At 36.2% G+C, this 57671-nt stretch carries 57 protein-coding genes, 1 tRNA gene, 1 pseudogene and 1 other annotated feature (1 of these 60 running past the window's edge); of the genes and pseudogenes, 30 read left to right on the top strand and 29 right to left on the bottom strand.

What is annotated here, in order from left to right; genetic code table 11:
- Positions 1-766: the 3' portion of an NAD-dependent epimerase/dehydratase family protein gene (locus F6K23_RS07005; protein WP_293152538.1), read on the top strand. Its footprint begins 305 nt before the window's first position; 766 of the gene's 1071 nt are visible here — the last part of the coding sequence; the start codon falls outside the window, past its left edge; its stop codon occupies positions 764-766.
- A 23-nt stretch (positions 767-789) separates the two neighbouring features.
- Here the strand turns inward: F6K23_RS07005 and F6K23_RS07000 are convergent, their stop codons facing one another.
- The 3 genes from F6K23_RS07000 to F6K23_RS06990 all read right to left on the bottom strand — a co-directional run bounded on the left by F6K23_RS07000 (position 790) and on the right by F6K23_RS06990 (position 3310).
- Positions 790-2064: a UDP-galactopyranose mutase gene (locus tag F6K23_RS07000; RefSeq protein ID WP_293152535.1), complete on the bottom strand. Its 1275-nt coding sequence runs from the start codon at positions 2062-2064 to the stop codon at positions 790-792.
- Between the two features lie 17 nt (positions 2065-2081).
- A complete protein-coding gene (locus F6K23_RS06995; RefSeq protein WP_293152532.1) occupies positions 2082-2519 on the bottom strand; it encodes an SRPBCC family protein in 438 nt (145 codons plus the stop codon).
- A gap of 203 nt (positions 2520-2722) precedes the next feature.
- Positions 2723-3310 carry a GNAT family N-acetyltransferase gene (locus F6K23_RS06990; protein WP_293152529.1) on the bottom strand — a complete coding sequence of 196 codons (588 nt, stop codon included), beginning with the start codon at positions 3308-3310 and terminating at the stop codon, positions 2723-2725.
- A gap of 281 nt (positions 3311-3591) precedes the next feature.
- Here F6K23_RS06990 and F6K23_RS06985 point away from each other — a divergent pair, with 281 nt between their 5' ends.
- The gene (locus F6K23_RS06985; protein ID WP_293152526.1) at positions 3592-3978 is read left to right on the top strand and encodes an SET domain-containing protein-lysine N-methyltransferase; all 387 of its coding nucleotides are present in this window, start codon (positions 3592-3594) and stop codon (positions 3976-3978) included.
- A gap of 583 nt (positions 3979-4561) precedes the next feature.
- Here F6K23_RS06985 and F6K23_RS06980 read toward each other — a convergent pair.
- The 4 genes from F6K23_RS06980 to F6K23_RS06965 all read right to left on the bottom strand — a co-directional run bounded on the left by F6K23_RS06980 (position 4562) and on the right by F6K23_RS06965 (position 8112).
- Positions 4562-5404 carry an alpha/beta fold hydrolase gene (locus F6K23_RS06980; RefSeq protein ID WP_293152523.1) on the bottom strand — a complete coding sequence of 281 codons (843 nt, stop codon included), beginning with the start codon at positions 5402-5404 and terminating at the stop codon, positions 4562-4564.
- Between the two features lie 304 nt (positions 5405-5708).
- Positions 5709-6044 carry a ribulose bisphosphate carboxylase small subunit gene (locus F6K23_RS06975; protein ID WP_124155536.1) on the bottom strand — a complete coding sequence of 112 codons (336 nt, stop codon included), beginning with the start codon at positions 6042-6044 and terminating at the stop codon, positions 5709-5711.
- Positions 6045-6161: 117 nt separating this feature from the next.
- On the bottom strand, positions 6162-6542 hold the full coding sequence (locus tag F6K23_RS06970; RefSeq protein ID WP_293067539.1) for a chaperonin family protein RbcX: 381 nt from the start codon (positions 6540-6542) through the stop codon (positions 6162-6164).
- Positions 6543-6681: 139 nt separating this feature from the next.
- Positions 6682-8112: a form I ribulose bisphosphate carboxylase large subunit gene (locus F6K23_RS06965; protein WP_124155538.1), complete on the bottom strand. Its 1431-nt coding sequence runs from the start codon at positions 8110-8112 to the stop codon at positions 6682-6684.
- Positions 8113-9680: 1568 nt separating this feature from the next.
- Between F6K23_RS06965 and F6K23_RS06960 the strand changes: the two genes are divergently transcribed.
- Together F6K23_RS06960 and F6K23_RS06955 are read left to right on the top strand one after the other, a co-directional pair.
- Positions 9681-11516, top strand: a complete 1836-nt coding sequence (locus tag F6K23_RS06960) for a serine/threonine-protein kinase (RefSeq protein ID WP_293152518.1) — start codon at positions 9681-9683, stop codon at positions 11514-11516.
- 253 nt (positions 11517-11769) lie between these two features.
- Positions 11770-12492 (top strand): hypothetical protein, encoded by a 723-nt coding sequence (locus tag F6K23_RS06955; protein WP_293152515.1) that lies wholly within the window; start codon positions 11770-11772, stop codon positions 12490-12492.
- Positions 12493-12540: 48 nt separating this feature from the next.
- Here the strand turns inward: F6K23_RS06955 and F6K23_RS06950 are convergent, their stop codons facing one another.
- The 3 genes from F6K23_RS06950 to F6K23_RS06940 all read right to left on the bottom strand — a co-directional run bounded on the left by F6K23_RS06950 (position 12541) and on the right by F6K23_RS06940 (position 13635).
- A complete protein-coding gene (locus tag F6K23_RS06950; RefSeq protein ID WP_293152512.1) occupies positions 12541-12858 on the bottom strand; it encodes a UPF0175 family protein in 318 nt (105 codons plus the stop codon).
- A gap of 347 nt (positions 12859-13205) precedes the next feature.
- On the bottom strand, positions 13206-13433 hold the full coding sequence (locus tag F6K23_RS06945) for a type II toxin-antitoxin system HicA family toxin (RefSeq protein ID WP_293152509.1): 228 nt from the start codon (positions 13431-13433) through the stop codon (positions 13206-13208).
- Positions 13426-13635 (bottom strand): type II toxin-antitoxin system HicB family antitoxin, encoded by a 210-nt coding sequence (locus F6K23_RS06940; RefSeq protein WP_293152506.1) that lies wholly within the window; start codon positions 13633-13635, stop codon positions 13426-13428. Before F6K23_RS06940 ends, F6K23_RS06945 begins: the two co-directional genes overlap by 8 nt.
- A gap of 137 nt (positions 13636-13772) precedes the next feature.
- Between F6K23_RS06940 and F6K23_RS42815 the strand changes: the two genes are divergently transcribed.
- The 4 genes from F6K23_RS42815 (at position 13773) to F6K23_RS06925 (ending at position 16016) form a co-directional block, all read left to right on the top strand.
- Entirely contained in the window at positions 13773-13862 is a 90-nt protein-coding gene (locus tag F6K23_RS42815) for a hypothetical protein (protein ID WP_375340738.1), read from the top strand.
- Positions 13863-14081: 219 nt separating this feature from the next.
- Positions 14082-15149 (top strand): RNA-guided endonuclease TnpB family protein, encoded by a 1068-nt coding sequence (locus F6K23_RS06935; protein WP_293152503.1) that lies wholly within the window; start codon positions 14082-14084, stop codon positions 15147-15149.
- Positions 15150-15488: 339 nt separating this feature from the next.
- Entirely contained in the window at positions 15489-15725 is a 237-nt protein-coding gene (locus F6K23_RS06930) for a CopG family ribbon-helix-helix protein (RefSeq protein WP_293152500.1), read from the top strand.
- A 42-nt stretch (positions 15726-15767) separates the two neighbouring features.
- Complete coding sequence (locus F6K23_RS06925) at positions 15768-16016, top strand: AbrB/MazE/SpoVT family DNA-binding domain-containing protein (RefSeq protein WP_293152497.1); 249 nt, start codon at positions 15768-15770, stop codon at positions 16014-16016.
- A gap of 120 nt (positions 16017-16136) precedes the next feature.
- Here F6K23_RS06925 and F6K23_RS06920 read toward each other — a convergent pair whose 3' ends face one another.
- Positions 16137-17939 carry a hypothetical protein gene (locus F6K23_RS06920; RefSeq protein WP_293152494.1) on the bottom strand — a complete coding sequence of 601 codons (1803 nt, stop codon included), beginning with the start codon at positions 17937-17939 and terminating at the stop codon, positions 16137-16139.
- A 498-nt stretch (positions 17940-18437) separates the two neighbouring features.
- On the opposite strand from F6K23_RS06920, the gene F6K23_RS06915 reads away from it, so the two are divergent.
- From F6K23_RS06915 to F6K23_RS06900, 4 genes are all read left to right on the top strand, one after another.
- The gene (locus F6K23_RS06915; protein WP_293152491.1) at positions 18438-19262 is read left to right on the top strand and encodes an NB-ARC domain-containing protein; all 825 of its coding nucleotides are present in this window, start codon (positions 18438-18440) and stop codon (positions 19260-19262) included.
- Positions 19263-19454: 192 nt separating this feature from the next.
- The gene (locus tag F6K23_RS06910; RefSeq protein WP_293152488.1) at positions 19455-19979 is read left to right on the top strand and encodes a hypothetical protein; all 525 of its coding nucleotides are present in this window, start codon (positions 19455-19457) and stop codon (positions 19977-19979) included.
- Positions 19980-20314: 335 nt separating this feature from the next.
- Complete coding sequence (gene panB / locus F6K23_RS06905; protein WP_293152485.1) at positions 20315-21103, top strand: 3-methyl-2-oxobutanoate hydroxymethyltransferase; 789 nt, start codon at positions 20315-20317, stop codon at positions 21101-21103.
- Positions 21104-21133: 30 nt separating this feature from the next.
- Positions 21134-21283, top strand: a complete 150-nt coding sequence (locus F6K23_RS06900; RefSeq protein ID WP_293152482.1) for a hypothetical protein — start codon at positions 21134-21136, stop codon at positions 21281-21283.
- Positions 21284-21787: 504 nt separating this feature from the next.
- Here F6K23_RS06900 and F6K23_RS06895 read toward each other — a convergent pair.
- Positions 21788-24205: a glycosyltransferase family 39 protein gene (locus F6K23_RS06895; RefSeq protein ID WP_293152479.1), complete on the bottom strand. Its 2418-nt coding sequence runs from the start codon at positions 24203-24205 to the stop codon at positions 21788-21790.
- 22 nt (positions 24206-24227) lie between these two features.
- Here F6K23_RS06895 and cofH point away from each other — a divergent pair, with 22 nt between their 5' ends.
- A complete protein-coding gene (gene cofH / locus F6K23_RS06890; protein ID WP_293152476.1) occupies positions 24228-25430 on the top strand; it encodes a 7,8-didemethyl-8-hydroxy-5-deazariboflavin synthase subunit CofH in 1203 nt (400 codons plus the stop codon).
- A 111-nt stretch (positions 25431-25541) separates the two neighbouring features.
- Here cofH and F6K23_RS06885 read toward each other — a convergent pair whose 3' ends face one another.
- Both F6K23_RS06885 and F6K23_RS06880 read right to left on the bottom strand, forming a co-directional pair.
- The gene (locus tag F6K23_RS06885; RefSeq protein ID WP_293152473.1) at positions 25542-26072 is read right to left on the bottom strand and encodes a hypothetical protein; all 531 of its coding nucleotides are present in this window, start codon (positions 26070-26072) and stop codon (positions 25542-25544) included.
- Positions 26073-26138: 66 nt separating this feature from the next.
- Positions 26139-26321, bottom strand: coding sequence for a hypothetical protein (locus F6K23_RS06880; RefSeq protein WP_293152470.1), 183 nt, complete (start codon positions 26319-26321; stop codon positions 26139-26141).
- A 133-nt stretch (positions 26322-26454) separates the two neighbouring features.
- Between F6K23_RS06880 and F6K23_RS06875 the strand changes: the two genes are divergently transcribed.
- From F6K23_RS06875 to F6K23_RS06855, 5 genes are all read left to right on the top strand, one after another.
- The gene (locus F6K23_RS06875; protein WP_293152467.1) at positions 26455-26595 is read left to right on the top strand and encodes a hypothetical protein; all 141 of its coding nucleotides are present in this window, start codon (positions 26455-26457) and stop codon (positions 26593-26595) included.
- 252 nt (positions 26596-26847) lie between these two features.
- Positions 26848-27714, top strand: coding sequence for a Uma2 family endonuclease (locus tag F6K23_RS06870; protein ID WP_293153146.1), 867 nt, complete (start codon positions 26848-26850; stop codon positions 27712-27714).
- 675 nt (positions 27715-28389) lie between these two features.
- On the top strand, positions 28390-28659 hold the full coding sequence (locus F6K23_RS06865) for a transposase (protein ID WP_293152464.1): 270 nt from the start codon (positions 28390-28392) through the stop codon (positions 28657-28659).
- Between the two features lie 4 nt (positions 28660-28663).
- On the top strand, positions 28664-28924 hold the full coding sequence (locus tag F6K23_RS06860; RefSeq protein WP_293152461.1) for an IS200/IS605 family accessory protein TnpB-related protein: 261 nt from the start codon (positions 28664-28666) through the stop codon (positions 28922-28924).
- A gap of 267 nt (positions 28925-29191) precedes the next feature.
- Positions 29192-29440 carry a hypothetical protein gene (locus F6K23_RS06855; protein ID WP_293152459.1) on the top strand — a complete coding sequence of 83 codons (249 nt, stop codon included), beginning with the start codon at positions 29192-29194 and terminating at the stop codon, positions 29438-29440.
- A 196-nt stretch (positions 29441-29636) separates the two neighbouring features.
- Here the strand turns inward: F6K23_RS06855 and F6K23_RS06850 are convergent, their stop codons facing one another.
- Positions 29637-30110, bottom strand: a complete 474-nt coding sequence (locus F6K23_RS06850) for a hypothetical protein (protein WP_293152458.1) — start codon at positions 30108-30110, stop codon at positions 29637-29639.
- Between the two features lie 324 nt (positions 30111-30434).
- On the opposite strand from F6K23_RS06850, the pseudogene F6K23_RS06845 reads away from it, so the two are divergent.
- A pseudogene (locus F6K23_RS06845) lies at positions 30435-31631 on the top strand (RNA-guided endonuclease InsQ/TnpB family protein).
- A 181-nt stretch (positions 31632-31812) separates the two neighbouring features.
- Here the strand turns inward: F6K23_RS06845 and F6K23_RS06840 are convergent.
- The 8 genes from F6K23_RS06840 to F6K23_RS06805 form a co-directional block, all read right to left on the bottom strand.
- Positions 31813-32211: a hypothetical protein gene (locus tag F6K23_RS06840; RefSeq protein WP_293152455.1), complete on the bottom strand. Its 399-nt coding sequence runs from the start codon at positions 32209-32211 to the stop codon at positions 31813-31815.
- 122 nt (positions 32212-32333) lie between these two features.
- Complete coding sequence (locus F6K23_RS06835; protein WP_293152452.1) at positions 32334-32894, bottom strand: hypothetical protein; 561 nt, start codon at positions 32892-32894, stop codon at positions 32334-32336.
- 79 nt (positions 32895-32973) lie between these two features.
- Positions 32974-33513 carry a hypothetical protein gene (locus F6K23_RS06830; protein ID WP_293152449.1) on the bottom strand — a complete coding sequence of 180 codons (540 nt, stop codon included), beginning with the start codon at positions 33511-33513 and terminating at the stop codon, positions 32974-32976.
- Positions 33514-33568: 55 nt separating this feature from the next.
- Complete coding sequence (locus F6K23_RS06825) at positions 33569-33982, bottom strand: hypothetical protein (RefSeq protein ID WP_293152446.1); 414 nt, start codon at positions 33980-33982, stop codon at positions 33569-33571.
- A 26-nt stretch (positions 33983-34008) separates the two neighbouring features.
- On the bottom strand, positions 34009-35409 hold the full coding sequence (locus tag F6K23_RS06820) for a Mov34/MPN/PAD-1 family protein (RefSeq protein WP_293152443.1): 1401 nt from the start codon (positions 35407-35409) through the stop codon (positions 34009-34011).
- A gap of 130 nt (positions 35410-35539) precedes the next feature.
- Positions 35540-36034: a ubiquitin-conjugating enzyme E2 gene (locus F6K23_RS06815; RefSeq protein WP_293152440.1), complete on the bottom strand. Its 495-nt coding sequence runs from the start codon at positions 36032-36034 to the stop codon at positions 35540-35542.
- A gap of 2 nt (positions 36035-36036) precedes the next feature.
- Positions 36037-36291 (bottom strand): hypothetical protein, encoded by a 255-nt coding sequence (locus F6K23_RS06810; protein ID WP_293152437.1) that lies wholly within the window; start codon positions 36289-36291, stop codon positions 36037-36039.
- A gap of 25 nt (positions 36292-36316) precedes the next feature.
- Positions 36317-37477, bottom strand: a complete 1161-nt coding sequence (locus tag F6K23_RS06805) for a ThiF family adenylyltransferase (RefSeq protein ID WP_293152434.1) — start codon at positions 37475-37477, stop codon at positions 36317-36319.
- A gap of 613 nt (positions 37478-38090) precedes the next feature.
- Here F6K23_RS06805 and F6K23_RS06800 point away from each other — a divergent pair.
- Positions 38091-39569 (top strand): AAA family ATPase, encoded by a 1479-nt coding sequence (locus tag F6K23_RS06800; protein WP_293152432.1) that lies wholly within the window; start codon positions 38091-38093, stop codon positions 39567-39569.
- 288 nt (positions 39570-39857) lie between these two features.
- On the opposite strand, the gene F6K23_RS06795 is transcribed toward F6K23_RS06800, so the two are convergent.
- A complete protein-coding gene (locus tag F6K23_RS06795; RefSeq protein ID WP_293152429.1) occupies positions 39858-40391 on the bottom strand; it encodes a type II toxin-antitoxin system Phd/YefM family antitoxin in 534 nt (177 codons plus the stop codon).
- 112 nt (positions 40392-40503) lie between these two features.
- Here F6K23_RS06795 and F6K23_RS06790 point away from each other — a divergent pair, with 112 nt between their 5' ends.
- Positions 40504-40653 carry a hypothetical protein gene (locus F6K23_RS06790; RefSeq protein WP_293152426.1) on the top strand — a complete coding sequence of 50 codons (150 nt, stop codon included), beginning with the start codon at positions 40504-40506 and terminating at the stop codon, positions 40651-40653.
- 366 nt (positions 40654-41019) lie between these two features.
- Positions 41020-41469, top strand: a complete 450-nt coding sequence (locus F6K23_RS06785) for a hypothetical protein (protein WP_293152423.1) — start codon at positions 41020-41022, stop codon at positions 41467-41469.
- Between the two features lie 482 nt (positions 41470-41951).
- On the opposite strand, the gene groL is transcribed toward F6K23_RS06785, so the two are convergent.
- From groL to F6K23_RS06765, 4 genes are all read right to left on the bottom strand, one after another.
- Complete coding sequence (gene groL / locus F6K23_RS06780) at positions 41952-43634, bottom strand: chaperonin GroEL (RefSeq protein WP_293152420.1); 1683 nt, start codon at positions 43632-43634, stop codon at positions 41952-41954.
- Positions 43635-44623: 989 nt separating this feature from the next.
- Complete coding sequence (locus F6K23_RS06775; RefSeq protein ID WP_293152417.1) at positions 44624-46381, bottom strand: EamA family transporter; 1758 nt, start codon at positions 46379-46381, stop codon at positions 44624-44626.
- A 254-nt stretch (positions 46382-46635) separates the two neighbouring features.
- The gene (locus F6K23_RS06770) at positions 46636-46923 is read right to left on the bottom strand and encodes a hypothetical protein (protein ID WP_293152414.1); all 288 of its coding nucleotides are present in this window, start codon (positions 46921-46923) and stop codon (positions 46636-46638) included.
- Positions 46924-47172: 249 nt separating this feature from the next.
- Positions 47173-47430, bottom strand: a complete 258-nt coding sequence (locus F6K23_RS06765) for a hypothetical protein (RefSeq protein WP_293152411.1) — start codon at positions 47428-47430, stop codon at positions 47173-47175.
- Positions 47431-47980: 550 nt separating this feature from the next.
- Here F6K23_RS06765 and rplS point away from each other — a divergent pair.
- The 8 genes from rplS to rplL all read left to right on the top strand — a co-directional run bounded on the left by rplS (position 47981) and on the right by rplL (position 52852).
- Positions 47981-48364, top strand: coding sequence for a 50S ribosomal protein L19 (gene rplS / locus F6K23_RS06760; protein ID WP_293152408.1), 384 nt, complete (start codon positions 47981-47983; stop codon positions 48362-48364).
- A 100-nt stretch (positions 48365-48464) separates the two neighbouring features.
- Positions 48465-48537 (top strand) — tRNA-Trp (locus F6K23_RS06755).
- Positions 48538-48943: 406 nt separating this feature from the next.
- Positions 48944-49168: a preprotein translocase subunit SecE gene (secE, locus tag F6K23_RS06750; protein ID WP_124146810.1), complete on the top strand. Its 225-nt coding sequence runs from the start codon at positions 48944-48946 to the stop codon at positions 49166-49168.
- Positions 49165-49839 carry a transcription termination/antitermination protein NusG gene (gene nusG, locus F6K23_RS06745; RefSeq protein ID WP_293152405.1) on the top strand — a complete coding sequence of 225 codons (675 nt, stop codon included), beginning with the start codon at positions 49165-49167 and terminating at the stop codon, positions 49837-49839. Before secE ends, nusG begins: the two co-directional genes overlap by 4 nt.
- Positions 49839-50264 (top strand): 50S ribosomal protein L11, encoded by a 426-nt coding sequence (rplK, locus tag F6K23_RS06740; RefSeq protein WP_293152402.1) that lies wholly within the window; start codon positions 49839-49841, stop codon positions 50262-50264. The genes nusG and rplK overlap by 1 nt, the downstream gene beginning before the upstream one ends.
- Before the next feature lie 115 nt (positions 50265-50379).
- Positions 50380-51096, top strand: a complete 717-nt coding sequence (gene rplA / locus F6K23_RS06735) for a 50S ribosomal protein L1 (protein WP_293152399.1) — start codon at positions 50380-50382, stop codon at positions 51094-51096.
- 432 nt (positions 51097-51528) lie between these two features.
- Positions 51529-51717 (top strand) — a sequence feature (ribosomal protein L10 leader region).
- A 13-nt stretch (positions 51718-51730) separates the two neighbouring features.
- Positions 51731-52303 (top strand): 50S ribosomal protein L10, encoded by a 573-nt coding sequence (gene rplJ, locus F6K23_RS06730; RefSeq protein ID WP_293152396.1) that lies wholly within the window; start codon positions 51731-51733, stop codon positions 52301-52303.
- A gap of 144 nt (positions 52304-52447) precedes the next feature.
- The gene (gene rplL, locus F6K23_RS06725) at positions 52448-52852 is read left to right on the top strand and encodes a 50S ribosomal protein L7/L12 (protein WP_293152393.1); all 405 of its coding nucleotides are present in this window, start codon (positions 52448-52450) and stop codon (positions 52850-52852) included.
- A gap of 1144 nt (positions 52853-53996) precedes the next feature.
- Here the strand turns inward: rplL and F6K23_RS06720 are convergent.
- Complete coding sequence (locus tag F6K23_RS06720; RefSeq protein ID WP_293152390.1) at positions 53997-54956, bottom strand: Rieske 2Fe-2S domain-containing protein; 960 nt, start codon at positions 54954-54956, stop codon at positions 53997-53999.
- Positions 54957-57671 lie beyond the last annotated feature (2715 nt).

Raw genomic sequence — 57671 nt, 5'->3', positions numbered from 1 at the left:
AGACCCCTATACTAATTTTACTGTTAATGCTAATGGCACTTTAGTTTTACTAGAAAATACTCGTCAGCACTGTCCAAATTCTGTATTTATTTTTTGTTCAACCTGTAAAGTTTACGGAGATACACCTAACTATTTACCCCTGGTTGAGCAAGAACTACGCTGGGAAATTCAGAAGTCACATCATTACTTTCAAGGTGTTGATGAAAATATGAGTATTGATAATTCCAAACATTCTCTATATGGAGCTTCTAAAGTAGCTGCTGATATTTTAGTGCAAGAATATGGTCGTTATTTTAACTTAAAAACAGCTTCTTTTCGAGGTGGATGTTTGACAGGGCCTAGTCATTCAGGGGCTAAATTGCATGGTTTTTTATCTTATTTGATGAAATGCACTATGACTGGAGAACCATATCAAATTTATGGATATAAAGGCAAACAAGTGCGTGATAACATTCATAGCTATGATTTAGTCAATGCTTTTTGGCACTATTATCAAGCTCCTAGAGTAGCGGAAATTTATAATATAGGAGGCAGTCGTTTTAGCAATTGCTCAATGTTAGAAGCCATTGATTATTGTCAAGTAATTACAGAAAAAAAGCTTGATTATAGTTATGTAGAATCTAATCGAATTGGGGATCATATTTGGTGGATTAGTGATATCCAAAAATTTACAAATCATTACCCTGAGTGGAAATTAACCTACACCATTAAAGATATATTAGAGGAAATTTTTATGAATAATGTAAATCGTTGGACTAAAAAATAATTAGTTTCTCCTCAACCTTTTTACTAATTATTCCAATTCCCTCTCACAATATTATAGGCATCTAGACGACTAGCAACATTTAGCTCTTGCCAATCAGGAAAATATTTCTGAAGGCGAAGTGCCATTTCTGTAGTGGTATCAGTCGTCAAATACTTATACAGTCCTTTTCTACCAAAAGTAATAACATCTTTATGAGTTGCGGCTAACTCTAAATATTTTTCCAATAGTTTTGCATTTTCACTATCGTTAGAGGGATAAAATTCCTGTTTATGAGAAGGCTTTTCTATGGTGATTATAGTTCTTCCTTGATATGTTTCCAAAGTTTCCTTTTTTTGAAAGCTCTTATAATCAGTAATTCGAGCTTGTATATGATCTTTTTCAGGAAAGTAAGTCATAGAAATAGGTTTACTATTGAATTCACCATAATAATCCCTTTCTAAAATAACAGGTTCTATTTCATAACCGGAATATTTTAATTTGCCATACGGATACCCGAACAATTTATCTATACTCATAGTAGAAATCAACATATCATAGGAAATAGTCGTTCCTGAATCTAAAATAACCTCTTTTTTATCCAAATCTACTTTTGAAACTAGAGCATCATAGACGACATTTATCCCTTGCAAAAGATTCTTAAACAATTCATTCCAGTCGCTCTTTGGATATGCACACCATCGTTTATTAAAAAACATCTTTTCATCTTTTAAAGATTCACCTAAATGTCGCATTTTTGCCCATTCTGCTGACATTGTTTTCGGAGGAATTCCCCAAAATTTTTCGGTAAAATCTTTAAAATATATTTCATAAAAAGTTTTTCCTACTTTATCAATTAAATAAGTTTCAAAGTTCTCTTCATTAGGAATATGGGGTAGGTTTTTCCATTCTTCTTCTACAATTTCTTTAATACCCAAAATTTCAGCATTTTTCTGATGAGGAGGATAATAGGTAAATTTTCCTTTCACATAAGATGCGGAGGTTAATCCAGTCTCCACACAATCAATATGTTTAAGAATAAAGGCGATCGCTTCATCAGAGCAATGATGATTAGCTAAAATATGAGGACCATACTCATAAACCATTCCCTCTTTATAATAGCTTTTACACAATCCTCCCGGACGTTTAGCACTCTCCAATACTATGATTTGAGCCTGATCGTTAAATAACCTTGCTAGACTTGCACCAGCATAACCTGCACCAATAATAACTATTTTTTTCTTCATAACTTTTGTTATATTTTTGTGGTTAATTTTTATCTTAATTAAATCAGGACTTACGCATTTTTGAGTTCTAAACACTACATATATCTAAGATGTTATTCCCTAAATATCTGGTTCAATGAGTTAAAACCTGTCTGAAAAACACCATCACCTACTAACTTAATCAGATTCTGTTCTTCTTGGGGATCGCAATCGAATATAGCTGTCCATTCAGCATAAGTTAAATCTCCATCTGTGATTGGCTTAAGCTGCAGTGTTGCTATATAGTTCTTTAAGGGCATGGGTGATTCTAGGATTGAGTAGGAGTATAAATAATCTAAGTCGCTGAGAACCAATAGCTTCTCGCGAATAGTACCCCCTTCTTTAAGATTGAAATTACGAATACAGCCAACTTTATCGCTATGCTCACCATTTTCTATGGAACTGTTAGCAATAGCTGGATGCCAATTAGGTAGAGCATTAAAATCTCTAATCTTCATCCATACTTTATCAACATGAGCATTGATAACAGAACTTGTAAAAACTCTAACCATAAATGTAATGTGGGAAAACCGGGTTTACTATAATATATTCTACAGCAATTTTGATTTAAACGATCGACTTTATCTCAAAAAATCATATTACAAAACAATGATTGTTATCAATACTATCAAACATCTCAAATTATCCGAATATCATACAAATAAAAGGAATTTATAATTACTAACATTCTGATTTTATTTGCTTTTGATTACCCCTAATTCCAGCTTTTAATACTATCATTTTTCAATTCCATTAATACCATATCTGCTAGCTCTCCGTTAGGCATTGGCCATGATTTGTACATAATTTCTCTAACTACAAAACCAAGATTTTTAACCATATTAATTGAACTTTTATTTGACAATAAAATTGTTGCACCAATAGTTTTAATCTGTAATTCATCGAAAGCATAAATGATTACTCGTTTTAATGCTAGCTTCCCATATCCTTTATTTCTATATTTTTTATCCAGAATTGCTACAGCAGTTTCAGCAGTCAACAAATCCATATTAAAGCCTTTTAATAGTACATATCCAATAGGCAAACTTTCTAGAGCTAAGTAAACTCCAAATACTAGAGGCTGACTTTTGCGAGAATAAGAGAGAGTGCAATCTGAAATTGCCTCTATGAATTGTTCTGTATCATCAGGTTCAAAGAATGTGTTCCAACCCATTAAATCTATTAAACTTTGGTCTTGAGCAAGCTCGATTAAGTGCTTAATATGAGTATCTTCCATAGAAGTCAAGAAAACCTTAAATCCTGTTGGTTTATGTTCTTGCTCTAATAATATTTTTTCATTCATAATGCTTTTATAGCTTCAATTTTAAAAAGCCGTCAGCGGTCAGCACCTCAGCGGTCAGCAAGGTCATTTTTCTAAAGTTTAAAAGGGGGGCTTTCAACTCCTCCTAAACAATCCTGCTTACAGAAGTAAGGGATTTTAACCCAGACCTCTAAAAGCTGATAGCTAAATGCTAAAAGCTGATAGTTATTTAACCATTAAAGAAATTTTATGAAATTTCTTGATGTATGATACACTAAAATATTATAGATTGATGTTAAAAATTGATTTATTGGACATAATTGATGATTGAAGTAAAAAAAATTCCTCATAAAGGGCGAGGAATTATTGCTACACAAGATATTCCTGAAGGAGCATTACTAGAAGTTGCTCCTGTAGAGATTTTTCCATTTGAACCAAAACAAACTATAGATGAAACAGGAATCTTTAAGTATTACTTTGTATCCCCATCAGAATATAGCAAAAGTAAAAATGCGAATAGATATCTTGTGTTTGGTTTGGCTTCTTTTTGTAATCATGCAGAAAAGCCTAATGCTTGTGTAGAATGGGTTGAAAATGAAGTAGGTTTATGGGCGCATTTGATTGCCGATAAAGATATTAACAAAGGTGAGGAAGTAACTTTATTCTACACCAATATTAACGAGTATAGTGATGCACAGAAATTTGTTTGATTGTTGAGTTCTACTATGGAATTACAGCTCAATACAGGAGCAAGGATAAAGTTTCTTACTTCTTCCAGTTACAGGAGTTTTCCACTTAATAAGGTACAAAATTTTATAACTCTAGGAAACAGGAAAAAGAATTCATAAACTGTACCTCATTATCCAGGCAAAGTGCTTTAAACAATTAATAATGAATGATCAATAATGAATAATTAATAATTACCGAATAATTAATAATTAAATAATTAAATAATTAAATAATTAAGTAATTCACGCCTTGAAGCCTCCCCTTTCAAGGGAAAAAAAATATATTTTTTCCTTTTATTCAATCCTATCCGTTTTAGGGAGAGGTAATTATCAATTATCAATTATCAATTATCAATTATTGAACTCTCCTTAATAAAGAAGAGGATTGACTAATAATAAAAATTTTTCTTCTCTTGGTCAATTGGATATGGCGAGGAGACCGCTCTTATCAGAGCCGCTCCGCTGTTAGCGCAGCTTTGCGATAGCAAACGCCATCCCTCAACCGCTTATTATCCCGTTAAAAGGGGAGGCTTTAAACCACAATTTTTCGGTAATATCAATTTTACTAACGGCGATCGCCTATCGTCACATCGGTAATAAAATCTATCAATAAGCTATTAAATTTCTCTGGTGTTTCCCAATGTGGAGCATGTCCCGCATTGGAAATAAATTGAATTTTTCCATGCCAAAGGGTAGGCATTTTCAATTTTGCGATATGATCGGCGTTTACTAATTGCTCTTGTTCCCCATGAATAATCATTAAGGGAATCTTCATATTACCCACAATTTCAATCTCGTCTCGATAACCACCAGGGGTAATACTTGCACCTAAATTACCACGCGCTTGACCATCAGTTAAAGCAATATCTTCTAAGAAAAGCTCAGGAATTTCTACCATATCCGGTCTGAAGAAAGTTGTCACATAGGCTAACATATTCTCTTGACTTAGCTCCGCAGTTAAACCCAAGCTCAAAGATGGATGTGGCAAAAAAGCATTTTCTAGACTGGGAGGGTTGTCAGCAATTGGTGGCGTACCAAATATAACAATACCTTGTGCATCAGTGAGTCGATCGCTAGCTTCTAAAAGAATATGTCCGCCTAGACTCCAACCTACAAAAATTGCATTAGAAGCATCTAAAGCTTTAGCTACTTCAACGACAGCATCAGCATAACCAGGCAGACTATAAGTTACTTCTGGGTTAGCAGCTACATCTGAAAGTCCATGACCTGGTAAGTCCATCGCGATCGAGCGATAAGTCTCACCAAGCTGACTTTGTAATTGATGTAGGTAAGAGCGTCCGGATGAAGAATTACCATGAACGAGGAAAATAGTTTGCTCCTTACCTGAACTTTCATAATAAGCGATATTTTGAGTGCTAATTTCAACTTTTTGTGGTTTAAGTTCCATTTTAGAGCGAAAAATTATAGTAAAAATTTATTTGTACATTTTGCTGTAGTTGATATAGCAGGGAACAGGGAACAGGGAACAGGGAACAGTGGTAAAAGCTTTTCTGGTGTCTCAGGTTCATCATCAATCTTTGTCCTAACCAACTCTTTCCTTGCTATATCAGTCACGATCTATAAAATTTATATGAAGAGAAAATTAGAAAGTCTCGTTTCAGAGTGAGGCGATCGCCACCGGACACAATTAAAAAAATAGTGGGATAGACTCTTACCTACCCCACTATAACTAAATCAATTTAGCAATGAATTTAGTATCTTCTCTGATTTGGCTTATGTACGATGAAGCTCAATACCTGACACTGCTTCACGTTATCAAAACCCATCACGCGAATAAAGCAATCAGGATTTTCAGAACGGCAAGCATCGATCTCACTTAAAACTTCTTGAACTGTTTTGGCATGGAATAGAGGTAACTTCCACAAAGTCCAGTAGTGCATTTCTGGTGCAGAAGACTCACTAAATTCTACACCAGCGATGAAACCTTGATCCAAAATGTACTCAAGTTGCTGACTAATTTGCTGAGGACTCAGAGGAGGCAAATAGGAAAGGGTTTCGTAACGACGCTCTTTTGGTAATGTTCTCATTGATTTTTTTACTGTTGAATAAATGTGCTAGGGAGCCAAATTTTGAATCAATCAAGATTTTATATCTCAGCCCCCCGGTCTCTCCGTGGAGGAATTTTTAACCGCAAATTTTCGTGGCTAATCTGTTTGTTGTTCTGGATCTAGACTAGGGTCTGCTATTTCCAGTTGCGTTATCTTTTCCAGATACCGACGGCGATGTTCCATATTATCTTTCTGAATACCACTGCGAAGCATTTCTGGTAAATACTCAGCCACTTCCTCTGCTAAATGTTCTCGAACGGTCATCACTCTAAATGCTAATTCTTTATTTTCCTGGAACAACTCTTGTAGGTAAGCTTCTCCATCTTGAATTTTGCCTGTTGAGGAAAAACCACTTAACCAAATTGCTAAGGGAGGGTTCGTCTCTCGTAACTGAGCAGTTACAGTCCGCACAGCTTGATAGGTCAGGTAGCTCGTCAGTACCTTTGCAGTATCTTTCGCAACTTTTTTAATATCCATTTTTGACCCCAGCCTGAATATTGTTGTTAGACTTTAGATTTTAGATTGAGGATCTATCTAATCCTTTAGCAGACAAGTGTGACATATCTATCTCATAATTGCCATCTAAAATCTAAAATCCCACATCTCAAAGACAGACTTAGAGGGTATCCATTGCCTCGAACTCGAACTTGATTTCTTTCCATAGTTCGCAAGCAACGGCCAAGTCAGGAGACCACTTAGCAGCTTCACGAATTACATCGCCACCTTCTTTGAAGAGGTTACGACCTTCGTTACGAGCTTGGATACAAGCTTCTAGAGCTACACGGTTAGCAGTTGCACCAGGAGCGTTACCCCAAGGGTGGCCCAAAGTACCACCACCGAATTGTAGGCAGGAATCATCACCGAAGATTTCAACTAGAGCTGGCATATGCCAAACGTGAATACCACCAGAAGCAACTGGCATTACACCAGGCATGGATGCCCAATCTTGAGTGAAGTAAATACCACGTTCGCGGTCTTGCTCGATGTGGTCTTCGCGCATTAGGTCAACAAAGCCCATAGTGATACCTTTTTCACCTTCGAGCTTACCAACAACAGTACCAGAGTGTAGGTGGTCTCCACCAGACATTCTCAAGCACTTAGCCAAAACGCGGAAGTGAATACCGTGAGCTTTTTGACGGTCAATTACAGCGTGCATTGCACGGTGGATGTGTAATAACACACCGTTACGACGACACCATTTGGCCAAGGTTGTATTTGCAGTAAATCCACCAGTTAGGTAGTCGTGCATGATGATTGGAGTGCCAATTTCCTTAGCAAACTCAGCACGCTCCATCATTTGTTCAACGGTGGGGGCAGTTACGTTGAGGTAGTGGCCTTTAATTTCACCAGTTTCAGCTTGGGCCTTTTCAATAGCTTCTTGTACAAACAGGAAGCGATCGCGCCAACGCATGAAAGGCTGAGAGTTAATATTTTCGTCATCCTTTGTGAAGTCTAAACCACCGCGCAAGCATTCATATACTGCTCTACCGTAGTTCTTAGCAGATAGACCCAACTTAGGCTTAATAGTACAACCTAATAGAGGACGACCATACTTGTTTAATTTGTCACGTTCAACAGTAATACCGTGAGGAGGACCTTCAAAAGTCTTCAGATAAGCTACTGGAATGCGCATATCTTCCAGACGTAGCGCTCGTAATGCTTTGAAACCAAATACGTTACCTACAATAGAGGTCAACATATTAGTTACTGAACCTTCCTCAAATAAATCTAGAGGATAAGCTACATAGCAAATGTATTGATTATCTTCGCCGGGAACCGATTCAATATCATAGCAACGACCTTTGTAGCGATCAAGGTCAGTCAACAAGTCAGTCCATACTGTTGTCCAAGTACCAGTAGAAGATTCAGCCGCTACTGCAGCACCAGCTTCTTCTGGAGGAACTCCAGGCTGAGGAGTCATCCGGAAGGCTGCCAGAACATCTGTATCTTTTGGTATGTAATCAGGGGTGTAATAAGTTAGTTTATAGTCTTTTACTCCAGCCTGATATCCAGACTTAGACTGACTTTGTGTTTTAGCGTAACTCATATATTCTTTCCTAAGAATCTATTCACTTTTCTGCTATACAGCATACTATTTTAGATAATATCAATAATTAGAACTTTTCCACTTTAAAGATTATTTTTTTATTAATAACTTTTTTTAATCTATTTGTTACATTTGTTAATTTTAAAATAATAGTCATCGCAAATAAATCAAGTGAATAATTGCTCATTGACAAAAAAACACAGATATGCAATATAAAAACAATCTTAATTATTTAAGATTAAATACTAAACAAGTACAGGGGATCATCATTTCAGTTATCAGTTATCAGTTATCAGTTATCAGTAAACAAATGATAAATTCACCAAAAGTATAAGATTATAGCTAACTAATAAGGAAAATTTTTGACTCTAGTTTTATGTATAAATTATTGCTAGTATCAAAATAATATAATTACTTTTTCTAGAAAAAATAAGTATTTAATACAATAAAAAATCGGTAAATTAATTTTTCAACAGCACTAATTATTCAGCACCTTTCTATCGATAACTACTACCACTATCGGACTCAATTAATGTACATTTAACTTGCATTTTTGCCCGCAAAATAAAAATAGTTAGGGTTTGCTGAATAAAGCTTTTTGGTAGGGTTAGGAGACAGGAGACAGGAGACAGGAGACAATCCACCCCTCGCCCCTCCCCCGACCGTGGAGGGTCATTTCAGTTATCAGTTATCAGTTATCAGTGAACCTCCGACTGAAGTCGGAGGCTTGAAATACTGAACTAAATATTTTTTTCATCCCCTTAAAAGGGGAGGCACATACCCTCATTTTTTGGTAAAACAGGAGAAAAGGGTCGGGAGCGAGGAGGTAGGAGTAAGAATTGTTCCTCAATTTTTCTGTCCGAAGGTTTGCCTTTTATACTAACTTTTTGAGGGTTTTAGACTAAAACAAGCGCACCCCCTTGGCAATTAAAGAAGGCTAAAACCTTTACCTATCAATGCTTTGAGATTTAATTAGCAAGCACTAATTAGGGTCTGTGCCACAATTAATAATTAATAATTAATTATTAATTATTACCTCTCCTTGAAAAGAAGAGGATTGACTAATCATGAAAAAATTTTCTCTCTTGGTCGATTGGATATGGCTCCGAGACCTCGCCATCTCTCGACCACTTGTTTCTCCACGGCGAGTGAGAGGCTTTAAACCTTAATTATTCGGTAAAAAAGTCTTATGGGTGAAGGTAGGAGTCAACCCACCCCTAACCCCTCCCCTCCAAGGAGGGGGAGTCAGGATAAATGGGAATTACAAAGGGTGTAGTTGGAAGAATTATTCCTTAATTTTTCTGCCCAACTCTTGCACAAAATGCTAACTTCTTGAGCTTTCTTGAACGAAAAGCTGGCATTTTTTTTTGAACCTAATAAGACTGAAAGCTTTATATTTCAATGCTTTGATAGTTAATCAGCAAACCCTAATTAGACCTAATTATCCTTAACTTTGAATAAATGTTTTTCCCACTGTTGCCTGTTACCTGTTGCCTGCTATATATGTGTGAAAATGTAAAAATATAAATAATTTTCCCATTGTCCTCCATCTATAAACTAAACTGTAGATGACTGTACATCAGTCTGTTTTATCAAAAGTCCACTGTATCAATCCCCATTGTCTAAGTCCAATTCAGGCATGGGGCAATAACTTTTGTCAAAGTTGTGGAACCCCACTTCTACTTAACGATCGCTATATTCCCCTGCGAAAATTAAGCGCTGGTGGATTTGCGAAAATCTACATTATTTGGGACCAAGAAACTCAAACCGAACGTATTCTGAAAGTACTATTAGAAAGCTCTCCCAAAGCACTCGAACTATTTGACCAGGAAGCCTGGGTACTAGCCAGTATGCGTCATTCAGGTATTCCTAGAGTCGAAACAGGAGACTATTTTCATCTACGCAAGCGAAATAGTCAGCCACAAGTTGGCCACTCTAGTCAATGGTTTCTCCCATGCCTGGTCATGGAAAAAATTGATGGCTGTACCCTAGAGGAAATTCTGGAACAATATCCCCAAGGATGTCCAGATTTCTATGTAATCAATTGGCTTTCCCAAGCTGTAGAAATTTTATGGGAATTACATCGCCGGAAAATTATTCACAGGGACATTAAGCCTTCTAATTTAATGTTGCGGGAAATCCAACCTTCAACTTTGACAAAATCTTCTTTATCCTATTCTTTTCATCATCAACGAAAAAAAAGAGGTCAACTGGTCATAATTGACTTCGGTGGGGTAAAACAAATTAGTAATTATAGAATCCAACCTAGAGAAACTGTAGCAAAACGCAGCACAACCAGATTAGTTTCTCCTGGATATAGCCCTCCAGAACAAATTAATGGAGATGAAATAGGCCCATTCACAGATTTTTATGCTTTGGGTCGTACTTGCATTCATTTACTAACTGGTCAATATCCAGCAGAATTGGAAGACCCTTTAACAGGTAAGCTAAAGTGGCGTCAACTTAAGCCTGTTCATCCAGCTTTGGCTAACTTACTTGATGATATGGTGAGCTTAGATGTGGCACAACGACCAGCAACAGCGGCAGAAGTGCAAGTCCGTTTAGCCAAAATTTATCGACGGCAAAAGAGATCTCTGAGAATATATTCCTTAGCTACATTCGCTACAACTGTTAAAAATTTATTAATAGCTCAGTTGAAAAATCTCAGTGAGAATATTAATAGGTTATTTTTTACGCTGTCTAAAATTTTTCATCAAATAGTTTCAGGTTGTGTAGATACAATTTGGGAAATGGTACTGGGGGCAATTGGGGGGAGTATTGGAGCAACATTCGGATTAATTTTTGCTTATTGGTCAGGAATAGGCGATCGCCTCGCTAGTATATTTACGAATCTGATTTTTCTTGTGTGGGATGTTCCCCTAAATATTGGTCCGGAAATACTTGTCTTTGGTTTAGCTGGTTTGGGAACGGGAGTTGGTTTAACAGATGTGGGAGGTTTAGGTCAACGTCGTCGTTATGGGTTGGCTGCATTTATGGGAATTATTGGTTACATTTTGGGTGGTTTATGTTGGCAATTTTCCCAAGTTGGCAGTAGTGTCTATACGACAAAGGAAGATTTAATTATCCTAGAAATTATGGGTAAATTATCTGTGGGGGTAGCTACTGGCGTTATTACTTTAGGACTTGGTTTAAGAAAGCATAATTATATTTATGCTTTGATAGTTGCTACTTTGACGGCAATAGTTTTTGTTGGTTTGGAGCAATTTAATATTTTTCCAGAGTTATTTTTACAGTTTAGTGCTATTAATCACAGTCAACCTAATTTATTAGAATTTTTTGCAAGCATAACTTTTTTCAGTTTATTAGGTTGTATCGGTGGTTTTTGTTTGGGAGTGAGTCATTATGTGATTATTCCTATTTTACGGTGGTTAGGTTTAAGATAGTTGATGTTCAGCAAAGGTTTATTAATAAAAGTTTTCGATTCTTGGAGATACAAAATTTTATGCTTTTACGAAATAAAGAATAAAAATTAATCTATAATTTTTAACTTTACCTCACTATCCGGAAATTTCCTATAAGTCGAATTTTTGATTTTCATGTCCTCAGCTAGTCATTTTAAAAATATAGAAAAAATGCTTGATGATAAAATATATTAAATTTATATTATTCTAAAATAACTACTTCTATTGATTCAAAATGAGCTTAGAAATTTTTCTATTTCACTTAGAGCTTTTAGCAACATCCCAATCTCAAAAAAACTTAACTCCTGATTGGGGCATGATAAGTGCAATAATTGGTTTTGCTACATTACTTGCAGCCATAATAATTGGTATTATTCAGATCGTAATCACAAAATTCCCAAAAAAAGAAATTAAAGAAATTAAATGTATTGAAATTTCCAGTGTTTCATTAGTGAAAGTTGATAAAAAAATCGCAAATGAACTAGAAATATTTTTTCAAGGTAAAAAAATTAAATATCTTACTTTCACAGTTTTAAGAGTTTATAATTCAGGTGATTTACCAATTACTCCTAGTGATTTTGTACGTCCAATATCATTGATATTTACTCCAATAATTACAACTACAGAAATTATCAAAGCTGAAATATTAAATGCAACTGAACATCTTCAGCCGATCATTGAAGTCAAAAATAATATTATAGAATTAGAACCTTTATTAATGAATTCTGGCGATAGCTTTGATATATCTATTATCACAAATTTAGAAGAAAATAACATAAATATAGATGGTAGAATAGTAGGTATTCAAAACATCAAAATAGAAGAGGGAAGAGTTGAAGAAATTGATAGTTTTAGTTCGAGAAGTAAGCAAAAACCACAGTCTCCACCAAGTCAAGACTTTGTAAGAATATTGCTCATAATTTCATTAGTCATGTATTTAATAATACTGTCTATATAAATAATAGAGTTGTTGGGAATTAAGCTAAAAAAATGGCTAAAACCCTTATTAGTCAAGGTTTATAGTATTTTTTGAATCTAAACCCCTCTTTAATTTCCCTTCTTTTTCTAGTTGTTCGTGGGTTTGGCGATCGGCAATAAAATCTTCTTCATCGTAATCTAAATCAACTCCTTTAGCTTTCAGAAATTTATCGGCTTCTAAAAGAGTAGAGAAACCTAATAGTTCTCGTAATTTACCACTACTAATAGAACCTTCGCGATAAGCTTCTACTACAATTATTTCCATTAATTTACGTTCTAAATTGCCCCATTTTTCCTTTAAAGAAAATGCTAGTTCGTCTGGCAACACAATCTGAATTTGCTGCATGAGTACCTCCTTTTGTTATTAACTGATTATACCATTTATAGATTCTTTTCAAACTATTCTATCAGACCATAAAAAAGCGATCACTCATAAAATATGGTTTGTTTGGGAAGGAGCGATCGCTCTTATTTAATAGGTGGGAGATGGGAGCGATTACTATGTTTTGAGAATAAAAAAAAGCTGATTTTTTCGATAGAAAGTTAAGATAAGAAGTTTAATTTAGCTGTATTGAATAAAAGGCAATTCCCTCTAAAACTAGGTTAGTTTGGGAAGGAGCGATCGCCTTCTTTTTCATAGTGAGGTAATAGCGAAGTCATTTTTTCCCACCAACCATAGAGTGAGCTTTACCATCATAAATTGGCTATAAACTCTTCTGGCATAATTTTAGCTTGTCTGAGAATTCCACTAAGAGTACCAGTTTTTAATTCTTTGTGCATTGGTACAACACAAACAATTTCTCCATCAGGCAAAGGTTTTTTGAGAACGACATGACTACCTGTTTGCCTAGCTTGGTAGAATCCCAAACGCTGTAAAACACCAATAGCTTTTTTGCTGGAAATTATTGGTAATCTAGGCATAACTAACCTCTATACTGGTGACCAATCTTGGGGTTGTTTCAGGTATCGGACATTCTTCCAGATAGAGTTTTGTAGCTTCTTTGAGATTCGCTAAAGCTTCTTCTATTGTTTTACCTTGGTCAACTGTGCCGACTTCTGGGCATTCAGCTATGTACATATCATCTTCTTTATAAAGGATAGCAGTAAAGCTTTTAGTTTTCATCGTATATAATTTTTTCTATATAATTGGAATTATTTCCAAAATCTAGTCTACCTAAAATGATTGATTTTAGCAACCTTTTTTATAGCGATCACTTGATTCTGGTTCTAAAATAAATAAGTTAGTTAACGGGTATAATTATGAATATAAAATACGCCGAAATTAAAATTATTAAAGGAGGTAATTTGTACCATGTTATCCCTCGTACAAAACCTCGTCGCCCAAAGTGATGATTGGGAGTTTATTGAGTTATGGGTAGATCCCATTGTCTTTCCCCCCCGAATTTTGGTGTTAGTTGGGGGCAAACAGGGCTAACTACTGAAGCCGAATAATTGGACATGCGTTGGAAAAATCTTAATAAATCTTGAAAACAATTACGATTATCTGCTATGGTATATTAAACTCTCCTAAATTATCAAATACTTTTTTTTCATGGTGTGCGTGTTTAAATGCAATCAATTAAGACCAAATTAAAACTTAACAATTACCAAAAAACCATACTTGCCAAACACGCAGGTGTTGCACGTCATGCTTATAATTGGGGATTAGTAACTTGCATAAAAGAGTACGAAGAAACTAAAAAACGCCCAAGCGCTATCACCCTGCATAAGCGTTTAGTAGCCGAAGTCAAATCAATTAATCCCTGGTACTATGAAGTATCAAAGTGTGCCCCCCAGCAAGCATTAAGGGATTTAGAGAGGGCATTTAAAAACTTTCTAACTATTCCTGAACGTGGATTCCCACTCTTTAAGAAAAAAGGTAGAAAAGATAGCTTTTACTTAGAAGGAAGTATTAAGATTTTCCAAGGAAACTACATACAATTACCCAGAATAGGAGTCGTAAAAACATACGAAATCTTACCGAATTGCAAAGTAAAAAATGTCAGAATATCCAAAAGAGCAGATAATTGGTACATCAGTTTTAAGTATGATATTGAATCAGCTCCAACAGAAAAAGTTGAAGAAACTATTGGTGTAGACATAGGCATAAATACATTAGCAACCTGTTCTGATGGCAGTAAATTTGCCAATGTCAAAGCCTACAGACAAGCCAAAAAACAATTAGTTCGTCATCAACGTGCAGTCAGCAAAAAAGTTATTGGTTCCAAAAACAGACGCAAAGCAGTAAAAAAACTAGCAAAGGTTCACAAAAAAGTAGCCGATATTAGAGCAGACGCACTACATAAACTCACAACATGGTTAGCTAAAAACCACAGCACCATAGTAATTGAGGACTTGAACGTAAGTGGAATGTTGAAAAATCATAAACTAGCAAGTGCCATAGCAGACTGTGGTTTTTATGAGTTTAAACGTCAAATTACATACAAATGTGAATGGTACGGCAGTGAATTAGTCATAGCTGATAGATTTTATCCAAGTTCTCAAATATGTTCAAACTGTGGGCATCAACAGAAAATGCCGTTACACTTGAGAACTTATGAGTGTAGTGAATGCAGTTTTGAAGCTGATAGAGATTTGAATGCTGCTATCAACCTGAAAAACTATGTGAATCAGTAGCTTGAGTTTCAAGCGAATTTAAGCCTGTGGAGAAGATAAGTTGCAGACTGCGGTCAGTGGTCTTCTGTGAAGCAGGAAGCTAGCTCCAAAGCTCATGCAATCATTCATGGGTAAGTTTGGGTAAGTTTAGTAGAACGGAAACTATTGTATTTATGATGCGACTGCTAGCTACAAACCTTTGTTTGAAAGTGCTATTTATGATGAAGCTCACTCATGGTTAGTTGAAGATGACTATGAGCGGTTGGATGGTCGTCTTTTATCTGGAGAAATTTTTTAGTATGATATTGGTAAGATTCTATCTGTCGAATCACTATAACTTCTAATTCTTGGAATTGTATTATGGAAACAATCAGCTTTAGTCTGAATTCTGAAAAAAGAAAGGCCATTGATAATATTGCTTCTTTATTGGAACGCTCTCGTTCTGAGATTCTTAATGATGCGATCGATGCTTATTTGCAAGTCCAGCAGTGGCAGTTAAACCACATTAAAGAAGGTTTACGTCAGGCGGATGCAGGTGAGTTTGCTAGCGATGAAGAAGTTGCTGCTACTTTCGCCAGGTGGCGACAATTTTTCTAAATATCCATTAAAATTAAGCAAATTTAGTAAATATTTATAGTAATGGCCAGTACAATAGTTAGCGCTCGAGGGCAAATAACGATCCCTCAAGAAATTAGGGACTACCTTAAACTGAATGCAGGTACTAAAATAGAATTTGTCATTGATGAAGAAGGAGAGGTTAAAATAATTCCTCTGAAATTCTCTGTGGAAGACTTGTCGGGTATCCTACATTATCCTGGAATTGAGAAAGCAACTTTTGATAGGAGCGATCGCTCGCCAAGCAGGTTGTGTGGAAACTGTGACGTTTGACAAAAAATTAAGAGGAGAAGCAGGGTTTAACTGTCTTGAATAAAAGGCGATGTTGCATCCGCAATGCTGCGCTATCGCTCCTAAAATATGCTTTGTTTGGGAGGAGCGATCGCAAATTATTTATTTTTCAGATTGCTCTATTGGAAAATTTATACGACTTGGTTTCCATTCTTGGTTTATTTCATAACCGGATTGTAATTCTAATAAAGTATGCATATTATCCGAATTTTTGGCAGGATTTGCTTGATTTGTTGTTAATTCATCGAGCCACCAAGCAAGAAACTCCTGATATTTTTTTGAATCTAAAAAATGGTAACATACTTTGTTAGGGAGCAAAGGTTTAGTTAGCCATGTGTTAGGGAGCAAAGGTTTAGTTAGCCATTTGACTCTAGTATTTTGCATTATATCAATAATTAATACGGTAGCAATTTCAAATCTTTGTAGTTTTTCTCGATCAGTTAATTGTTGATTCTCAGATCCAGAACTTTGTTGAACTGATTCTGATCGATCTTTTTCTGATTTTTGATTGGCTTGATTGTCAGAATTGGAAATTTGATTAACCGAAATCTTTTTGTCTTCCATATCGATATTTCGATAAAAAAATAGCAGAAAATCTTTTTTTTCTTGATCATTTAATCCTACAGCAGACATTGATTTAGTTAACTTATTCTTGATTTCATTTTGTAAGTTTTTAGTAGTGCCTATAGGTTCTGTAAGAGCCGACCAGATTTCAACTCTTGTTTCTTTGAGATTTTCAATCAACGTGCTTATTGAACGAGAAAACTGACCTAAAGCAGTTTTATTTTGTGGTTCATTATCATTTTTTATATCCTCTTTGACATCATTGCTATTGCCTTTGTATTCAGTTTGAATGCCTCCTAATAACAATGGAATTATTTCTAGAAAAATTGAAACAGTAATTGCAAAAATAAGAAAACTAATTTGTCTTTTGCTGTTCGGGTTTAAGAGGATTTCTAGGGGGACTAAAAATGTCGGAGTTTTGACATAATTATCATAATTAGGAGCTTGAAATAAATTTTTTCCAAGTAAATTAGAGTCAAATCCTTGGATATTTTCAAGAGCTACCTTTAGATCTCTGAACAAGCTATCATCTTTGGCAAAAAGCTCTGAAGAACTTTGATTGGACTCTATGAACTCTTCGACGCTCAAATAACTGTTCAGTTGAGATTCTTTTTTCTGCGACAGTTGATTTAATTCTTGATGCACTTGATATTCATAGGATGATTCTACGGAACTAATATTTTGAAGGCGATCGTTCCTTTTTTTTATTTGTTCCGCAATTTCACCCTTTACATCTTTGTCTCTTGCTTCTTCCCGCTTTTGTCTGAGTTCATCTATTTCTTGCTTGAGCAAGTTAACAGTTCCTATATTTGGATTTTCTTTTTCGATATTGTTGATAGTTTGATTTAAAGAAGTGCGGAGGTCGTTGATAAATTGATTGTGTGCATTGACTGTTTTGGTCGCAGGTTGGTATTTAAGTTGACCCTCGCTCAGTTGGTTATAAATCGCAAAAAAGCTTGTATATATACTGCCGATACATAAAATTAAAATTAACAAAAATCGGCGGAGTGGATGTTCTTTTTTTATTTCGATAAGAACCACCGCAAAAAAATAAATTGTTGACAGTATTAAGCCGACGACAATTCCAGTACCATAAGGAAGTATTTTATTCGCACCTATAGTCGTCGTAATTCCATTAAAAATCATTAATGGAAAAGCAGTTACAGCACCAAATCGATTAGTTGCAAAAGTGATGCCACCTCTTGCTGAAGATTTTATTTTTGTTACCAGATTATGTTTGTCATCTTCATTTGCTGACTCTGTGTTGGTGGCAAGACTACCATTGGGAGATTCTTCGGTCTCTAAATCTAGACTAGACTCGTCAATTTGATGTTCATCCATGTTGTAATGTTCCATATTTTGGGCATTGTACTATTACGGAATAATTTGTCATTTATTCCTATATATAAATGTCTTTTTTATCTTTAACTACTTATTACTATTTCTACACTTTCTTGATGCACCACCAATTAATTTTTTTAGCTCTAATTCTGACATTTTCGCTCAATAGTTAAATTCCATAAAGTTCATAATAGTTTGCTATCAAGTCTAGTCATAAAAACTTTGTATAATAAGCAAAACCTAATAAATCTCAAAAATCTATAAAGTTACTATTTAGCATGATTTTGAGTTTCTAATTTTAGAGCTATGAGCTATTTTTTTATAATTTATCAGATGCTTACCGATAATTTTTCTTCTCGATTATTTTCTCCTATAACTTGTGTTTTGTCTAATCAATAATGTCTGTTTTAGTCACAAGTAGTAATTTTTTTTTGCACTAATTTAGTATTAAACTGTGCGATTTAGTTGCTTTAGTAGGAAAAAGTGTGATACAGTCAGATGAAACATAATGAAGCTACATTTTTACCTGTAGATATGGATGTTCAGACATTAGTTGAATTAACGGATAGGTTAGTGTTCGCGAAAACGGGGAAACACTTAGATTCTCTCCAGAGAGAAGTATTGAAAAGCACTTTGTTAGGTAAGAAATACCCGGAAATAGCTGAGGATAGTCATCGCAAGTACAATCATGTGAAACAGGTGGGTAGTGATTTATGGCAACTTTTAGAGGATGTTTTAAAAGAGGATGATATTAAACAATCTAATGTTCGTTCTATTTTAGAAAAATGGCATTTTTCACATATTTCAAATACAGCTAATGAATGGGTAAATGTTAACAATAATCATATAAGTATCTGTGGAGAAAACAGAGAATCTCCTACCCATAAAAACAAATCTTCTCCTACTCCCACTAACCAAAATCAAAACCACACAAACCCAGAAAATAATTATGATTTATCTGAAGCTCCAGATTTATATTGGTTGTGCGATCGCCACACCGAACTTACCACCCTCAAACAATGGATAAACGAAAATCACACCCGCATCATCACCATATTAGGATTAGCTGGCATCGGCAAAAGCGTACTTGCCCTACAATTAATTCCACAAATAAAAGATAAATTTGATTATATAATTTGGCGCAATATTGATAACTACTCTACTTTAGAATATCTGCAAACAAGCATTGTTAATTTTTTATCTCCACCTGATTCTTCTTCCCAAAAAACAGCAGATTTTTCTCCTGCCAAAACTACCAATAATCAATTAATAAATTACCTCCGTAAATATCGTTGCTTACTAATTTTTGATAACCTACAATAAATTTTTGCCAGTGGAGAATTAGCAGGCACTTACCTGCCAGACCATGAAAATTATGGCAAACTTTTTAAACAAATAGCCACATCATCCCACCAAAGTTGTTTATTACTCCTGAGTCAGGAAGAGCCAAAAATAGAACTAGGAAATCATTACTGTCATACTTTAAAAATTCATGGTTTTTTGGAGGCGTGCAAAATGCTTTTACAAGAAAGAAATTTAACAGATGAAGATAGATGGTTAGAGTTAATTAATCTCTATGGCGGAAATCCTTTATGGTTAAATATTATTGCCGATGCTGTTGAAGATTTATGTGATGGAAATGTAGCTCAATTTTTATCTTGCTCAACCCTATATTTAGGAGATTTAGAACCAATATTAGAGAGAATATTTCAGCGTTTATCAGAGTTGGAAAAACAAGTAATATTTTGGATAGCTAATCAAGAAACAGCAGTGGATATTTCTATTACTCCCGCAGAATTTCCACTCTCTCATTCAGATTTATGGAAAGGAATACAATCATTAAAAAGACGTTGTTTAGTAGAAAAAGTGATAGAAACAGAAGGTTTGTTTGAGGGCGAATGCCATTCGCCCCTACATATATGGAAAGGAACACAATCATTAAAAAGACGTTGTTTAGTAGAAAAAGTGATAGAAACAGAAGGTTCGTTTTTTACAATTCAACTTGTTGTTAAATCTTTTGGCAAAATGTTACAGCGCTAGGCGCTAGGGAACAGGGAATAGGGAATAGCAAAAAATTCGGTCGTATATGAAGTACAGATATTGAGGGAATCTTTCTAGTGCGAGCATCTTGCTCGCAAGGCGCACCTCACGCCTGATGAAATTTGCTCCATGAATTGATTTACCGAGAAATTGTGGTTTAAAGCTTCCCCTTTTACATTACAGCCCTTTTCAGATTGATAAACCACATTGTCATAACCAAAAACCTATAAGGGCGAATGCCATTCACCCCTACATAGGCGTTTTAAAGGTTAATTTGCGTAAGTTCTGTTAATATAAACTATACTTTTCTTGCTATAACTTTTAACTTAATTAAAATGACGGTTACTACAAAACAACTAATTCAATGGAAACAAAAAGGTCGCCCTATAGTAGCTTTAACAGCTTATGATTATGCGATCGCTCAAATTTTAGACCAAGCAGGAGTAGATTTAATTTTGGTGGGAGATTCTCTGGCAATGGTAGCATTAGGCTATGATACAACTTTACCAGTCACTCTTGATGAAATGATTCATCATGCTAAAGCAGTGCGACGAGGTGTGAAACAAGCTTTAATAGTTGTAGATTTACCATTTTTAACTTATCAAGAAAGCATTCAACAAGCCATACATTCCGCAGGGAGAATACTCAAAGAAACAGGCGCTCAAGCTGTGAAATTAGAAGGTGGAAATGAAGCGATCGCTCAAACGATAAGTAAATTAACATCAGTAGGTATTCCGGTTATGGGTCATATTGGTCTAACTCCCCAATCTGTACATCAATTTGGAGGTTATCGCAAACAAGGCAAAACTCCCGATGCTAAGGCGCGTATTTTAGCAGAAGCTGTCGCTGTGGAAGAAGCTGGTGCTTTTGCCATGATTTTAGAACATATTGGAGCAGATTTAGCCAAAGAGATTACTGAAAAAGTTTCTATTCCTACTATTGGTATTGGTGCAGGTGTGTATTGTGATGGTCAGGTATTGGTTATTAATGATGTTTTAGGCATTTCTGATTGGCAACCTCCTTTTGCTAAATCTTATGCTAATTTGCGAGAAAATATTACTCAAGCAGTAAAAGAATATAGTTGGGAAGTTAGGGAGAAAAAATTTCCTCAACCACCATCATAAGGGGAGATGGGGAGATGGGGAGATGGGGAGATGGGGAGATGGGGGGATGGGGAGATGGGGAGATGGGGAGATGGGGAGATGGGGAGATGGGGAGATGGGGAGATGGGAGATGGAGAGATTATTATATTAGAACAAATGGCGGCGGATGTAATTGCGACAGAGGGAAAGATAGGAAAATAGGAAATAAATAACTAAAGCACTAAGGATAGAGAAAACTTGACCACGCAAAAAACTTTCTCTTCATTTATAGCTTAAAATTCCCTCCTCATAACTCATTACTCATAACTCATTACTCATAACTCATTACTCCTCCATTTTTATTTATAACTATTCAACCGAACATGATATAATGCACCATTTTAGCTGTGTCGGTCCACTACAGTCCCATATTGTCTCATCAATTCTGGCTTTGTCAGTAGGAATTGTTAGAAATTTTCCCTGAATTTGTTTGTAGGATTTGTAGGAAATGTAGGATTTGTTTGCTATAATTCCTAAAATCCCTAACATTTTCCAATCTATGGATATTCAAGAACAGGAATTAGGAGACGGAATTAATTAGTGGTGGATTAATAGAGTCAGGACTTACGTAAATTTACTTTTCAACCACTATCTGTAGGGGTGAATGGTATTAGCCCTCGCTATATATAGAGTCTCTGCGTAAGTCTTGAGAGTAATAATCTATATCTATCCACTCGACAAATGGCAATGATAAAGCTGATATTTATAACCATCTATTAATGGAAATTCACCTTGATCGACCTGACAATTTTCTACTGCTATATTAAAATCACTCGCAAAATTTACTAACCATAAATCAAAAGGATATTCTAGTTTATTTAAAATTTTATAAAGTGAATTTACTTGATTTATACTCTCAAGTTCTTCATGTAGCAAAATAAATTTTACTTGAGCAATATTCATACTATGATTAACTAGAAATTTTTCCTTATAAATACTCTCTTCTCTACATTCATATTGCAATTTTTGCTTAATTTTTTTTCTCATATTCCAGGCTATTCCCATCATTTCTCCAGTTTCAACATGAGTATAATGAGTCGTGGCAATAACTATCGGTTTGTCAGATTTTTTTTCTATGAGAGAAACCAATAAATCTGGTCGATAATATTTTTGATAGCCTAAATTTGAAACAACAGTTAAGCCACTTAATAAAGCCATTAACCAAATTAAAATTACTGCTTTTTTGCCAGTAGTTGTACAAATAGAGATATTCAAAAACTTACTTTTAACAAACTGCAACTCAAAAATTTGGGCGAGAATTACTGCTACTAAAATAATTACTGCTGGAAAATAAACAAAACTGTAACGAGCACCTCTAGTTAGGTCAATACCGAAAATATAAGTAAAACCAAAAAATAATAATATACTAGCTAATATGACTCCGGCAAAAGTAATAAGAGAAAAACTAATATCGGAATTTTTTAAGCAATTAATAGTGCCACTAATAAATAGAGGAAATAGCCATATTAAAAATAAAATCATCACCACAGCAGCCATAATTGCTATGGGAAAAATCGGAGATTCTATCGGCAATAAAAATAACATAGTAATCCCTGTAGCCAGGAATTGAAAAATCGGACTGAGCAAACTTTTTAAGTTACTATCACTAATCGAAATCCATGCTGTTAATTCACTGCTATAACCATTTTTCCAAAAAGGAAGCCAAACTAAAGCACTAGCTAAAGTTCCCAAAATTACTATGTAGAAACTAGCAAATGATTTGATGAAAGTATGGAGAGAAATTTTACTTGATTTTTTTACCTTAAAACTAGAAAAATCATCTTTTTCTTTTGAATTTAATACCCCGCCATCTATAGGGTTTTGAAAATTGGTAGAAGTTTGAGTCCCCATCAAATTTTTCCTTCTTCCTTCTTGCTTATTCCCTCTTCCTTCTTTGGTAAAAGTTTGATTCCACATTAAATTTTTCCTTCTTACTTCTCCCCTATTTCCTCTTTCTGATTCAACTTTTTCTTTTGAATTTAATACCCCGCAATCTATAGGGTATTTAAAATTGGTAGAAGTTTGAGTATCCATCAAATTTTTCCTTCTTCCTTCTTGCTTATTCCCTCTTCCTTCTTTGGTAGAAGTTTGAGTATCCATCAAATTTTTCCTTCTTCCTTCTTGCTTATTCCCTCTTCCTTCTTTGGTAGAAGTTTGAGTATCCATCAAATTTTTCCTTCTTCCTTCTTGCTTATTCCCTCTTCCTTCTTTGGTAGAAGTTTGAGTATCCATCAAATTTTTCCTTCTTCCTTCTTGCTTATTCCCTCTTCCTTCTTTGGTAAAAGTTTGAGTATCCATCAAATTTTTCCTTCTTCCTTCTTCCTTCTTCCTTCTTCCTTCTTCAAAAAAAAATAGAAAAATTAATACCATTGCTTCAGCGCAGAGAGTTAAAGAAAAAAAATAGTGGGTGGCAATACCTAAACTATTAACTACTACCCAAATAAATGCTGTAAAAAATGGCAAAGATTGACCTTGCTTAAAATGGCGAATACTAATAATTAAACAACAAAAAGAAGCAATAACAAATAAAATAGCTAAAGTATAATGACGTGCCTCTTGGGCAAGATAAATACCATAAGGAGAAACAGCCATGATTGCAGCAGCAAATTGCCCTACTAACCGAGAATGAAAAGCCAACCTAGCCAAACCATAAATAGCAGGAATAGAAACAACGCCAAATATCATACTCAAAGACCGCGCACCCCATAGAGAAACTAACTCTCCTTCTTTAGAAAAAAACTGCATCCACCAATGAGTCAAGATAAAATAGATAGGAGGGTGGTTACTATGAGTTAATAAATTATCAACTACATGATTAATATCAGTATTGACATTAAACTGTAGGGGTTGGAGTAAAATCTCAGGAGCGATCGCTCGATCTAGCGGTATATCCTGGAAACTATTACCCAAACTAAAAACCAAAGTAGAAAATTCATCTGTCCAAGGTGATTTACCATCTAAATTAGTCAGACGTAAACAAGTAGCGATCGCTATCCAAACTAGCAAAAGTAACCATTGACTGTGTAAACTCCTGCGCCAAAAGTTGACTATTTTCTGATTAATATCTCGATTAAACTTTCTCACTCTTACTTTTAACCTAATAAATATGACCGCTTTCAACTTGACAAACCAAAACCTAGAGACAATTTTAAATCGCGCCTTAGAAGGTTATGACCTATCTACAGCAGAAACACTATTATTGTTATCCCCAACTTCTCAAGCAAATTTCGGAAACCTTGCCTTAACTCAACTTCCTACAGAAATAACTACTATCCAGAAAACCGCAGACAAACTCCGACAACAACAAGTAGGAGATACTGTTACTTACGTTATCAACCGCAATATAAATTTCACCAATATCTGCGAACAACATTGTAGTTTTTGTGCTTTTCGCCGAGATGAGGGAGATGGGGGTGCTTTTTGGTTAGATATTGGTCAAATTCTGGAAAAAGCTAATGATGCAGTACAACGAGGGGCAACAGAAATTTGTATGCAGGGAGGATTAAATCTTCAAGCTAAAGTTGCAGGTAAATCTTTATCTTATTATTTGCAAATAGTAAAAGGTATTAAAGATGAGTTTCCTCAATTACATTTACACGCTTTTTCTCCCCAGGAGGTACAGTTTATTGCTAGAGAAGATGGCGTGAGTTATGAATATGTAATTGCTGCTTTGCGGGATGAGGGGGTTGGGTCAATGCCAGGTACTGCTGCGGAAATTTTGGATGATGCAGTGAGAAGGATTATTTGTCCAGAAAAAATTGATACGGCGACTTGGTTAGAAATAGTCAGCACAGCACATCGTTTAGGAATGCCAACCACAAGCACAATGTTGTGCGGTCATATTGAAACCCCTCAACAACAGATTTTACATTTGGAGAGATTACGATCGCTCCAACAAACTGCCATTGAGAAAAATTATCCCGCGAGAATAACAGAATTTATTTTATTACCATTTGTCGGGCAAGAAGCACCTGCACCTTTGCGTCGGAGAGTGGGACGCGACCAACCTGTTTTGCTGAATGTTTTGTTATTAACAGCAGTGTCGAGAATATTTTTAGGAAATTGGATTATTAATCATCAACCAAGTTGGGTAAAAATTGGTTTGGATGGAGCAAAAGAAGCGTTGAAGTGGGGTTGTAATGATATTGGCGGTACGTTAATGGAGGAACATATTACAACAATGGCAGGTGCTGTTGGAGGTACTTGTATGGAAGTCGAAACTTTGCAAGAAGCTATTAGGAGTTTGGGGAGAAATTGTCAGCAGAGGGACACACTTTATCAAAAAAAAGTTAAAAGACATCTCGAGTAAATAAATCAGCCTTTGATGAAATATTTGTAGGGACGTTCCATGGAACATCCCTAAAGTCTTTATGGAAGATATCTAAAAGTAGGATTCTACTGTAAAAATTCAGACAGCAAGTCAACAACTTTGTCCTACAACTGTTGTTCCTACAGATGGAAATTGAACGGAAGAAGAACGGAAATTCTTCTCTTCTGAAAGTGTGGTGGAAGCTATTTCCGGATTAATATCTAGCGTAAAATTCTCTTCTTCTACCTCATTGTTTTCTTGCTGTTCAGGTACATCTTGGTATTTAATTGGTTTGAACTCTTTCTCCTTGTTTTCTTCCTTATCCTGAATTTTTATTGGTTCAATTTCCTTATAGTTGTGAATTTCTGAATGATAAAAGTTATTCTCTTGATTTCCAATTTCTATTTTTTGAGCTACCATTGCCCCTTTTTCTGCCTTGATTTCCTCTGCAAGTTTTTGATAATTCTCTACTTTTTTTTGAGCTACCATTGCCCCTTTTTCTGCCTTGATTTTCTCTGCAAGTTTTTGATAATTCTCTACTTTTTTTGAATTTCGGGATTTTAAGGCTTTTGTTATTTCTTCTAGAAATTCATCAATATTTAGTAGCGGGTCAGCCTTTGCTGCTGTGACTAATTCCTTCATTCTCCGCTCCACAACATCATTAGCTTTTGCTGCCTTCTCCACCTCTAAAACTGCTTGACCATAATCTCAAGGTTGCTCTGCACTTTTTTCAAGAGCCGTCACAGTATCAGGAGACTCTTTTTTAAGAGATTTCAGAAACTTCGCACTTTTATTCCAAACTGCCTCCCCAACCTTTTCCCCAGTTTTTTCTAAAGCTTTTGTACAAACTACAGTACATACTGCCATTGCGGCCATAGTCAAAGGGTCCATAGTGTCTAACCTCTTAAAATTGGATTCAGATTAAGTTAACTTTAGATTATAGCATTTCTAAGAAACCCTTTTTTATCCGGAAGCTATACCAATTTAAAAAAATGTTGTCATACTTGTATATAGATTTTTTGGGTTGCGCTATCGTTTAACCCAACCTACAACTACAACTTGTATGGGAGTCGAAAGTTTGCAAGAAGCTATTAGGAGTTTGGGAAGGAGCGATCGGCAGAGGGATACGCTTTATTTAAGTCAGAAGTCAGAAGTCAAAAGTTAGAAGTTTAGATGATATTTGTAGATCTAAAAGGGAGTTATATCATGTCCGGATAAGAGCGTGATAAAAAAACTTTCTCCTTCTTCATTCTTTCTACCCTCCTGTCTCCTGTCTCCTGTCTCCTGACTCCTTCGTCGTTTATTTATAACTGTTCAACCGGACATGATATTATACATTTTCTGGCCAGCAATGCCTAAAAAAACAACTAGATTTTTGTTAAAATCAGACAACATATCAAATATGGATGGGTTAGTGATGACAGAAACAAAAATTCAAACTGAACTACCACCGTCTTTTCCAGACCATACCCAACTGCCAGAGTCAGACGGTACATTTGTGAAAAACTTTCAAGAGCATCCCCAAAGCATTATTCTTACAGATTCCATTACTCCTGTTTTGCAGCGTATTCACCCTGATGGAGAATATGCGATCGGACAAGACTGTGGCATCTATTGGCGGGAAACAGACCCTCCCGAACAAGGTGCAGTTTGCCCAGATTGGTTTTATGTTCCTAATGTACCCCCTTTACTGGATGGTCAATATCGTCGCTCTTATGTTATCTGGCGAGAACATCTTGCACCATTTATTGCTTTAGAGTTGGCATCAGGTAGTGGTGCAGAAGAACGAGATCGAACGCCTGTATCCCGAACATCTGAGGGAAAGAAAATTAAACCTGGAAAGTTTTGGGTATACGAACAGGTTATCCGAATTCCTTATTATGGCATTTACGAAATTACAAGCGGTCATCTGGAAGTTTATCACTTGGTAGATGGGTATTATCAGCAGATGTCACCAAATGAGCGGGGTCACTATCCTATTGAGCGTTTGGGGATAGAACTAGGACTTTGGGAAGGTAATTATGACAATCAATTTATGTTGTGGTTACGTTGGTGGGATGCAGAAGGTAATTTGCTGTTAATGGGAAACGAACGTGCGGAAATAGAAAAAGCAAGAGCGGAACGTGCGGAGTCTGAACTAGAGCGTGCTGAATCTGAACTTGAAAAAGCTTTGCTTATCCAAAGGAATGCTATTTCTCGGTTGTTGGCAATAGGTTTAAGTATGGAGGAAGTTTCTGAAGCTCTCAGTTTGAGCGTTGAGGAAGTTCAGAAAATTTTGCAGTAATAGATATAGCGGGCGTCATATCAGTGAAGTACACCTGTAGCGGGCAAGATGCCCGCACTGGGAATTTTATTAAAAATCTACTGATTTATCAGATATATAGTTCGTAGGAAAATTAGGGTGATTAACTGTTGAATGAAAATTGTATAAAATAGTTGCTATTTGTAACAAATGTGTGTTAATATTAAACAGGTAACTAAAGAAATGAAAGAATTCATGTGAATGCGACTTGTTGACAGACATATTATTAAACGAACACATCAATATTGGGCTTGGTGTGATGAGTTAGCCTTTAAGTCAAAAAACTTGGTCTTATTTGGCTAATTATTACTGTCGTCAGCATTTTTTCAAGTCCTCAAAAAGTCTGGATTTAACCACACTATACCATGCAACCAAAGATAGTGATGCGAAAAGAGCCTTACCAACCAAGGTATCAAAACAAATAATCAAATGCTTGATTGCAACTTGGCGTGGTTATTTTCAGGCTATAAAAGAATGGTCACGCACGTCCAGAGAAGTTTTTGGGTCAGCCCAAAATACCCAAATATAAGGACAAAACCAAAGGTAGAAATGTAGTTATCTATTCAAAGGAATCAGTCTATAAAGCTCCTTTGAAAAATGGTATTTGTCACTTATCAATGAGTGAAATCAAAATACCTGTAGTTGTGGAAACTGTAGTTGAAGTCAGTTGGGGTACCTGCCACTGGTTGCTATATAATTGAAGTAGTATATGAAAAAACATCTCAACCACCGATGGAGTCCACATATGTAGCAGGAATAGATTTAGGAATTGACCGTAAGGTAGCTCTAGCTATAAACAAGGCTGGTGTCAAACCTATGCTGGTTAATGGGAAGCCACTAAAAAGCGTCAATCAGCTTTACAACAAGCGAAAAGCCAAGTACCAAAATCATCTCAAAGGCAACAGAAAAACCAGTCGGATATATTGAAGCATTGAGTTATCATCGAAATCGTTTTGTCGAGAATTACCTGCATAACACCAGCAAGTTAGTGGTTAATTATTTAGTGACTAATAATATTGGTACTGTAGTAATTGGAAAAAATGATAACTGGAAACAAGGTGCAAACTTATGTAAAAAAAACAATCAAAACTTTACCCAAATACCTCACTGTAAGCTAATTCAACAGATAACTTATAAATGTGAACTTGCTGGTATCAAAGTTATGGAGACAGAAAGATTGTTACACCAGTAAAACTGCTGCACTTGATTTAGAACTACCCAGGCGCCATGAGAATTATCTGGGAAAACGAGTCAAACGCGGTTTGTTTAGAAGTGGAACAGGTAAAGTGATTAATGCCGATCTTACAGCGGTTTTCAGATAATCAGAAAGAAATTCCCAGAGGCATTTACTGCCGAGGGAATAGTGAGCTGTGCCGAGAGCGCCTATATTGGTTAATCCAATATCAAGAATTTAACAACTGCAATTTTCTACAGTTTAATTCGTACGGTCTTAGTATATATGAAAAAAAGCACAATTTCGTTATCTTCTCAGTATTTAGACAGCCAACTACAAGCGATCGCCTACAGTATGGATGCTCTTATTCCTGGTCTTTACATTTGGTTGGGATGGTTGAGAATTTCTTTGGGAGGGAGTTTAGCTGAAGAAAACTATCCGGGAACTGTTCATAGCTTTTGGGGAGTTAGTTTGATTTTGCCTGGATACCGCATTTATACTACAACCCTTGATCGACAAGATAGTATTCTTTAGCTGTACCTCACTATTCTCAAAAGTCCCGTCAAGATCGAGAGAATTCAAAAATTAGGAAAATCAAAATTTTCTACCTTAATACTGTGACGATTTCCCACAAACAAACAGCACAAAGCCTGCTGAAGTTATTGTCAGTTGAGCTGCTGTGAGCTTGGAAATATTTTTTGGTGATGATCGGAGTGCCTTTGAAACCAGACTAGATGAAAATTTGTTTGCTAGATTGCCTTGCAGTGGCTGGATTGGATTTAGTATCTATAAATTGCACAGAATCAAAAGTATTAATCCATAGATGAGCGCCACAACTTGCTGGTTTATAAGGTCGATAGACAATTTGGCAAGGACCTGAAATATATAACTCATAACCATAATAGTTATCATCGCCATGCTTGACTGACACTACAGCTTCCAATTCTGTTGGAGGCTTCTTTTTATTACTTTTAATTTTGTTTTGATTGACATGAATCATTTTTGGTTTAGTAGTTTCTTTCTTGCGCCACATACCTTTCGGACCCCGCCGAGCCGGAATTATTACAGGCATTCCACTTTCTGATACTGGTATTTCCCAGAATCTACCTTTTTTCTGTGCTCCTTTGACTCTTCCTTGAGCGAGTAAAACTAATAAACGTTGACGGGAGATACCTAATAAAAAAGATGCAACTCTAGTACCCATGATTTTTTTCCTTAACTGTTGGACAATAGTTAAATATACTAGAATGGGAAGATATAAAAAAAATAATTTACCTGGCCATAAGTATAAACAAAATTATTGGTTTTGTCAACAAGAGAGTTTGCTGAAAAATTATGAGTGGTTAGGGTAGGAGGTAGGAGGAATAATTGTCCCCTAATCTTTCTATGGTTGTCTGCCCAAAATCATAACTTTTTGGCCACTCAAAAAGAGAGAACAGGGAATAAGGGAGAGTATTGACTTAATCAGAGAATAACGATATAATACATATTTAAGCATACTATTTAGACTGGCTGCGCTCACGCATACATGAAATCCATTAGAACAAAGCTCAAACTTAATAATAAACAGAAAACTCTGATGGCTCAACACGCGGGCTACTCTCGATGGTGCTATAACTGGGGTAAAAGGTTTGTGGAATGCTGCATACATTGATGGTTACAAACCCAATGCTTCCTGCGGAATGCTGCGCAAACGTAAGCTAAGAGTTGTTTTTACTAATCACACAAAACCTCTTTATCCCTGGATGAAAAACTTGTCGTCTAGAGTTTATCAATATGCTTTTCCTACGGAATGCTGCGCAAACATCAACTTAGGTGAAGCATTTAAGAGGTTCTTTTCCTTCGGAATGCTTCGCAAACAAGGGTTGGGTAAACGCCCAAAATTTAAGAAGAAGGGTAAATCTGATTCTTTTCCTTCGGAATGCTTCGCAAACACAATTGATAATTGTGGAAAGCCAATAGAGTTAAACGGATGGAGTCACAAGTTACCTTTTATTGGTATTGTCAAAACTTATGAACAAGAGTGAGGCAACAGTAAAAAAAATAACTATTAGCAGGCAAGCAGGAGATTGGTATATTAGCTGTAGGGGCGAACGGCCGTTCGCCCCTACGAATGAATTTCATCCTCACACCATACCCAAAAAAACTAATGTAGTAGGTGTAGATTTAGGTGTAAAAACCTTAGCTACTTTAAGTGATGGCAAGGTGTTTCCTAGTATCAAACCATATAGAAAAGCTGAGAAAAAACTGACTAAGTTGCAACGTCAAATTAGTAGAAAAGTCAAGTATTCAAATAATTGGTACAAAGCTGTAATCAAGTTAGCCAAGCAGCATAGACGAGTAGCTAATATCCGCAAAGATGCACTTCATAAACTGACAACTTACGCAAGCTTTGAACCACGGCAGTGTTGTCATTGAAGTATGACAATGTGTCTGGAATGCTAGCCAACCATAGGCTAGCTAAAATCAGTTAGCAGATAGTGATTTTATGAATTTCACCAGACAGCTTAAATACAAGTGTCAATGGTACGGAAGTGAATTAGTAGTAGTAGATAGATTCTTTCCATCATCAAAGACTTGTTCTAACTGTGGTCATGTTCAAGACATGGCCTTGCATCTGAGAACTTATGACTGCAAGAAGTGTGGGTTGTCAATAGATCGAGATTTAAACGCAAGTATAAATTTGAGAGATGCGGTCGGCTCGACCGTGAATGCCTGTGGATGAGCAACCGCCGACGGCCTCACAAGAAGCAGGAAGTAAACCTCAAGTTGTCACGCTATGTGACGCTTTGTATCAGTTTTATAGAGCAGTATTAATAATTTTGGCGTTGCTGAATACTGGGATGATTGAGGCCGACACGGGGACACGGGGACAAGACACGGCGATTATAGTTGCTCCTTCCCGATCAAATCATCCCGTAATAACGAATTACTCTACCAAAACAGTCTTTGAGAATACCATCTCCAGAAATACCTATATCTGTTTTCACAGCTTTAATAACTCGGAAAGCTAATGTTAAATATCCCACTTTAGAGTTAATAATTCTCCGGTAGTATATAGTACCCTTGTAAGTTATTTTTTTAGTTCTTTCTTCTTCTGTTGCGTTAGCAAGTATGAGCGTATAATTCTCTTCGCACATAAAATCAGGAGCCACAACTACTAATATAGAATCCGGTTGAATAGTTATTGTATCGTAGGGAGATGGGGAGATGGGGAGATGGGGAGATGGGGGGATGGGGAGATTGAAGTGTAGACACCAATTATGAACATATACTATATAACCGGATTGTATATAAATAGTCAATCTATTGATTTCTACTGGCTAAAAAACACCAAATATCTTGATTTATAATAGAAATATCCAAAAGTCACAAAAACATTAATTTAAACTATTGTGGTAGGGCGATCGCTGTTGTTCTGATTAATTCACTCTACCCAATTAATGTTTCCTAGCTCTTCTACTGCTTGAACTTCTTCCCATTGAACTTGTGATAGTGGATCTAGTTTTGCCTCAATACCTACTAACATTTCCGGTTCTAACCAGGAAGTATCTATAGTCATAAACTCTTCTGCATTTGTAACATCTATATTTAAAGCACGACACTTATTAATTATTTCGGAAGATAAGGGTAAAAATATTGTCTGACATTCTAGGATTTCAGCTATATTTATTAAACCAAGCATATAGCGATCTATAGGATTTCTAGTATCTAAGTCGCCAATTGGTTTGGCATTAATTTCTTCGTTATAGAAATATATGGTTCCTTCAGAAATTGTCTTGAATATTAGTAGATTAGGTATTTCTTGTCTTTCTAAAGAGTTGATAATTTTTTCAGCAGCTTGTGTCGCCTGGGTAAAATCTCCTTCTGTTAAATAGACTAACTGATTGTAAAAATACTTAGGTAAAATTACGTCTTTATTATTCCAGATAAGGATATCAGGGTTGCTAATACATAAATCTGGTTCTATGCCGTACAATGCTTTCATGTTTTCTACCTCTTTGTGCGCAATTTAGTAAATTTAACAGAGACTCTAATTTGTTAAAATATATTTCTCTTGTAGATTTTTATTGCTCTATCCGATTTCTGATAATGTTATTCCACTGAAGAGCGAGCGGCAAAGTATGTTGTCTAGTATGGGTATCACTCCCACAATCTCTACATTTACAATCCATTTCTATCCAGCTATCTTCGTGGTACGCTAGTCGGCAGCGACGACAAAAATAAACGGTTTCTCCTGGACTGAAAACTTCCTGACTATAAGGGTCGTTAGATCCTATTACAGTTGTTAATATGTTGTTTAGATCGTCAGGCACATTTTGATTGAAAAAGTTTTCATCTGTAACAGTTTCAGGTTCATTAACATTACTATTACTAGAAGTGTTAACATCAACTTCCACCCATCCAATTTGATTTGTTTGTTCAGGATGATTGACATCTGTCCATTGAATTCCCCTTGCCTCCCTTTGGTAAGAGTGCCTATTTGAATATGAAGTTGATGTTTGGGAGTTTCTGTTTGGTGGTGATGGAGGAAGTCTAGACCTACGGTAAAAAAATGCCCCGATAGAAGCAATTACTCCTAACCCTATTAAAATTAACCATTCCATATTAAGTCTTGCTTGATTTTCAGCTATCTACATACTTGTTATAATCTATATTTCATCATTTCAGGTCATCCCATTGAATTAAATCATTTGTCTTGTTTCCTGTTATTTGTATTGGAGTTGGCAATATGTAATCTCGAGTATTTCTATTATGTCCGCACACCATACATCTACATCCCATTTCCTGCCAACTATCTTCGTGGTATGCGAGTCGGTGGGTGTGACAGAGATAGACTTTTTGTCCTGACCTAAATGTTTCTTGAGTTACAGGATCTTTAATTTCTCCTTGACTCAGAGATTGAAGGATGTTATCTAGATCGTCAGGTACTATCTCAGGGTTCTTGGAAACAGTCTGGGAGGAAGAGGAAGGTTTAGAAGCTCTACCAATAAACAGAAATAAAACAGCTAATACCCAAAACCCCCAATTTGCAAATCCGAGAAGAAAAAAAATAAAAGATAAAAAACATCCCATGATAGAAATTCAATCCTCTAATGTCTTTATTTAAGTATTTTCCTAACTTTTATTCTATTTTCATTACCTTCATTATCCTCGTAGATAAGACGACGTGGAATATTAACTATGTCGCGTACTACTATTTGAGAAGAAGGATTTTTAGATAGATAACTAGAGGAAATAAGAACTAATACTGCTTTGCCATTACTTAGATTTCCCAAATTTTCTGTTATTGGTTCGAGTGTTTTAGAAATCATCTCATCTGGAATATTGTCTGGAATTTTAACAGAATCAATTAGTTGAATTTCTTTATCCTTGAGAATGACTCTTTCGATCTCTAGAGTAACATTTTTGGCTATAGAATTAACATCTTGCTCAATAACTAACACAATTATTTCGTCCCCATCACCAATATTAGTTTGTGGCTTGATAATTGGAGAGTGTAAAACATTTTGATTAGCTTCTAACTTTTTGTAGGTGGCAATAGGCATTCTTATGTACTCAGCGTTAAACTCATAATTACCTTCAGTAGAAGTGTCAGAATTGCTCAAATTTCCACCTGCTTCTGGTTGATTAACTGATGAGTTAGAAATATTTGGATTAGATTGACTGATAGCGTTATTAAATGCCGTTTTCAACACAAAGTCTAAAAACATTCCTGCCATCAAAATGAACAAAAGACCAAACAATAAAAGCCCTAAAAAGGTACTGCTATTTCTTTGGTTTGTAGATTGCTCTTTCTGCTCAATATCTTTATCCTTATTTGTTTCCTCTTCTGGTAAATACTCAATCCCTGAATCTAGACCTCTATCTGCTGGTTCGGGGAACAAAATATTTTCTGCATCTCCACTACCAAACTCGACTACTTGAACCGATTCTGCATTTTTGCCCAAGAAGTAACCAATTTTACGCCGTACAGGATCGCAAACAATTGAGACACACCAAGGATGGTGAAAAAATGCTCTTTGTGTATTCATATCTGTACCTGACATGAAAACTCCAAGATTTGGATGGGAGTGATACCAACCTACAATGTTCTCTTGAGGATGGGTAGTTTTAGCATAATCCATAATTCCTTGCCAAGAATCAGATGTGAACTCTAGATGTGCTCCGGTTCCAATAGTTGATGGAGCTGCTACTGCTGATTTAATCTCTACATATATCCCATACTGGGGATCTTCATAAGCATTACCAAAAAGAATACCACCTTGCTCTACCGTTGTGTTTGAACCCAAATGTCCTGTTAGATGTTTAACAGCAGTTTTTGTGATATATACTTTTTCTTTTTGAGTACGACTGCTAATATCTCGTTCAGATTTAAAATCTTCGATTGATTTCGGTATGGGTTTGTAAACATCTTCACTCTCAACCCAGACAATTTTGTTTTGTTCTGAATTTTGATTGGGTGATGAGTTATCAGGACCGACATCATGTAAATCTGACATGGCTATTTCCTCAATAGATGTGGTGTATAAACGAAATGCTGAGTTGATGGGAAATCCTAACTTTCCTATTAGTGATAGCTATCAAGTATAGGATTTCCTGGGTCAAATCAGTTCTAGATCGTGTTGATTATTACTTAATATCATCCCAGATAATCTGAGACTTAAAGGTTTGAGAGTCAACAGGAAAGAGTGACATATTTTTTGCCGCCCAACTTTTTGCCTCCAAATTAGCTGGACTGTTCAAATTGAGTACATCTTTTGAATACTGAATAATCTTGCCAATTCTGATAACCAGTTGAGGTACTGTTTCTGCCATTGTCCAGTAACTACCCAAACAAACATTTTTGTTCAGATAAACATTAGGGTGGAACATGGGAGTCAAAAATTTAGCACTGGGTGGTTCTCTTGGATACTGACTGCCAAGGGAAATTTCAACGCTATGGTTACTGCGGAATACAGGTTTATTACCCTGTAATTTTTCTATGCCTCGACAACGATAGTCAATCACATATTGATACGGAGGATTTCCAGTAGCTGAAGTAATTATTATAGAACCGCCAGCATTACCAACAAGTTCTAATAATGCTTGATGCTCATTTCGCAATCGTTTTTCTCTTACACTCATTTTTAACCTGCCTCCAGAATAGGATAAACTTCTACTACATCATCTGACTCTATTCCCACTGAGCTTAAAGTTGCAGAACTATCTAATTGTTCACCTGTACGTTCCAAGCGTGCTGCATAATCAGCATTTGAAGGTAAATTCCACCTTTGTTGTGCGCTTTGCAAAACCTGTCCCACTGTTAGAGTAGGGGGTAAGCTAATAGCTGCTTTTCGAGTACCGTCGGCCATACGGACAACGAGAGATACAGAATCACTCATATTATTTCCTCCTATGTTTAGTTGTTTAGCAAAATTGAATGGCTATTTTACCTTTGCTAGTATCACAGTGTAGAATTTCGTTCTGTGTTAAACACAAATCTGCTAACAGAGTTTCGGCAGATTTATCCTGAAGAGTAAAATTTCTAATCACTTCAAAATCCCTTTCCTCATTTTCACACTTGGGGCAAGGAAGTTTTGATTCTGGGTATTGTCGCAGAAGTTGATTCACCTGTTCCTCATATCCACAATCATCACATTTCATCTTGCCAATAATTTCATTGCGCAGCCACAAAACTGGTTCAGAAAACCCTGATTTTTCTAGATGTTTCAGAATTTCTACAACTGGTTTATTTGCCTCGTACTTAATACTAATAGTTGGTTCTATGGGCAAATCGTGAGCTGGACAATATTCCTGACGCTGAATTTGAACTTTAAAGGATGTCCAAGGATTTAAACTCAGAAAAATTTTTTCACCAGGATTAAGCATTCCTGCTTTGCCATGTAAATACAACAGTGCTTGGTGAACTTCCATCGCTGCTACAATAGAAGCAATAGGAGCTGTTGTCGGCATTGCCCTATCTGGAATATTGCGTTTCACACCCTGACAGGAATATCGCTGATTACGCCTTTCCCACATTTTGTCACTGATACTACAGTCATAGCAAGCTGCTTCGCTTTTAGGATCGAAAAAACTTACTTCTCCTTGAGCAACACCTATACCACCATTAACCCAGGGAATCCCTGCATAGTAAGCTGCTTGATTAATTGCCCACCGTGCATTAACACTATCAAGACAACCAATAATAATGTCATGTTCTCTAACATTCCCAATCCCCAGGTCAAATTCTAGGTCTCCCTGAATTGCCTCAATAGAAATATCTGGATTAATTTCCAGCAGTTGCTGACGAGCTGCTTCTACTTTTGGTAAGTCTACATCTGACTCTCGAAATAAGACTGAGCGAGTTAGGTTAGTAATTGACACTGTGTCAAAATCAATGACAGTGATTTTACCAACGCCAACAAGTGCTAGGTTTTTGAGAACTTCGTTACCTAAAGCACCACATCCTGCTACCAATACTCTGGCCTGTTTGAGTTTTTCCTGATTCCACCAGTCAATTAAGTGGTGACGAGCGTAACGAGTTTCTGGCTCTTCGCTAATATCAAAAAAATCTATAGATTCAAGCATTTAGCATTTTCTCCCTACCCTATAATATGGTTGCTACAACCTAGAGTTTTTCTTAACAAGACTTACGCAAAGAAACCCGGTTTCTACGATAAATCGTTGTTTTGAGCAATAGACATCTACGAGAAACCGGGTTTCTGGGTTCGCATGGCTTTAGTCTTGCTTAAAATAAAAGGTACTGATTAAGCGAACAGGGTGACAGTTGTCTCTCCAATCAACTTTCTGCACTTTCAACTTTCACAAAAAAGCCGAGTTTCCCCTGTGTAGATAACTTTTTGTGCATAATTGCTAAAAACACAGTTTTCCCAGATCCACTTGGCCTAAGTATAATAACTGAGTAACTATTCATAAGTTCCGAATTAGTCTATTTGTTAACGTCCTAATTTAGCTTTTCTCATAAGTATGAGGTACATCTACTGATCCCCGACTATCCCTCTCAAAAAGGGGGGCTTTTTGTTGGCTTCCTTTTTAAGGGGGCGGGGGGAATCTAAAACTCTACCTCGTAGATTAAAGAACTGCTATAATCCATCTTTCCTCATAAATTCTGGCTTTGTCAGTAGGAATTGTTGGAAATTTTTCCTTAATTTGTTTGTAGGATTTGTAGGAAATGTAGGATTTGTTTGCTATAATCCCTAAAATCTCTAACATTTCCCAATCTATGGATATTCAAGAAGTTTTGAAGTTGGCTGAAGAGCTAATTTATGACCATACTGGAGAAAATTTAGACTACTTGCAAAAAACTATATTGCAACGTACTTTAGAAGGTCAGACTTACAAAAAGATTGCTGAGGAAACTTACGCTAGCGAAACTCATGTTAGGTATATCGGTGCTAAATTATGGAAAATTTTATCGGAAATACTGGGTGAAAATATTACTAAAGCAAATTTTAGAACAATATTAGAAAATACAAATATTCACAATTTTGTACCCGTTTTTTGTAGAGATAACGCAACAAATAACATTAATATCTGTCCGTCAAACCCCCCCGCTTCCCCAACAAAAACCAACTCTCAACAAACACCAACTCAACATATTATCGACCTAGACAAAGCACCAGAAATTATCAACTTTTATGGCCGCACAGAGGAACTTTCTACTTTGTCAAAATGGATAGTGAGCGATAGCTTACGCTTAACCAGAGGTTATCGCCTCCGTGTTATCTCCCTTTTAGGAATAAGTGGTATTGGCAAAACGACTCTTTCTCTACAATTAATCCAGCAAATCAAAACTAATTTTAATTACATCATTTATCGCACCCTCCGCTTTTCTCCCAACCTCAACACAACTCTCACTAACCTCCTGCAAATTTTTGCACCAGAAACAGAAACTTCAGACAATATCGAAACTCTATTATCACAACTACAAAAATACCTGGAAAAATATCGTTGCTGCATCATCTTTGATGACGTACAAAAATTATTTGCTCCAGGAAAACTGGCAGGTCAATATAAATCTTGTTATGAAGATTATCAGGATTTTTTTCAACTACTTGTCACAGTCTCCCATCAGAGTTGTTTGCTATTAATAAGTAGAGAAAAAATTCCAGAAATTACCAAACTAGAAACAGAAAATTATCCAGTACGAACCTTAACTTTAGGAAGTTTAGGAGCTTATGCAAATGAAATATGCCAAAAACGTCAATTAGTAGATCGAGAATCTTGGGAAAAATTGATTAATAATTATCAAGGAAATCCCCGATGGTTAGATATGGCAGCAACAACAATTCAAGAATTATTTAGCGGTCAAGTAGCAGAATTTATGGAATATCAAACCCTAATTTTACCAGAAGCATTACAAGGGGAATTAGAACAACAATTTGAGCATTTATCTCCTATGGAAATCAGAGTTATGGAGCAAATTGCCAATCAAAGCCAACCAATTTCAATAGGAGAAATAATTAGAAAATCAGAACTATCTATTCAGGAATCTGTAAACGTAATTCAATCCCTGAAAAAACGGTTATTATTAGATGGAAAATTAGAGAATAATTTGACAGTCTTTACTCTTAATCCTGTCTGGAAACAATATTTAAAAATCAACTCGAACAATTTGAAAGTATCAACAAAATTAGATAAAGCAAATGGAGAAATTTAAACCTAAAATATCATGTTTTTTTTCTTAACTAGCTATCAGCTTTTATAGCTCTGGGTAAAAATTCCTGGCTCGGATGGTTGAGGAGGAATTGAAATCTCCTTTCCGTTCCAGAATCCTCTGCAAACGAGGGCGTCTCAAAAAAATCTGCTGACTGCTTCTTTAACTCTGTTAATGCAACACGGGCAGGTTTTGCATGACCTTGTTCAAAAAAAGTAATCAAGAGCGTGGAATCCTCCTCTTTTTAAAGAGTGGAGTCAAGACGAACGGAGGTTTCAACTGCCAGGAAAGTTAAACAACACACAATTTATTAGACCTACGAATCAGTTGTACTTTTTTAGGAGAAAATTGCCCAATTCGTTTCCAATTATGGTCATAAACGCTAACATTTTTGGTTTTAGCGTTAGTGAAACCACCAACCCATCCAGTATAAGTTTTTCCGGCTTTTTCAGCTAAAACTTTATCGCCTAAGCGTTGATTAAATGGAGTCATTGTTCCACCCTTGCGTTTACGAACACCACCTTTTTCCGCATTATCAAAGTGCAATGCACGACGAAAATAAGCAGGTCTAGTTATTACTCGAAAAATGGAAGGAGTAATGTTAACTGATATTCCTTGAGGAATTGCCGCAACTGATTCAGCATAATCTAATCTTTCTAGTAATTTTTGATAGGCAATTGCATCTTGAATAACTATTTCTGCTTTACCATTAACTGTTAAGACTATGGATTTTTGTGTTTCTTTAATTTGCTGCACAAAATACTTAGAGTTATGCTCGAAATCTGTGAGTGAATGGTTAGTCATATCATTTTTGTAATTAAACATTAACTAGCTGCCTCACAAATTCCTGTCATTCTGGGGCAATTTTTCCAATTACAATATCATAATTATATACTAAAAGTAGAAAATAATTTGCAATAAAATTTCCTCAAAAACTATGACTCAAACTCTTCCAGCTAAAGACATAAACATCCGCTATCTTATTGATAACTTCGGACTTCAAAAAAACCAAGGCGAGGAATTTTTCCGGGAATGGCAAGATAATTTACCGGAACTTACTGACTTAGAAAAACAACTCTTAGACTAAGTAAAAGCTGGATTTATCTCAACGTCGGCCCTTGACCCGCGCTCTCCCGCAGGGGAGCGGAGGGATGGGAAAACCAATCAATAAGAGCGGTTTTACAGATAATCTGTTAACATACAAATATTGCTTGACCAAAAATCAAGGTTAAGATTACTGTAACTGTTCAATCAAGTCGCCGAGGGGCACTCGGAGAAGTTAAACGGACACGGAGGAAGTATTAGACTGGCTTTGCCAGCATTTTCCAGTGAGGTGTCAACCCGCCCTGAATCTTTCAAACGGCTTAGTCTGTTTGATTGATGGATGGGAATCCCGCGCTGTCTCGTAGAGCAGCGTAGGGAGGATGTCAATAACCTAACAGATTATCCCCCAGTGCTAGAAAATGTTGTGAGGATGGCAGTAGTTGACCCAATTTTATTTATTGGGGGATTTTTTCTTTATCCATTTTATATTCGTTCCGAACCTGCAATTAATTTAGCAGTCGAAGATCAGGATATTGTTATTAAAGGTAAGATTGATACTTTGGTGTTAAAAAACCAATTCTGGGCAATGGTAATTGAGTCTAAAAAAGCTGAATTTTCTACTGAAGCTGGGCGCGGTCAAATTCTTGCTTATATGTTATCCAATCCTCATCCAAATCGCCCTAATTATGGAATGATTTCTACGGGTGGCGGTTTTATATTTGTTAAATTCATGAATAGAAAACCACCACAATATGCTCTTTCAAAAACGTTTATTACTATTAATCCTGGTAATGAACTTTATGATGTACTTCGCATTCTCAAACGCTTAACTCAAATTGCGTTAGAAGGAATTGATTGAAAAAGGCACAAGGCAGAAAGGAAAATTACTCATTATTGAACTCAGAAGTTTGAAGTTTGAAGAAAGACTTTTGCAAGAGATATAAAAAAGGAAACGGGAAAGGTGAACATCATCTCAATTCATCGATCCCGTTTTAGGCAAATTAATATAAGACTTTAGTACAGGGTGGCGAAGCAGATACCATAAACCATAAAGTTTTCTGCCTTCTAGTACTAAATAGGGCTTGCTGATTAAATATCAAAGCATTGACTGATATTGGTTGAGCGCATTTTTTGGTCTAAAAAAATGCCAGCTTTTCAACGGAAAAAGCTCAAAAAGCTAGTATTTTGGGACGATTATGGCAGAACAATCTTGGGACAATAATTCCTCCTACCTCCTCTATAATTCCCCGTTCCTCCTGTCTCCTGTCTCCTGTCTCCTGTCTCCTGTCTCTTCCCCCTACTAAAAGACTTTTTCAGCAAACCCTAAATAGACAGCCGAAATTACATCATACCCATACCAGGCATACCCATGCCGCCCATGCCGCCCATGCCGCCCATGCCGCCCATGCCGCCCATGCCGCCATCCATATCTGGCATCGCAGCTTTCTTCTCAGGTTTCTCAACAACCACAGCTTCAGTAGTTAACACCATACCAGCGATGGAACCCGCATTTTGCAACGCAGAACGTACTACCATTGCAGGGTCAAGAATACCAGCAGCAATCATATCTTCATATTCACCACTTATGGCATTAAAACCAACACTGAAATCAGTAGAGCGCACTTTCTCTACAACTACCGAACCCTCTGCACCAGAATTATCAGCAATCTGACGCAAAGGTCCTTCTAAAGCACGTTTGACAATATCAGCACCAATCTGCTCTTCCTCACTTAAACTACCTTTCAACTCATCAACCTTAGTTGCCAAATGAATTAAAGTAGTACCACCACCAGGCACAATACCTTCTTCTACAGCAGCTTTGGTAGCATTCAAAGCATCTTCTATTCTTAACTTGCGGTCCTTAAGTTCAGTTTCTGTTGCTGCACCAACCTTAATCACTGCTACCCCACCAGCTAACTTAGCGATGCGCTCCTGTAACTTCTCCTTGTCATAATCAGAATCACTCTCTGCAAGCTGTCCGCGAATTTGGGCAATGCGCTTTTTCACTTCCTCTGCTGTATCCCCAGCAGCAACAATAGTGGTGTTGTCTTTGTTAATAGTGATTTTCCGACCAACTCCCATCATATCTAAATCTGCCATCTCTAAATTCAGACCTATTTCTTCAGAGATAAGTTGACCACCTGTAAGAATAGCAATATCTTGGAGCATAGCTTTACGGCGATCGCCAAAACCAGGAGCTTTCACAGCAGCAACATTCAATACACCCCGTGCTTTATTCACCACCAAAGTAGCTAAAGCTTCCCCTTCAATATCCTCAGCAATGATTAAAAGAGATTGACCCGCACGAGCAACTTTTTCTAGTACAGGTACTAAATCTTGAATAGAGGAAATTTTCTTATCAGTAATCAGAATGCGGGCATTTTCAAACTCAACTACTAACCGCTCCTGGTCAGTAATAAAGTAGGGAGAAAGATAACCACGGTCGATTTGCATCCCTTCAACAACTTCTAAATCTGTAGAGAGAGACTTAGATTCTTCAACAGTGATTACACCATCTTTAGTGACTTTATCCATTGCCTCAGCAATCATTTGCCCTACTTCTGCATCGCCACCAGCAGAAACCGTAGCTACTTGAGCGATCGCTTCTCCTTCTACTGGTTTAGCAACTACTTCTATTTCTTTGACTAGCTGATTAATAGTTTTTTCAATCCCTTTACGCACTGCTACTGGGTTTGCACCAGCAGTTACGTTTTTGAGACCTTCTCTAATCATAGATTGAGCTAAAACTGTAGCGGTAGTTGTGCCATCTCCAGCAATATCTTTTGTTTTGGATGCCACTTCCTGAATAAGTCTAGCACCTGTATTTTCGAGAGGGTCTTCTAGTTCGATATCCTTAGCTACAGTAATCCCATCATTGACGATGTGTGGTGCGCCAAATTTTTTCTCTAATAATACATTTCTACCCTTTGGACCCATAGTGATTCGGACTGCATCAGCTAGGGAATTTATTCCTCGCTCTAGAGCGCGTCTGGATTTATCATTAAATTCTACAATCTTGGCCATATACTTTCTCCTATTGCTTCCAAATAAAAATTTAGCACTCGGTGAGGTAGAGTGCTAGTTCGTGGAAACCGTACATAGTTGAGAAAATTTGAGAATTATGGCCATGAACCAAGATATTAGGTGTTCATACCATTTTGATCGATTTTTGGGGCAAATATTTCGGATGTTTTTAGTACTTATAGCAATAGACCTCTCTTTCAACAATTAATAATGAATAATGAATAATGAATAATTACCTCTCCATAAATTGAAGAGGATTGACAAATTCATGAAAATTTTTTTTTATTATCTCCTTAAAAGGGGAGGCGCATACCCACAATTTTTCGGTAAATTAAGATTTTATCGCCTTTTTACAAGGCTTTAAAGTGAATTGTCGCAGATATCTAATGATAACTTTTACTATTAGCCATTAATGTAAATTATACTAAATCCGGTTTATAAAGAACTTTTATTTATGAAGGTAAAGTTTGATAATCTTTAGATTTTTTGGTGTTGTTGAATGTGTAATATTTTTTGTCTGGAATTTATCTGAAAAAATCCCAGTTGTACATTCCATAAATACTCAATAGACATCTCCACCAAAAGAGGGAGTAGGGACTAGGCAGTATGTGGAAATAATTAATGATTTCTGTACTATAATTAACTTTATTTTTTATTATTTGGAGATGTCTAACAGGAATTGCTGATTAACTCTCAAAGAATTCACAGATAAAGGAAAGTGCCTTTTTATGTAGAAAAAAGTGGTAGCTTTTCAGTCTGCTCTGGGTCATGTATGTTATACCAATTACCATGAATTAATGCTTAACTTAGGTAGCACTTCAATTAATTAATTTAAACCCCGTCCTTAAGGGCGGGGTCTTATGTTTACTTCTCGCTCTCGGACTTTGCATACAACCTCCCTACCCACTCCCCTGCTCCCCTACTCCTGAGAACTGACTCCTGACTCCTACCCTTGTAATTTTCAGAATTTTTGAAACAAAATTACAAAATTAACTTGTTTTTTGCCTGGCTGCAAACATTCTTTCAAAGCTCATCGCAGCAACTCCAATAATCACCAATAACATTCCCAAAATTTGTTTGAATAATAAAAATTCTCCAATAACTAAAAGAGCAAATAAAGCAGTCAATGCCGGACCAGAAGTACCAATTATAGATGCTCTTGCAGCTCCAGCAAATCTAATAGCAAAACTATTTAATACATAGCTAGAAAGTGTTAATATCCCCAGAATAATACCACCAACAATTAAACCAGACCACACATTTACAGTAGGGTCTATATTAATATTAACCGACCATTCTGTAGGTAAAGGCATCATCAAACCTAAAGCAGAAAATACAAAAATTCCGGCAAAATTCACTAAACTAAAAGGAATAGGATGAAGTTTTCCTGCTGACATTTGTGTGAGAATAACATATCCAGAAAAAGTAATTCCAGCACCCACAGCAGCCAAAATGCCTTGTTGATAATCACCCTCTCCACTAGGAAGAACTAAAAACCCTCCTATAACAATCAAAACCATAGCAAAAATTCTGACCATAGAAGGGCGATCGCCAAATAATCCCCAAGATACTAAAACAGTAATAATTGGATAAATAAAGAAAATTGTAATAGCAATAGCAGTAGGTATATTACCTATAGAAATATATATCAATACCTGAGATAAGAACAAAAAGAAAGCACTACCAATAACCTTCCACCATAAAGAAAAATCTTTGGATTTGATCAGGCGCTCAATATCGCTCCAAACCGCAGGATAGAGAAATGTTGCGACTATAGGCATCAACAACATTACTACAATGAGTCGTAATAATAAAATTAACAAAGAATTACCAACATTAGGATTTATCAACCCTTCCACCGGAAATAAGCCGAAAATTGTACTAGGTTGTGGAGACGTATTGAGTATAACTTTAATACAAACATTAAATAAAGATAAAAGTGCTGCAGAAAGTAAAGCCAAAATCAAACCTACCTGAACTTGAGAAGCAGATTTTTTAGGTTTGGCAGTAGAATCAGTTTTGGACTTAGGGGATTCTGGAGACTCCGCAGGAGATGTCGTCAACATTGATTTTCCTGAAGAAGTGGTATTTGCCGAGTTATTAGGCCCAGGTTGAGAAACTTCATAAGTTCCAGATGAAACTACACTACTATTTTCCAGTTGTGCCTGAAGGCGACTGACCAAAGCTTCTAAAATGACCTCACCTTGCTGCTCCATACTACGCATACTATTTAACTGTACAGAAAGGTCACTTTGGTAACTATCCAACTCCTGTTTTAATGCCTCAAATGTTCCAGTCACAACACCAGATAAAGAATCTCCAAATTCATTAGCAGTCCCATAATAGTTATTTGAAGGATGAGTCATTGGTAACTCTCCCCCTGGTATACCAGCTTGTTGTAGTCCCGGATCGACACTCTCCGTTAAATCTCTAATTTTTTGGCCTAACTGTTTTTGTAAGTTATTAGCCAAAACCTGGGCTAATTGTTTAAGCCATAATTGTTGCTGGGCTATTTGTCGCTGAGATAAAGATTCGAGTTGTTTAGATTGCAATTGTTCATATTGCTTTCGTAATTTACTTATATCCTCATTAAGCTGTTCTTTCTCGACTCTCAGTCTGTATACATCTTGGCTTAACTGATTTGTCAGATTTTGACGAAAACTATCTAAGTCTTGAATTACTAATTTCAGGACTTCTTCTGGTGATTTGGGAGTTTCGGCTCCCTGATTTGGGGGTTGAGTATTCATTTTCCCTATAGGTCTTTTAACTAATACCGCGAAAAGTCCCACTCCATAAGGTACGTTGGGATTGGGGCAGAACTAATAAATATGTGGCATTGACTACTCCCCGGACTCAAGTCACGGGGATTCTAAGCAGATACTACGCAACACCGATAAATCCATGTTGCTTCGTTTTTTCTTAGCTGACCAAAGATATATTCTCTGGGGACAAGTCAAAGTGCCCCTACACAGTCGGCTTAAGTTTGACCTTAGCTTTCTGCTTACTTTTGTGATGATATTTGCAGCCCCATTACAGTCTGCATTAATACACCAATTATTACCTGTTCTATACAAACCACGCTGTCTTGATGCAGTCGCTCATGGGGGAAATCCCCTTTGGCGGCGCTGCATCGCTTTATTCTCTTTCCTGACGGTTTCCAATCATTGGGTTTTTCACCATAATTAGGTAGATTGTCACCATCTAAAAATGTAGGGGCGAATGGCCATTCGCCCCTACAAGTATAACTTTCTTCGGTTTCTATAAATATTATTCCATATTCATCGCACAACTGAGCTATTCTTTCTTTGAGTCTGGCTGTGGGAATTGGTACAAATTCTGAATTCTTTTTATTACCCTTATCTATTTGATTTTTCTGACCTTTATTCCAACCAAATACAATTGTACCAATAGAATTTTTGTGCGCAATGATTAATGACTATTTTGGCTGCTTTATTTATACCCAAATCGAATTTGGCGGTTACGCTTTTCTGTAATTGCAGCTAGTTTATTTGACCAAAATCCAGTCGGTTGATTTTCTTTAAGAGTTGATACTTGTTTGTTGTACCAACGATTCATTGATTTTATCTGTTTCCCATCTACAACCCGCGCTCGTACCTACATTAGATACACAGGTCAACCAATTATTTACACCATGGTCAATTCCTAAGACATTTTCTTGATTTAATTGAGGTTTAACTATTACTTCTTTTTCATAGATAAATTCCCAAGAAAAGCATCTATTTCTCGGTAATATTCTCAGTTCTTTGAGAGTAGAAAATGCTCTTGTACTGGGCATTGGTATTAAAAAGCTATCTACTCCAAACCAGGGTTTACAGGTATTCTAAGCGTGGTACTCTAAGAAGATTATCTTTAAGTTTTAATGCTTGCTTGGGGTAACTTACTGTAGCTATTCCCCCTTTTTTTTTGTAGTTAGGAATCCTTGGTCTTTCTGATATTTTTTCTTCATTATAGGCAATAATGAGACCATCCTGAAGACCTAAATGATTCAGCTATAGTTCTCAATATTTGTTGTGCTGAAGAGCGAATATAAAACTTTGTAATGATAGTTGTGTTTATAAACTTTTTCCTGCGTCAAACTTGCCCAGAGTTTTGTGAGACTTAAAAAATAATTGCCGACCATAATATATTCCCATGTTAGTGAGCTTGTGAGACTCTGAGATACTTTTCCTTGACTCAAATACTGACGAAGATGTCCAAGGTATAATCATCAAACTAGCAAAACTAATATTTTATCGGGAATGGGCAGTCTTTCATCATTTTGTGGCTGCTTGCATTGCTCATAATAATTGATATATACTAATAGATTGTGAGTTTTAAAGATTATTATGACAGCCCAAGAAATTATTCGCTCAATTGAAGCCGAGGAAATAGAAAACCTCAAACAAGGCTCAAAAAAGAAATTGCCTCAAATTTATGTAGGTGACACTGTAAGAGTCGGAGTCAAAATTATAGAAGGAGGAAAAGAAAGAGTCCAGCCCTACGAAGGTACTGTAATTTCCATGCGGAATGGAGGAATCAATGAAACTATTACAGTCCGTCGTGTTTTCCAGGGTGTAGGAGTAGAAAGGGTATTTCTGCTTCATTCTCCTAGAATTGCTAGTATAAAACTAATCCGTCGAGGTAAGGTGCGTAGAGCTAAACTTTACTACTTGAGAGAACGTATTGGTAAGGCCACCCGTGTCAAGCAAAGATTCGATCGTCCTTTATAGTCTCCAAGATAGTTTAAGAAATTATTTGGAACTTGATGAAAAGTTATGTTATACTAGATAAAGTAGAGGTCATTAAGATTTAATCTAAGGCCTCAACGATGCGCTCTTAGTTCAGTTGGTAGAACGCAGGTCTCCAAAACCTGATGTCGGGGGTTCGAGTCCTCCAGGGCGCGCTTAATACTGAAAATTAATTAAAAATATTCTTTCATCGTAGATATTTTTATATCTACCCAAATTAACCAATAATATTTTTGTATAGAGAATTTTTACTAAGGCAAAGGTTTCCTAATGATTTCTATGGGAATTTTACTGCTGTCGGTGACATCAAAAGCAGTTATTCATTGCGGACAATATTTGTGCTATAGTAAGTAGATTGCTGAGACTCCAGTGTATAAATGTAATATTATCAGAATCTTCCTTGAGATTCTAAGTCCTACCGATGAACTAAGAATCTGAATCTATAAAACAACCATTAGCAATAGTATTTGGGAAGACTATACAGTAAATACAGTAAAAAATCCCAACAATTAAGTATAAGTAAATAAATTGAAAATCCAAAACTTAGGGAGATAAGTTATTGTGGCCAAAAAAGAGGAAGTTAGAGTACAAGAAAACAAGGAAAGTTTCCAGCTTCTAGCTTTTTTCAAAGAAACAAAAGAAGAACTAGATAAAGTAGTATGGCCAAGCAGAGAGCAGCTCATCAGTGAGTCTGTTGCTGTACTGTTAATGGTTATTCTCTCGGCAACAATCATTTATCTAGTAGATGAGTTCTTTAGTTGGGCAGCTGGGGTGGTGTTTGGATGAAATTATATCCTGAAGAAACACAAGACACAACGCAATCAAACCAGGGGGAAGAAAAGCCCAGAGAGTTTCTCAAAGGAGAATTACGGTGGTATGCAGTACAAGTTGCCTCTGGTTGCGAAAAACGAGTTAAGGCTAATTTAACCCAGCGTATTCAAACTCTTGATGTTGCAGATAAAATATTTAAAATAGAAATACCTCATACACCCGCAGTTAGGCTTCGTAAAGATGGCAGTCGCCAACATAGTGAAGAAAAAGTTTTTCCTGGCTATGTATTAGTACAAATGAGGCTAAATTGGATAGAGGAACAAAAAAAATGGACAATTGATGACGAAGCATGGCAGGTTGTCAAAGGTACCCCAAATGTGATTAACTTTGTAGGGGCTGAACAAAAGCGTCGCTACGGAAGAGGTCGTGGTCATGTTAAACCTTTACCACTGAGTCCTTCAGAAGTAGAAAGGGTCTTTAAACGAGCTCAAGAGCAAGAGCCAATGCTCAAGGTAACAGTGGCAGAAGGAGATCATATTACAGTGCTCTCAGGGCCATTCAAAGACTTTGAAGGTGATGTAATTGAAGTAAGTCCAGAAAGAAGTAAACTAAAAGCGCTATTATCCATTTTTGGACGAGATACGCCAGTAGAACTAGAGTTTAATCAGGTAGAAAAGCATAAATAATGGCAAAAAAAGTCGTGGCGCTGATCAAGTTGGCTATTACGGCGGGAAAGGCTAACCCTTCTCCACCTATAGGTCCTGCTTTAGGTCAGCATGGTGTGAATATTATGGCGTTTTGTAAAGAGTATAACGCCAAAACTGTAGACCAAGCTGGTACAGTAGTTCCAGTAGAAATCTCAGTTTATGAAGACCGTAGTTTTACTTTTGTTCTGAAAACCCCTCCTGCTGCAGTCTTAATTAAAAAAGCAGCAGGTGTAGAACGTGGTTCAAGTGAACCAAATCGTACAAAGGTAGGCTCAATTACACAAGCTCAATTGCAAGAAATAGCCCAAACAAAAATGCCAGACCTCAATGCCAATGACATTGAAGCTGCGATGAAAATTGTAGCAGGCACAGCTAGAAATATGGGTATTACTATTGCAGATTGATTTGATTAATTAATCTAGTCCCGAAATATCTGCATTCTAAATTAGAAATAGAAACAACAGTAAATTGATATTAGGGGGAGAAGTAGAGCTTCGTTAAGTACCCCAGGAGAATAAAATGCCAAAAAAAGTCTCTCGTAGATTAGAAGAACTCAGAAAAAAAGTAGAAGAGCGACCTTATGAACCTCAAGAGGCGCTTCAACTTTTAAAAGAAACAGCTACAGCAAAATTTTCAGAAGCAGCAGAAGCTCATATTCGCCTAGGGATCGATCCTAAGTATACAGATCAACAGCTACGAACTACAGTAGCTCTACCCAAAGGAACTGGTCAAACAGTCCGAATTGCAGTCATTGCCAAAGGTGAAAAAGTTAACGAAGCTCTGGCCGCAGGAGCTGACTTAGCTGGGTCGGAAGAGCTAATTGAAGAAATTAGCAAAGGGATGATGGATTTTGACACGTTGATCGCTACACCTGATGTGATGCCTCAAGTAGCCAAACTAGGACGTTTATTAGGACCGAGAGGTTTAATGCCATCTCCTAAAGGCGGTACTGTAACTTTCGATCTGGCACAAGCTATTGACGAATTTAAGGCAGGTAAGTTAGAATTTAGAGCCGACCGGACAGGTATAGTTCATGTTATGTTTGGTAAAGCTTCTTTTTCTGCAGAAGATTTACTGATCAACTTAAAGGCTTTACAAGATTGTATTGACCGTAACCGTCCTTCTGGTGCAAAAGGTCGCTATTGGCGTAGTATATATGTATCAGCAACAATGGGACCATCAATTGAAATTGAAGTTAGTGCCTTGCGGGATCTAAAATTAGAAGCAGAAGCTTAGCTAAATCGTCGAGAAGCCCCACGCCATAATCTCTGATTTTGCGTGGGATGAATCGACTGTAAATTAATAGATCGTGACTTCAATGCCGCAATAAATATAAAAAATAGGGCGGCGGGGCATCCCGTCCTTAAAGCTCGTGGAGTCCGACGGGGTACCGGGGCCGTGAAACGAGAAGCCAACACTATACCGAATGGTTAGTGTGGGAGTATATCACTCTATTTAAATAAGCGGTCAGCGGTCAGCGGTCAGCTTTCAGCAGGTTTTTTTTGAAATGGCTTCGTTTGCGGAACATTCCGGAACGGAAAGGATATTTTAACTCCTCCGAAGGCCATCCGGCTGTTCGTAAGCCTGGTATTTTTACCCAAAGTGATAAAAGCTGATGGCTAATGGCTAAATGCTGAGATCTAGTTAAATAAGATTTCTCAAGCTAAAATAATCAAAATCAAAGAGCTTAAGACAGCAGGTGCTAATAGCTTAATTTCCTGCCGAGGTTCAAGGATTAACAATTCAAAAACAAGCATAGGGGATTTTTGTCGAAATCTTTAATAAGTTACTTGTTTTGGATTCATAATTCTTTACCCTGGCAGATAGTATAGTCCGCCAGGGTTTTTGGTTTGTCAAGGAGGTGATCAATATGGGCAAAACTAAAGAACAAAAACAAGAGATGTTGGCAGACATCAAGCAAAACTTGAGTGAAAGTCAGCTTGCACTTGTAGTTGATTATCACGGACTATCCGTGGCAGAAATTACAGACCTGCGTAGACGACTACTGCCTACTGGTAGCTGTTGCAGTGTAGCTAAAAATACTCTGATCGGAATAGCAGTTAAAGAAGATCCCAACTGGCAACCTATGGAACAGTTGTTGGCCGGATCGAATGCTTTCTTATTCCTGAAAGATGATATCGGCGGTGCTATCAAAGCGTACCAAGAATTCCAAAAAACCACCAAAAAAACAGAATTTAAGGGTGGGGTGATGGAAGGGCGACTGCTGGATCAAGACCAGGTTAAAGCGATCGCCGATCTACCATCCAAGGAAGAGTTACTTGCTCAAGTTGCTGGTGCTCTCAACAGTATAGCAACTAAGTTGGCTGTTGGTCTAAATGCTGTACCTACTCAACTTGCCACTGGTATTAATGAGGTTCCAGCTTCTGTAAATAGAGCTATTAAAGCAATCTCAGAAAAAGAACAACAAGGCGATGGTGCCTAAGACAAACAACATGAATTTTTGACTAATATTCTATGAGTTTTATTATGAGAATAATTCCAGTAATTTAACTATATTTAAGGTAATAAAAAGTCAAAATTCTAGGAAAAAAATAATTGCAAACTAACAAAAAATAGGAGATTACTAATGTCTGCAAAAACTGATGAAATTCTAGAACAACTTAAGTCTCTTTCTTTGCTCGAAGCATCTGAATTAGTTTCACAAATAGAAGAAGCTTTTGGTGTTAGTGCTGCTGCTCCTGCTGGTGGTATGATGATGCCTATGGGTATGCCTGGTGGTGGAGGAGCTGCTGCTCCAGCAGAAGAAGCTGAAGAGCAAACTGAGTTTGATGCAATTCTTGAAGAGTTTCCTTCAGATAAGAAAATTGCTATTCTTAAAGTGGTTCGTGCCATTACAGGTTTGGGTCTGAAAGAAGCGAAAGATTTGGTAGAATCTGCACCTAAGCCAATTAAAGAAGGTATTGCTAAGGAAGCTGCTGAAGATATTAAGAAGCAATTAGAAGATGCAGGTGCTAAAGTGACAGTTAAATAGTTATCGGTTATGGCAAAAGATATAAATGTAGATAGCAAAAGATAAAATCTTACTTATATAGTAATTTCATTTGAGTTGCGTCAAAAAAACTGGCCGCTTTTAGGCAACAGGCAACAGGCAACAGGGAACAGGTAAGAAGGTTTGCCGTACTTTTTACTGTTAGTAAATAACTAACTCTTGTTTGACATCTCATTTGAAAACTCTATATCTGAGTTTAAGAGTTTTGTCATGCTTGGTTTATATATTTTGCTTGTTATAACTATCAGTGATTCACCAGAAAATTAGATAAATTTATCTCTGAAATTGAGAGAATATTTTGAGGAAATTTTTAACAGCTTGTAGTTGCATACAGGCTGTTTTATTTTTAACTTTGCTAAACTTGAAGAAAGGAAAAATAGGAAAAAGTTTTTTTTGGGTTTGTCTTTTTCTTTTGGAGTAAGCATTCAGCTATTAGCTGTCAGCTCCCAGCTCTGATGAGGGGATTTTAATATATACAGGACTTACCCAGAGGCTCTATATATAGCTAGGGCGAATGCCATTCGCCCCTACAGATTGTGGTTTAAAAGTCGATTTGCGTAAGTCCTGATATAGACTTTAAAGCCAACTTTTAGGCGTAAAATTTAATTCTTACTCAATTAGAAAGCTTTTATTTAGAACTAAAAAGAAGCAATAACTGATGGCTGATAGCTGACCGCTGAATGCTTACCTTTTGGTTTTATAAAAGTTGCCACTATAGTTAGGAATCAGGTCATTTCAGTTATCAGTTGTAATGATGATGATTCATAACGCGAGCAAGATGCTCGCACTAATTTTCCTAATAGGACTTACACAAAATAGGCGTAGAAAATAGGCTCAAATATAGACAGGAAGAGTCTTTGATATCAAAAAGGCTTAACGAAGTCAGAAGTCAGAAGTCAGAAGTTAACCCACCCCTAACCCCTCCCAGGAGGGGAAGTAGGGGATGCGTGAGCAACTCTCCAAAAATATTTCGCCTTAAAAGGCGGGGTGGCGCGACCCATATTATTTTGATAAATCCTTAATTATCAAGGGGTTTAGCCATTTTTAGGTCATTGACGTAATTTCCTTTTCCTTCTTCCTTCTTCCTTCTTCCTTTTTCCTTCTTCAAAGAAAAAATGAAATAATTTTATGAGTAGAATTGACTCGCCCAACTTCGAGACTGACGCACCGGACCATCTTCTTCATATAGAGGTGGATTATTAATATTAGTTTTATGCTCTAAAATATTGACATCCTGTTCAAAAGTTTCTAAAACATCTTGTTTTAACATCTTATTTAAAATTAAGCTTAAAGGAAAAGGTAAAACTTTCTTCACACTATAATAAATTGAAATATCAAGATGCTCTTTGTCTATTGGTGTACCTGTAAAAATAGTCAATAAACCTAACTTTAATTTTCCTTCAGTCCAGTAAAAACTAACATCATAAGCAGGTCCGTAATAAATGGTAGTAACTGAACCATCTTCTAATACTAATTTTCCTGCTGCTAAAGAAGATAGATTATATTTTTGAGACATTCTATGGGTTAAAATCGGGCCGTCGATTTGAACGCCATGACTATGAGCGCTTTTGAAGGTACGACTGTGCAAATTGTATAAATGAGATACATCTACACTATTATCCATATAATCCTGAAGGGTGGTCTTTACTTTCCATTGACGGACTAAACGTAGGGGAGTCCATTCAAGGGAATTGAGTTCTGGTATTTGAGGGATTTTCCAGTCAGGCAGTTTTCCTTGATGATGGTAATACATCATTATTAGACCATTGACTTCTATAACAGGCCAACTCTGGATTTTGAGTTTTGGTTTGGCTTTGCTGGGATAGGGTATCTGAGCGCAATCTCCATTTGTGTCCCAAAACCAACCGTGGTAAGGACATCTCATTGTTTGGCCTTCAATTCTACCTCCATGGGCAAGGTTAGCACCTAAGTGGGGGCAGTGAGCATCAAAAATATGAGATTTACCATCTTCTGTACGAAATAGTACGAAGTCTTTTCCGAAGTAATGAAGTGGTATGACTTCTTTGGTAGATAGTTCTTGACTTCTGGCAACGCGAAACCAACTATTGGGTAGGTTTGAAGACATAATTATTTGTTGTTAAAGGTAGACAAAAATCAGCTATTAGTCTAATTAGGATAGCGATCGTTTGCCAACTATAAAGATGAAAATATATAAAAGTTGATTGGCAAGTGTCGCTACGCGGAAGTCACAAGTTTAGCATTTAAAAGTCCATCATTTTTGCTAAGTAAATTGTTTGAGAATTTTGTAACTGGTCAGTTATTTGAGTCATCCTGCACTAGATAGACTTATCAAGTATTTGTAATATTCTGAATTAGTACAATTGTGAGTTAAACAAAATTTATTAAGGAGTACTTGAAGAAAAATTTAGCCATGAAGAATTATTCGGTGAAAACCCTCGGCTATATCTTCATAATTTTCAGCAGCTTTTAGTCTATTTTTTAAGATTGAATAATTAAAATTTAAAGCCTCTACAGATTCTAGTGTCGCTACCCGGAAGTTAAAAGTTATGCATTTAAAAGTCAATCATTTTTGCTAAGTAAATTGTTTGAGAATTTTGTAACTGGTCAGTTATTTGAGTCATCCTGCACTAGATAGACTTATCAAGTATTTGTAATATTCTGAATTAGAACAATTGTGAGTTAAACAAAATTTCTTAAGGAGTACTTGAAGAAAAATTTGGTAATGAAGAATTATTCGGTGAAAATGATGAGCTATATCTTCATAAGAAGAGCAGCAGTCTATTTTTTAAGATTGAATAATTAAAATTTAAAGCCTCTACAAATTCTAGTCTCGCTACCCGGAAATTAAAAGTCAATCATTTTTGCTAAGTAAATTGTTTGAGAATTTTGTAACTGGTCAGTTATTTGAGTCATCCTGCACTAGATAGACTTATCAAGTATTTGTAATATTCTGAATTAGAACAATTGTGAGTTAAACAAAATTTCTTAAGGAGTACTTGAAGAAAAATTTGGTAATGAAGAATTATTCGGTGAAAACCCTCGGCTCTATCTTCGTAAGAAGAGCAGCAGTCTATTTTTTAAGATTGAATAATTAAAATTTAAAGCCTCTACAGATTCTACTGTCGCTACCCGGAAATTAAAAGTCAATCATTTTTGCTAAGTAAATTGTTTGAGGATTTTGTAACTGGTCAGTTATTTGAGTCATCCTGAACTAGATAGACTTATCAAGTATTTGTAATATTCTGAATTAGTACAATTGTGAGTTAAACAAAATTTATTAAGGAGTACTTGAAGAAAAATTTAGCCATGAAGAATTATTCGGTGAAAATCCTCGGCTATATCTTCAGAAGAAGAGCAGCAGTCTATTTTTTAAGATTGAATAATTAAAATTTAAAGCCTCTACAGATTCTACTGTCGCTACCCGGAAATTAAAAGTCTATCATTTAAAAGTCAATCATTTTTGCTAAGTAAATTGTTTGAGGATTTTTTAACTGTCAGTTATTTCTGTCATCCTCCACTAGATAGACTTAGAGACTGTTTGTAATATTCTGAATTAGAACAATTGTGAGTTCCACAAAATTTATTAAGGAGTACTTGGAGAAAAAATTGGTTATGAAGAATTATTCGGTGAAAATTATGAGCTATATATTGATAAGAAGAGCAGCTTTTAGTCTATTTTTTAAGATTGAATAATTAAAATTTCAAGGCTCTACAAATTCTATTGCTGCTACCAGGAAGTTAAAAGTCTAGCATTTAAAATTCAATCATTTTTGCTAAGTAAATTGTTTGAGGATTTTTTAACTGTCAGTTATTTCTGTCATCCTCCACTAGATAGACTTAGAGACTGTTTGTAATATTCTGAATTAGAACAATTGTGAGTTCCACAAAATTTATTAAGGAGTACTTGAAGAAAAAATTGGTTATGAAGAATTATTCGGTGAAAATCATGAGCTATATATTGATAAGAAGAGCAGCTTTTAGTCTATTTTTTAAGATTGAATAACTAAAATTTCAAGGCTCTACAAATTCTATTGCTGCTACCCGGAAGTTAAAAGTTATGCATTTAAAAGTCAATCATTTTTGCTAAGTAAATTGTTTGAGGATTTTTGAACTGTTCAGTTATTTCTGTCATCATTTACTAGATAGAATTATCAAGTATTTGTAATATTCAGAATTAGAACAATTGTGAGTTAAACAAAATTTATTAAGGAGTACTTGAAGAAAAATTTAGCCATGAAGAATTATTCGGTGAAAGTTATGAGCTATATCTTCATAAGAAGAGCAGCAGTCTATTTTTTAAGATTGAATAATTAAAATTTAAAGCCTCTACAAATTCTAGTCTCGCTACCCGGAAATTAAAAGTCAATCATTTTTGCTAAGTAAATTGTTTGATGATTTTTGAACTGGTCAGTTATTTGAGCCATCCTGAACTAGATAGACTTATCAAGTATTTATAATATTCTGAATTAGAACAATTATGAGTTAAACAAAATTTATTAAGGAGTACTTGAAGAAAAATTTAGCCATGAAGAACTATTAGGTGAAAATGATGAGCTATATCTTCATAAGAAGAGCAGCAGTCTATTTTTTAAGATTGAATAATTAAAATTTAAAGCCTCTACAGATTCTAGTCTCGCTACCCGGGAATTAAAAGTCAATCATTTTAGATTTGTAATTGTTTGAGAATTTTGTAACTGGTCAGTTATTTGAGTCATCCTGAACTAGATAGACTTATCAAGTATTTGTAATATTCTGAATTAGAACAATTCTGAGCTAAACAAAATTTCTTAAGGGGTACTTGAAGAAAAATTTAGCCATG

Origin of the sequence: Okeania sp. SIO2C9 (assembly GCF_010672455.1) — a bacterium.
GTDB lineage: Bacteria > Cyanobacteriota > Cyanobacteriia > Cyanobacteriales > Microcoleaceae > Okeania.
Note: the sequence above shows the minus strand (reverse complement) of the source record. Positions and strands in the feature narration are given on the sequence as shown.

Bases quoted from the DNA above. Each gene is read 5' to 3' on its own strand.
- F6K23_RS06995 (WP_293152532.1), bottom strand. From the start codon at position 2,519: ATGGTTAGAGTTTTTACAAGTTCTGTTATCAATGCTCATGTTGATAAA.
- F6K23_RS06990 (WP_293152529.1), bottom strand. From the start codon at position 3,310: ATGAATGAAAAAATATTATTAGAGCAAGAACATAAACCAACAGGATTT.
- F6K23_RS06985 (WP_293152526.1), top strand. From the start codon at position 3,592: ATGATTGAAGTAAAAAAAATTCCTCATAAAGGGCGAGGAATTATTGCT.
- F6K23_RS06980 (WP_293152523.1), bottom strand. From the start codon at position 5,404: ATGGAACTTAAACCACAAAAAGTTGAAATTAGCACTCAAAATATCGCT.
- F6K23_RS06975 (WP_124155536.1), bottom strand. From the start codon at position 6,044: ATGAGAACATTACCAAAAGAGCGTCGTTACGAAACCCTTTCCTATTTG.
- F6K23_RS06970 (WP_293067539.1), bottom strand. From the start codon at position 6,542: ATGGATATTAAAAAAGTTGCGAAAGATACTGCAAAGGTACTGACGAGC.
- F6K23_RS06965 (WP_124155538.1), bottom strand. From the start codon at position 8,112: ATGAGTTACGCTAAAACACAAAGTCAGTCTAAGTCTGGATATCAGGCT.
- F6K23_RS06960 (WP_293152518.1), top strand. From the start codon at position 9,681: ATGACTGTACATCAGTCTGTTTTATCAAAAGTCCACTGTATCAATCCC.
- F6K23_RS06955 (WP_293152515.1), top strand. From the start codon at position 11,770: ATGAGCTTAGAAATTTTTCTATTTCACTTAGAGCTTTTAGCAACATCC.
- F6K23_RS06950 (WP_293152512.1), bottom strand. From the start codon at position 12,858: ATGCAGCAAATTCAGATTGTGTTGCCAGACGAACTAGCATTTTCTTTA.
- F6K23_RS06945 (WP_293152509.1), bottom strand. From the start codon at position 13,433: ATGCCTAGATTACCAATAATTTCCAGCAAAAAAGCTATTGGTGTTTTA.
- F6K23_RS06940 (WP_293152506.1), bottom strand. From the start codon at position 13,635: ATGAAAACTAAAAGCTTTACTGCTATCCTTTATAAAGAAGATGATATG.
- F6K23_RS42815 (WP_375340738.1), top strand. From the start codon at position 13,773: ATGAATATAAAATACGCCGAAATTAAAATTATTAAAGGAGGTAATTTG.
- F6K23_RS06935 (WP_293152503.1), top strand. From the start codon at position 14,082: ATGCAATCAATTAAGACCAAATTAAAACTTAACAATTACCAAAAAACC.
- F6K23_RS06930 (WP_293152500.1), top strand. From the start codon at position 15,489: ATGGAAACAATCAGCTTTAGTCTGAATTCTGAAAAAAGAAAGGCCATT.
- F6K23_RS06925 (WP_293152497.1), top strand. From the start codon at position 15,768: ATGGCCAGTACAATAGTTAGCGCTCGAGGGCAAATAACGATCCCTCAA.
- F6K23_RS06920 (WP_293152494.1), bottom strand. From the start codon at position 17,939: ATGGATGAACATCAAATTGACGAGTCTAGTCTAGATTTAGAGACCGAA.
- F6K23_RS06915 (WP_293152491.1), top strand. From the start codon at position 18,438: ATGAAACATAATGAAGCTACATTTTTACCTGTAGATATGGATGTTCAG.
- F6K23_RS06910 (WP_293152488.1), top strand. From the start codon at position 19,455: ATGCTTTTACAAGAAAGAAATTTAACAGATGAAGATAGATGGTTAGAG.
- panB (WP_293152485.1), top strand. From the start codon at position 20,315: ATGACGGTTACTACAAAACAACTAATTCAATGGAAACAAAAAGGTCGC.
- F6K23_RS06900 (WP_293152482.1), top strand. From the start codon at position 21,134: ATGGGGAGATGGGGGGATGGGGAGATGGGGAGATGGGGAGATGGGGAG.
- cofH (WP_293152476.1), top strand. From the start codon at position 24,228: ATGACCGCTTTCAACTTGACAAACCAAAACCTAGAGACAATTTTAAAT.
- F6K23_RS06885 (WP_293152473.1), bottom strand. From the start codon at position 26,072: ATGAAGGAATTAGTCACAGCAGCAAAGGCTGACCCGCTACTAAATATT.
- F6K23_RS06880 (WP_293152470.1), bottom strand. From the start codon at position 26,321: ATGGACCCTTTGACTATGGCCGCAATGGCAGTATGTACTGTAGTTTGT.
- F6K23_RS06870 (WP_293153146.1), top strand. From the start codon at position 26,848: ATGACAGAAACAAAAATTCAAACTGAACTACCACCGTCTTTTCCAGAC.
- F6K23_RS06855 (WP_293152459.1), top strand. From the start codon at position 29,192: ATGAAAAAAAGCACAATTTCGTTATCTTCTCAGTATTTAGACAGCCAA.
- F6K23_RS06850 (WP_293152458.1), bottom strand. From the start codon at position 30,110: ATGGGTACTAGAGTTGCATCTTTTTTATTAGGTATCTCCCGTCAACGT.
- F6K23_RS06835 (WP_293152452.1), bottom strand. From the start codon at position 32,894: ATGAAAGCATTGTACGGCATAGAACCAGATTTATGTATTAGCAACCCT.
- F6K23_RS06830 (WP_293152449.1), bottom strand. From the start codon at position 33,513: ATGGAATGGTTAATTTTAATAGGGTTAGGAGTAATTGCTTCTATCGGG.
- F6K23_RS06825 (WP_293152446.1), bottom strand. From the start codon at position 33,982: ATGGGATGTTTTTTATCTTTTATTTTTTTTCTTCTCGGATTTGCAAAT.
- F6K23_RS06820 (WP_293152443.1), bottom strand. From the start codon at position 35,409: ATGTCAGATTTACATGATGTCGGTCCTGATAACTCATCACCCAATCAA.
- F6K23_RS06815 (WP_293152440.1), bottom strand. From the start codon at position 36,034: ATGAGTGTAAGAGAAAAACGATTGCGAAATGAGCATCAAGCATTATTA.
- F6K23_RS06810 (WP_293152437.1), bottom strand. From the start codon at position 36,291: ATGAGTGATTCTGTATCTCTCGTTGTCCGTATGGCCGACGGTACTCGA.
- F6K23_RS06805 (WP_293152434.1), bottom strand. From the start codon at position 37,477: ATGCTTGAATCTATAGATTTTTTTGATATTAGCGAAGAGCCAGAAACT.
- F6K23_RS06795 (WP_293152429.1), bottom strand. From the start codon at position 40,391: ATGTTTAATTACAAAAATGATATGACTAACCATTCACTCACAGATTTC.
- F6K23_RS06790 (WP_293152426.1), top strand. From the start codon at position 40,504: ATGACTCAAACTCTTCCAGCTAAAGACATAAACATCCGCTATCTTATT.
- groL (WP_293152420.1), bottom strand. From the start codon at position 43,634: ATGGCCAAGATTGTAGAATTTAATGATAAATCCAGACGCGCTCTAGAG.
- F6K23_RS06775 (WP_293152417.1), bottom strand. From the start codon at position 46,381: ATGAATACTCAACCCCCAAATCAGGGAGCCGAAACTCCCAAATCACCA.
- F6K23_RS06765 (WP_293152411.1), bottom strand. From the start codon at position 47,430: ATGCCCAGTACAAGAGCATTTTCTACTCTCAAAGAACTGAGAATATTA.
- rplS (WP_293152408.1), top strand. From the start codon at position 47,981: ATGACAGCCCAAGAAATTATTCGCTCAATTGAAGCCGAGGAAATAGAA.
- nusG (WP_293152405.1), top strand. From the start codon at position 49,165: ATGAAATTATATCCTGAAGAAACACAAGACACAACGCAATCAAACCAG.
- rplK (WP_293152402.1), top strand. From the start codon at position 49,839: ATGGCAAAAAAAGTCGTGGCGCTGATCAAGTTGGCTATTACGGCGGGA.
- rplA (WP_293152399.1), top strand. From the start codon at position 50,380: ATGCCAAAAAAAGTCTCTCGTAGATTAGAAGAACTCAGAAAAAAAGTA.
- rplJ (WP_293152396.1), top strand. From the start codon at position 51,731: ATGGGCAAAACTAAAGAACAAAAACAAGAGATGTTGGCAGACATCAAG.
- rplL (WP_293152393.1), top strand. From the start codon at position 52,448: ATGTCTGCAAAAACTGATGAAATTCTAGAACAACTTAAGTCTCTTTCT.
- F6K23_RS06720 (WP_293152390.1), bottom strand. From the start codon at position 54,956: ATGTCTTCAAACCTACCCAATAGTTGGTTTCGCGTTGCCAGAAGTCAA.